This is a genomic window from Microcoleus sp. PH2017_24_DOB_U_A (assembly GCF_020738205.1).
Taxonomy (GTDB): Bacteria; Cyanobacteriota; Cyanobacteriia; order Cyanobacteriales; family Microcoleaceae; genus Microcoleus.
Genome location: NZ_JAEQCT010000019.1, coordinates 1 through 57,671, shown reverse-complemented (window position 1 = coordinate 57,671; position 57,671 = coordinate 1). Strand labels below are relative to the sequence as shown.

At 44.5% G+C, this 57,671-nt stretch carries 42 protein-coding genes (1 of these 42 running past the window's edge); 24 read left to right on the top strand and 18 right to left on the bottom strand.

Annotated elements, in window-relative coordinates; genetic code table 11:
• The 3 genes from JGK07_RS02900 to JGK07_RS02890 form a co-directional block, all read left to right on the top strand.
• Positions 1-619: the 3' portion of an aliphatic sulfonate ABC transporter substrate-binding protein gene (locus JGK07_RS02900; protein ID WP_363319660.1), read on the top strand. The gene continues 302 nt to the left of window position 1, outside the view; 619 of the gene's 921 nt are visible here — the last part of the coding sequence; its start codon lies beyond the left edge, outside the window; the stop codon is at positions 617-619.
• Between the two features lie 120 nt (positions 620-739).
• Positions 740-4,015 carry a response regulator gene (locus JGK07_RS02895; RefSeq protein WP_293196343.1) on the top strand — a complete coding sequence of 1,092 codons (3,276 nt, stop codon included), beginning with the start codon at positions 740-742 and terminating at the stop codon, positions 4,013-4,015.
• Between the two features lie 358 nt (positions 4,016-4,373).
• Positions 4,374-7,772: an ATP-binding protein gene (locus JGK07_RS02890; RefSeq protein ID WP_293190614.1), complete on the top strand. Its 3,399-nt coding sequence runs from the start codon at positions 4,374-4,376 to the stop codon at positions 7,770-7,772.
• Between the two features lie 446 nt (positions 7,773-8,218).
• On the opposite strand, the gene JGK07_RS02885 is transcribed toward JGK07_RS02890, so the two are convergent.
• From JGK07_RS02885 to JGK07_RS02875, 3 genes are all read right to left on the bottom strand, one after another.
• Entirely contained in the window at positions 8,219-8,491 is a 273-nt protein-coding gene (locus JGK07_RS02885; protein WP_293183023.1) for a peptidoglycan-binding domain-containing protein, read from the bottom strand.
• A 70-nt stretch (positions 8,492-8,561) separates the two neighbouring features.
• Positions 8,562-8,843, bottom strand: coding sequence for a peptidoglycan-binding domain-containing protein (locus JGK07_RS02880; protein WP_293183021.1), 282 nt, complete (start codon positions 8,841-8,843; stop codon positions 8,562-8,564).
• A 935-nt stretch (positions 8,844-9,778) separates the two neighbouring features.
• Positions 9,779-9,925, bottom strand: coding sequence for a hypothetical protein (locus tag JGK07_RS02875; RefSeq protein ID WP_293183019.1), 147 nt, complete (start codon positions 9,923-9,925; stop codon positions 9,779-9,781).
• Positions 9,926-10,606: 681 nt separating this feature from the next.
• Between JGK07_RS02875 and JGK07_RS02870 the strand changes: the two genes are divergently transcribed.
• Both JGK07_RS02870 and JGK07_RS02865 read left to right on the top strand, forming a co-directional pair.
• Complete coding sequence (locus JGK07_RS02870) at positions 10,607-10,735, top strand: hypothetical protein (protein WP_293183017.1); 129 nt, start codon at positions 10,607-10,609, stop codon at positions 10,733-10,735.
• A gap of 63 nt (positions 10,736-10,798) precedes the next feature.
• Entirely contained in the window at positions 10,799-14,260 is a 3,462-nt protein-coding gene (locus JGK07_RS02865) for a response regulator (RefSeq protein ID WP_293196341.1), read from the top strand.
• Here JGK07_RS02865 and JGK07_RS02860 read toward each other — a convergent pair.
• From JGK07_RS02860 to JGK07_RS02850, 3 genes are all read right to left on the bottom strand, one after another.
• On the bottom strand, positions 14,193-15,647 hold the full coding sequence (locus JGK07_RS02860) for a hypothetical protein (protein WP_293183013.1): 1,455 nt from the start codon (positions 15,645-15,647) through the stop codon (positions 14,193-14,195). The two genes, JGK07_RS02865 and JGK07_RS02860, sit on opposite strands and share 68 nt — an antisense overlap.
• A gap of 125 nt (positions 15,648-15,772) precedes the next feature.
• The gene (locus tag JGK07_RS02855; RefSeq protein ID WP_293183011.1) at positions 15,773-16,393 is read right to left on the bottom strand and encodes a DUF3177 family protein; all 621 of its coding nucleotides are present in this window, start codon (positions 16,391-16,393) and stop codon (positions 15,773-15,775) included.
• Between the two features lie 311 nt (positions 16,394-16,704).
• Positions 16,705-16,941: a Calvin cycle protein CP12 gene (locus JGK07_RS02850; RefSeq protein WP_293151347.1), complete on the bottom strand. Its 237-nt coding sequence runs from the start codon at positions 16,939-16,941 to the stop codon at positions 16,705-16,707.
• A 500-nt stretch (positions 16,942-17,441) separates the two neighbouring features.
• Here JGK07_RS02850 and JGK07_RS02845 point away from each other — a divergent pair, with 500 nt between their 5' ends.
• The 3 genes from JGK07_RS02845 to JGK07_RS02835 are packed head-to-tail and all read left to right on the top strand — an operon-like array spanning position 17,442 to position 20,613.
• Positions 17,442-18,041 carry an IS607 family transposase gene (locus tag JGK07_RS02845; RefSeq protein ID WP_293183009.1) on the top strand — a complete coding sequence of 200 codons (600 nt, stop codon included), beginning with the start codon at positions 17,442-17,444 and terminating at the stop codon, positions 18,039-18,041.
• Complete coding sequence (locus JGK07_RS02840) at positions 18,032-19,306, top strand: transposase (RefSeq protein WP_293223927.1); 1,275 nt, start codon at positions 18,032-18,034, stop codon at positions 19,304-19,306. Before JGK07_RS02845 ends, JGK07_RS02840 begins: the two co-directional genes overlap by 10 nt.
• Before the next feature lie 56 nt (positions 19,307-19,362).
• Positions 19,363-20,613, top strand: a complete 1,251-nt coding sequence (locus JGK07_RS02835) for an FIST N-terminal domain-containing protein (RefSeq protein WP_293196339.1) — start codon at positions 19,363-19,365, stop codon at positions 20,611-20,613.
• Between the two features lie 340 nt (positions 20,614-20,953).
• Here the strand turns inward: JGK07_RS02835 and JGK07_RS02830 are convergent, their stop codons facing one another.
• Positions 20,954-22,966, bottom strand: coding sequence for an iron uptake porin (locus JGK07_RS02830; protein ID WP_293223923.1), 2,013 nt, complete (start codon positions 22,964-22,966; stop codon positions 20,954-20,956).
• 513 nt (positions 22,967-23,479) lie between these two features.
• Positions 23,480-23,629: a hypothetical protein gene (locus JGK07_RS02825; RefSeq protein WP_293223921.1), complete on the bottom strand. Its 150-nt coding sequence runs from the start codon at positions 23,627-23,629 to the stop codon at positions 23,480-23,482.
• Between the two features lie 432 nt (positions 23,630-24,061).
• On the opposite strand from JGK07_RS02825, the gene JGK07_RS02820 reads away from it, so the two are divergent.
• Entirely contained in the window at positions 24,062-25,684 is a 1,623-nt protein-coding gene (locus JGK07_RS02820) for a glycosyltransferase family 39 protein (RefSeq protein ID WP_293223919.1), read from the top strand.
• Positions 25,685-25,689: 5 nt separating this feature from the next.
• The gene (locus JGK07_RS02815; protein WP_293241359.1) at positions 25,690-26,637 is read left to right on the top strand and encodes a hypothetical protein; all 948 of its coding nucleotides are present in this window, start codon (positions 25,690-25,692) and stop codon (positions 26,635-26,637) included.
• A gap of 277 nt (positions 26,638-26,914) precedes the next feature.
• Here the strand turns inward: JGK07_RS02815 and JGK07_RS02810 are convergent, their stop codons facing one another.
• Entirely contained in the window at positions 26,915-28,984 is a 2,070-nt protein-coding gene (locus JGK07_RS02810; protein WP_293185810.1) for a hypothetical protein, read from the bottom strand.
• Between the two features lie 660 nt (positions 28,985-29,644).
• On the opposite strand from JGK07_RS02810, the gene JGK07_RS02805 reads away from it, so the two are divergent.
• The gene (locus tag JGK07_RS02805; RefSeq protein ID WP_293185809.1) at positions 29,645-29,902 is read left to right on the top strand and encodes a hypothetical protein; all 258 of its coding nucleotides are present in this window, start codon (positions 29,645-29,647) and stop codon (positions 29,900-29,902) included.
• Positions 29,903-30,411: 509 nt separating this feature from the next.
• On the opposite strand, the gene JGK07_RS02800 is transcribed toward JGK07_RS02805, so the two are convergent.
• Both JGK07_RS02800 and JGK07_RS02795 read right to left on the bottom strand, forming a co-directional pair.
• Positions 30,412-31,833 carry a CHAT domain-containing protein gene (locus JGK07_RS02800; protein ID WP_293216196.1) on the bottom strand — a complete coding sequence of 474 codons (1,422 nt, stop codon included), beginning with the start codon at positions 31,831-31,833 and terminating at the stop codon, positions 30,412-30,414.
• A 56-nt stretch (positions 31,834-31,889) separates the two neighbouring features.
• Entirely contained in the window at positions 31,890-32,054 is a 165-nt protein-coding gene (locus JGK07_RS02795) for a hypothetical protein (RefSeq protein WP_293210509.1), read from the bottom strand.
• 287 nt (positions 32,055-32,341) lie between these two features.
• On the opposite strand from JGK07_RS02795, the gene JGK07_RS02790 reads away from it, so the two are divergent.
• From JGK07_RS02790 to JGK07_RS02765, 6 genes are all read left to right on the top strand, one after another.
• Entirely contained in the window at positions 32,342-32,986 is a 645-nt protein-coding gene (locus JGK07_RS02790; protein WP_293210507.1) for a hypothetical protein, read from the top strand.
• Positions 32,987-33,017: 31 nt separating this feature from the next.
• Entirely contained in the window at positions 33,018-33,947 is a 930-nt protein-coding gene (locus JGK07_RS02785) for a DUF1822 family protein (protein WP_293216198.1), read from the top strand.
• A 29-nt stretch (positions 33,948-33,976) separates the two neighbouring features.
• Positions 33,977-36,439, top strand: a complete 2,463-nt coding sequence (locus JGK07_RS02780) for a CHASE2 domain-containing protein (protein ID WP_293216200.1) — start codon at positions 33,977-33,979, stop codon at positions 36,437-36,439.
• 102 nt (positions 36,440-36,541) lie between these two features.
• A complete protein-coding gene (locus tag JGK07_RS02775; RefSeq protein WP_293185799.1) occupies positions 36,542-36,871 on the top strand; it encodes a hypothetical protein in 330 nt (109 codons plus the stop codon).
• A 31-nt stretch (positions 36,872-36,902) separates the two neighbouring features.
• Complete coding sequence (locus JGK07_RS02770) at positions 36,903-37,160, top strand: hypothetical protein (protein ID WP_293185797.1); 258 nt, start codon at positions 36,903-36,905, stop codon at positions 37,158-37,160.
• Between the two features lie 1,258 nt (positions 37,161-38,418).
• The gene (locus tag JGK07_RS02765) at positions 38,419-38,889 is read left to right on the top strand and encodes a MarR family transcriptional regulator (RefSeq protein WP_293196327.1); all 471 of its coding nucleotides are present in this window, start codon (positions 38,419-38,421) and stop codon (positions 38,887-38,889) included.
• A gap of 393 nt (positions 38,890-39,282) precedes the next feature.
• On the opposite strand, the gene JGK07_RS02760 is transcribed toward JGK07_RS02765, so the two are convergent.
• The gene (locus tag JGK07_RS02760) at positions 39,283-40,965 is read right to left on the bottom strand and encodes a N,N-dimethylformamidase beta subunit family domain-containing protein (protein ID WP_293176324.1); all 1,683 of its coding nucleotides are present in this window, start codon (positions 40,963-40,965) and stop codon (positions 39,283-39,285) included.
• Between the two features lie 374 nt (positions 40,966-41,339).
• Between JGK07_RS02760 and JGK07_RS02755 the strand changes: the two genes are divergently transcribed.
• From JGK07_RS02755 to JGK07_RS02735, 5 genes are all read left to right on the top strand, one after another.
• Positions 41,340-43,292, top strand: coding sequence for an FAD-dependent oxidoreductase (locus JGK07_RS02755; protein WP_293176322.1), 1,953 nt, complete (start codon positions 41,340-41,342; stop codon positions 43,290-43,292).
• 225 nt (positions 43,293-43,517) lie between these two features.
• Positions 43,518-44,678, top strand: coding sequence for a low temperature requirement protein A (locus JGK07_RS02750; RefSeq protein ID WP_293176320.1), 1,161 nt, complete (start codon positions 43,518-43,520; stop codon positions 44,676-44,678).
• 93 nt (positions 44,679-44,771) lie between these two features.
• Positions 44,772-45,458 (top strand): bifunctional 2-polyprenyl-6-hydroxyphenol methylase/3-demethylubiquinol 3-O-methyltransferase UbiG, encoded by a 687-nt coding sequence (locus JGK07_RS02745; protein WP_293176318.1) that lies wholly within the window; start codon positions 44,772-44,774, stop codon positions 45,456-45,458.
• Positions 45,458-46,528: an aromatic ring-hydroxylating dioxygenase subunit alpha gene (locus JGK07_RS02740; RefSeq protein WP_293223909.1), complete on the top strand. Its 1,071-nt coding sequence runs from the start codon at positions 45,458-45,460 to the stop codon at positions 46,526-46,528. Before JGK07_RS02745 ends, JGK07_RS02740 begins: the two co-directional genes overlap by 1 nt.
• A 159-nt stretch (positions 46,529-46,687) precedes the next feature.
• Positions 46,688-48,376: a DUF262 domain-containing HNH endonuclease family protein gene (locus tag JGK07_RS02735; RefSeq protein WP_293196323.1), complete on the top strand. Its 1,689-nt coding sequence runs from the start codon at positions 46,688-46,690 to the stop codon at positions 48,374-48,376.
• Positions 48,377-48,935: 559 nt separating this feature from the next.
• On the opposite strand, the gene JGK07_RS02730 is transcribed toward JGK07_RS02735, so the two are convergent.
• Complete coding sequence (locus JGK07_RS02730; protein ID WP_293176312.1) at positions 48,936-49,406, bottom strand: hypothetical protein; 471 nt, start codon at positions 49,404-49,406, stop codon at positions 48,936-48,938.
• Between the two features lie 170 nt (positions 49,407-49,576).
• Between JGK07_RS02730 and JGK07_RS02725 the strand changes: the two genes are divergently transcribed.
• Entirely contained in the window at positions 49,577-49,924 is a 348-nt protein-coding gene (locus JGK07_RS02725; RefSeq protein ID WP_293204751.1) for a type II toxin-antitoxin system RelE/ParE family toxin, read from the top strand.
• Positions 49,893-50,279, top strand: coding sequence for a transcriptional regulator (locus JGK07_RS02720; protein WP_293223907.1), 387 nt, complete (start codon positions 49,893-49,895; stop codon positions 50,277-50,279). The genes JGK07_RS02725 and JGK07_RS02720 overlap by 32 nt, the downstream gene beginning before the upstream one ends.
• 126 nt (positions 50,280-50,405) lie before the next feature.
• Here the strand turns inward: JGK07_RS02720 and coaBC are convergent, their stop codons facing one another.
• From coaBC to JGK07_RS02695, 5 genes are all read right to left on the bottom strand, one after another.
• Complete coding sequence (gene coaBC / locus JGK07_RS02715) at positions 50,406-51,608, bottom strand: bifunctional phosphopantothenoylcysteine decarboxylase/phosphopantothenate--cysteine ligase CoaBC (RefSeq protein ID WP_366516850.1); 1,203 nt, start codon at positions 51,606-51,608, stop codon at positions 50,406-50,408.
• 392 nt (positions 51,609-52,000) lie between these two features.
• Positions 52,001-52,213 carry a DUF2555 domain-containing protein gene (locus tag JGK07_RS02710; RefSeq protein ID WP_096830400.1) on the bottom strand — a complete coding sequence of 71 codons (213 nt, stop codon included), beginning with the start codon at positions 52,211-52,213 and terminating at the stop codon, positions 52,001-52,003.
• Between the two features lie 45 nt (positions 52,214-52,258).
• Positions 52,259-52,885 carry an alpha/beta hydrolase gene (locus JGK07_RS02705; RefSeq protein WP_293176306.1) on the bottom strand — a complete coding sequence of 209 codons (627 nt, stop codon included), beginning with the start codon at positions 52,883-52,885 and terminating at the stop codon, positions 52,259-52,261.
• A gap of 354 nt (positions 52,886-53,239) precedes the next feature.
• On the bottom strand, positions 53,240-55,420 hold the full coding sequence (locus JGK07_RS02700; RefSeq protein ID WP_366934276.1) for a CHASE domain-containing protein: 2,181 nt from the start codon (positions 55,418-55,420) through the stop codon (positions 53,240-53,242).
• A 306-nt stretch (positions 55,421-55,726) separates the two neighbouring features.
• Positions 55,727-57,502 carry an acetate--CoA ligase family protein gene (locus tag JGK07_RS02695; protein WP_366516898.1) on the bottom strand — a complete coding sequence of 592 codons (1,776 nt, stop codon included), beginning with the start codon at positions 57,500-57,502 and terminating at the stop codon, positions 55,727-55,729.
• Between the last annotated feature and the right edge of the window lie 169 nt (positions 57,503-57,671).

Sequence of the window (57,671 nt, the reverse complement as noted above, 5' to 3'; positions counted from 1 at the left end):
CAGCATTGGCATCATAGTTCCTGAAAATTCTCCTATTCGGACTCTCGCAGATCTTAAAGGCAAGAAAATAGCAGCCACTCGGAAAACATCAGCTCACTATTTGTTAATTCGGGCGTTAACTCAAGGCGGATTGAAGTTAAAAAATGCCGAATTAGTCGATTTGTCTCCGCCAAAAGCTCAGGAAGCATTTCTGAGAGGCGAAGTTGATGCTTGGGCGGTTTGGCAGCCGTTTTTAGCTAAGTTACAGGAAACCATGCCTGCTCATTTCCTGACTGATAGCGAGCAACTGATCAATGACAGAAACTTCTATTTGGCAAGTCGCTCTTTTGCTAGCGACTTTCCCGATATTGTTAAAACAGTCATGGGAGAAACGCGACAGATGGCTAATTGGATAACTAAAAATCCCGAGCGAGCAGTAGACTTTATTACCGCTCGAACCGGAATGAAAAAAACCACAGCTAGAAGTTTAACTAAAAGCCGTACCTACGATTTGTTACCAATTCAAGATAGGGCAGTTGAAGAACAACAACGCATTGCTGAAATTTTCTTTAGGTTGGGACTCCTGCCGGATCGAATTTGGATTGAAGATCGGATCTGGAAACAAAAATTAGATTTATAAAACCACAAGTTAGCCAAAGGTAACGATAAATTAAAGGTGGCGATTGTAGCAGCGCTACGAAAAATGAAATTAGGTGTATCCTAGAGAAAGAGAGTTAAAACTGTTAAGTAGCAGAATCAAATGTCCTCAATTGCCAATCAACTGCGTTATGGTTTTGTCTCGATTGTTGTGGCAAGCGTATTGATGGCAGGGAGTACGTTAGCTTACCTCAGCTTTCGGGGACAAATAGAACAGACAAAACAGCTTCAGTACGAGCGATCGCAAGCTGCGGCCGCCCAAATTAGCGCTTATCTGGATAACTTGCAGCGCCAACTTAATTATTTGTCAGAATTGCGTGGCCTAACAGAATTTAATACTGAAACTCAGCGCAGCATTCTTGAAGGATTAATCAATAGCAACAGCGCCTACGAAGTGGTGGGAATTTTAAACAGTAAAGGTCAAGTCGTACAAGTAATGTCGCCTTACGAATCATACTCTACATCTAGCTTAAGTTTAGCAGGTATTTCGGGAGATGCGCCTCTATTTTGGGAGACGTTTCGACAGGCTCAAAATTATGTTAGCTCGGTAGATGTCGATATGAAGACAACGGTTAATGTTGTTAATTTAGCCGTACCTATTCGTGACAGTAAAAATAAAATTGCTGGAGTATTATTTGCCAGAGTAAGTCTAAACTTTTTAATTCAAATTGCAGCCCGATCGCAAGTTGGAAAAACTGGATACAGCTATGTTATCGACAACCGCTCGGTGCTGATTTCGGAAACAGGAAACAAGGTTAATCCGTATTTACTCCCAGATTTGAAAGGGCGATCGTTTGTGGGAGAGTTATCGAAATTAGCTTTAGCTTCGGGAATGCAATCTCCGCTGGTTTATCGAGGCTGGCACGGGGAAGAAGTCATGGGAACGGGTGCGATCGTCCGTCGGGTACAGTGGATGGTGGTTGTAGAGCTACCTACAGCCGAAGCTTACGCTCCCGTGCGATCGCTCATCTACGTCATGGGTGCAGTTACCGCCGTCAGCGCCCTCGCCGCCGTGGGCTTGGGAGTCGCTTTTGCGCGATCGCTCACAAATCCTTTAAAATCTCTAACATCCGCAGCTACTCAAATGACTAGCGGCATATTGGAAACTCGGGTAAATATTGCCTCATCTAACGAACTAGGAAAATTAGCTAATGCCTTCAACAGCATGGCCGGTCAATTGGAAGTATCTTTCACAAAATTAGAGCATCAAAATGCTCAATTGCAGCGACTTGACAAACTCAAAGACGAATTTTTAGCCAATACTTCTCACGAACTCCGCACCCCACTAAACGGCATTATCGGTTTAACAGAATCTTTGATCGATGGTGCTACAGGACAATTACCAGCACTGACTATTTCCAATCTAGAAATTATTGCATCTAGTGGCAGAAGACTGTCAAATCTCATCAACGACATTCTCGATTTCTCCAAGCTGAGACACAAAAATATTGAACTGCAAATCAAGCCCGTCGGCATTCGAGAAATTGTCGATATCGTAGTAACTCTTTCTCAACCTCTAATTGGCACAAAAAACTTGCAGTTGATTAATTCAGTCACTCCCGACATTCCCCTGGTGGATGCCGACGAAAATCGGGTGCAACAAATTCTTTACAACTTGATCGGCAATGCGATTAAATTTACCGACAATGGTACTGTAGAAATTTCGGCGAATGCGATCGGCTTGGAATCGTCGCAGTTGGCAAAAAAAGAAAGTTCAGTAACGAGCCAGCTTCTATCTTTAATTGTCAGGTCAAAACTGCAAATTACCGTATCCGATACGGGAATTGGCATTGCTGAAGATAAGTTAGAACGAATTTTTGAATCCTTTGAACAAGCAGACGGCTCCACTGCTAGAGAACACGGAGGAACTGGTTTAGGTTTGGCAGTTACAAAGCAGTTAGTCGAGCTGCACGGTGGCGAAATTCAAGTATCTTCAGAACTCGGTGTTGGTTCCCAGTTTACCTTTAGTTTGCCAATTTCTAAAAATCAATATCTCGATGACAAGCAGTTGCCAGCAACTGCTCGACATTCTTTAGTTTCGAGAACAGAAGAGCGCAAGTTGATAATTAATGAAGCTGCTCCACCAAGTTTTAACAATAACAGTTCGAGTGCTATTAAATGTTCTTTGAAAAACAACAAAGTAAAAATTTTGATTGTAGATGACGAACCTGTAAATATTCAGGTATTAACTAACAATCTACTTCTTGAAAATTATACAATTGCCGAAGCTAGCAGCGGTAGAGAAGCTTTAGCTCTTATCGAGAGAGGCTACAAACCCGATCTAATATTGCTAGATATCATGATGCCACGGATGACTGGTTACGAAGTTTGCGATAAAGTCAGGGAGAAATTCACGGCTAGCGAATTGCCAATCGTCATGCTAACCGCGAAAAATCAAGTATCTGACTTAGTGCAAGGTTTCAATGCAGGAGCCAATGATTTTTTAACTAAACCTTTTCTCAAAAATGAATTGCTAGCTCGAATCAAAACTCACATCCGTCTCACAAAAATCAATGCAGCTTATGGTAGATTTGTGCCCCACGACTTTCTGCGATTTTTGGGACACGAAAGTATTGTTGATGTTCAACTAGGCGATCAAATCCAGAAAGAAATGACAGTTTTATTTTCTGATATTCGCTCCTTTACAACTATCTCCGAAGCTATGACTCCCCAAGAAAATTTTAATTTTCTCAACAGCTACCTCAGTCGAGTCAGTCCGGTAATTCGCGATCACAAAGGTTTCATTGATAAATATATTGGCGATGCGATTATGGCACTATTTCCTGAGTCGGCAGATGATGCTGTTCGCGCGGCAGTGGAAATGCAAAAACAAGTTATTCTTTTCAACGATCGCCGACAAACAAGGGATTACGCACCAATTACGATCGGTATTGGTTTGCACGCGGGCACTTTAATGCTGGGTACGATTGGCGAAGAAGAACGGATGGAGAGTACCGTGATTGCTGATGCGGTGAATCTCGCGTCTCGTTTGGAAGGATTGACTAAGGTTTACGGCTCTGGAATTCTCGTTACTGAATCAATTTTAGAGCGTTTGGGCGATCGATCGCAATATCTGTGCCGATTTGTCGATCGAGTCACCGTAAAAGGGAAAACATCTGCCGTGTCGGTGTTTGAAATTTATGATGCAGAAACAGAACAAAGCATTCAGCTAAAACAGGAAACTGCTGCTGTATTTCAACAAGGTATACAGCTTTATGTCGAGCAAAATTTTCCTAAAGCGCAAAAAATCTTTAAGAATATTTGCGAAACAAATCCTCAAGATAAGTTGGCAGCAATCTACTGCCAGCGCTCTCTGAAACATCAAATGTATGGAGTTCCAGAAGGATGGTCGGGGATAGAATGTTTGGATGAAAAGTAGTAAAAGTAGCATCAATCTGAAGTCAGAAATTTTCAGGTCTTCATCGATTTTTCTGGAGCTAGTCTCAGTCATAATATATTCATACCGAAGCCTGAAGACCCAAAATGGGGAATTTCCCCGAAAATCCGCTGTAGAGTTCGCTAGGTTTGACTTCATAATCGAATATAATGCGTAAAGCTATGCGAAAAAAAACCTGGTTTCTATAAAAAATCTCAGGTTTGACAGCGATTCAGGAAACAACCTAGAATCAGGCTGTTATTGTGTAACTTTTGTTCAACTACAACAAGGTTTACAATACTTAACAGTGGTGTAGCTTCCCTCCGAGTATAAACCGTGTCTTTTAATCTAAATTAATGTTATGTCAACTTTTTCTCTCAATCGCTTAGCTGCCAAACTTTCAGGAAAAACGACGCTGCAAACTGTACTCATAGTTCCGTTTGTCTTGCAAGTATTTGCGGCAGTGGGAATTGTGGGATATTTATCATTTAAGAACTCTCAAAAAGCCGTGAACGATCTTGCAGATCAGTTAATGGGGGAAGTGAGCAATCGCATTGAGCAAAATTTGATAACTTATTTGCAAACTCCGCACCAGATCAATCAAAGCAAGCTGGATGCACTGAAGTTGGGTTTTGTGAACATCAAAGACTTGCCAGCTTGGGAAAAGTATCTGTGGCGGCAAGTGCAATTATATCCTTATATCAATTTTACCTCATTCGCCAATCGCAATGGAGAATACCGCACTGGCGAAAAGATGTCGAATGGGACTTTATTGATTAACGCCTCCGGCCCGTCTACCAAATTTAATTTTTATTCCTACAATACTAATGATACGGGCGATCGCACAAAAATAGCAGCCACCATCAAAAACTTCGACATCCGACAGAACCCTTTATACAAAGATGCCTCTGTAGCAGGCAAAACCACTTGGAGTTCAGTGGATGTCTCCTCGCTAGAACCCACACTGCTCCTCAGCGCGCTGCAACCAGTTTACAACAACCAGAAACAGCTAGACGGAGTATTAATTACTGCTTTACGTCTGGACAGTATCAGTGAATTTTTAAACAGCCTCAAAATAGGCAAATCCGGTCAAACTTTTATTATCGAAAGAAAGGGAACGCTGCTGGCAACTTCCACCCCAGAAAAACCTTTCCGCAACAAAAACGGTAAAAAACAACAGTTTCAAGTCAAAGAAAGCAGCGATATCGTAACCCAGAGTACAGCTAAATACTTAGAAAGTCACTTTCAAGACTTGCAGCAAATTACCGAATCGAAACTAATCCATTTTGAAATCAACGGGAAGCAGCAATTTTTAAAAGTTATGCCATTCCAAGATGGCAAAGGTTTAGATTGGCTCATTGTCGTCGTCGTTCCAGAAGCCGATTTTATGGAACAAATAAATGCCGGCAATAGAACTACAATCTTGCTATGTCTGGCAGCTTTGGCTGTAGCTACTGCGATCGGAATTTGCACTTCTCGCTGGATTACCAAACCAATTTTAAAATTAAAAGATGCAGCAATAGATTTGTCTCAAGGACAATTTGACAGAACTGTCAAGCTCGATCGTTCCGACGAGTTGGGCGTGCTTGCTACTGCTTTTAACAGCATGGCAGCACAACTGCAAACATCTTTTAGTGCCTTAGAAACTAAAAATACCCAATTGCAGCAACTGGACAAACTGAAAGACGAATTCTTAGCCAATACTTCCCACGAACTCCGCACTCCCCTCAACGGCATTATTGGGATTGCAGAATCTTTGATAGACGGTGCTACCGGAAAACTGCCAGAAACGACCAATTTCAACTTAGCTTTGATTGCATCGTCAGGAAAAAGATTGGCTTCTTTAATAAACGATATCCTCGACTTTTCTCAGCTCAAACACAAAAGTCTTGAACTGCAAACTAAGTCAGTCAACCTCCGAGAAATCGTCTTTGTGATTCTCAAATTATGTCAGCCATTGGTAGGCACAAAAAAATTGCAATTGATTAACTCAGTTGCTCCGGAATTGCCACCAATAGCAGCCGACGAGAATCGTTTGGAGCAAATACTTTATAACTTAATCGGCAACGCGATTAAATTCACTGAAAGCGGCACAGTTGAGATTTCAGCAGCATTGATAACGAGCCCTGAAGAATCATCACCTAATCCCCAATTGGCGATTACTGTATCCGACACAGGCATTGGCATCCCCGAAAATAAATTAGAGCAAATTTTTGAATCATTTGAACAAGCTGACGGTTCCACTGCTAGAGAATATGGTGGGACGGGTTTAGGGTTAACTGTTGCCAAGAAATTAGTGGAATTACACGGCGGTAAAATCTCGGTATCTTCAAGTGTAGGCGTAGGTTCCCAATTTATTTTTACTTTACCAGTCTCAGAGAGTCAGCCGGAAATTAACAGCAAACAGCCTGGTTTAACCGAGGGCGAGGAGATTTTGCTTGCTCCTGAATTAGACTCCGAATCATCTCTAGTAAATTCTACTATCTTAACCAAAAGGGACTTGATAGAAGAAGGTGAAAAAGTAAAAGTTTTAGTGGTCGATGATGAACCAATTAACATTCAGGTCATTATCAATAATCTCGCTCTGGAAAACTATGCGATCGCTCAAGCGATCAACGGCAGAGAAGCTTTAAATCTGATTGAATCAGGATTTAAGCCAGACTTGATTTTACTCGACGTAATGATGCCGCAGATGACTGGTTATGAAGTCTGTCGAGCAGTTCGCCAACAATACTCACCTTTAGAAATACCAATTCTGATGGTGACGGCCAAAAATCAAACGAGTGACTTGGTAGAAGCTTTTAACTCAGAAGCGAATGATTATATAACTAAACCTTTTATCAAAAAGGAATTGTTAGCCAGAATCAAGACGCAAATTAGTATGGCAAAACTGAATGCAGCTTACGGCAAGTTTGTGCCGCATGATTTTTTAGATTTGCTTGAAAGACCGAGTATTATTGAAGTCAAATTAGGCGACAATCAGGAAAAGAATATGACTGTACTTTTTGCTGATATTCGCTCTTTTACGGTACTTTCAGAACAGATGACACCAGCCGAAAACTTTGCATTTATTAATAGTTACTTGGGAAGGGTGAGTCCTGCAATCAGGGAAAACAACGGGTTTATCAACAAATATATTGGCGATGCAGTCATGGCTTTGTTTCCGACATCTCCATCAGATGGTGTGCGAGCAGCAATTGATATGCAAAAAGAATTGAGTATCTACAACGAGCAGCGAGAACAAAACGGCTTGTTGCCGATCGCGATCGGCATTGGTTTGCACGCGGGCAATTTGATGTTGGGTACAATTGGCGAGCGAGAACGGATGGAAAGTACCGTGATTTCTGATGCGGTGAATCTCGCGTCTCGTTTGGAAGGATTGACTAAGGTTTACGGCTCTGGAATTCTCGTTAGCGGTGAAATTATCGATCGCCTGGACGATTCAGAAACATACAACTACAGATTTGTCGATCGAGTAACGGTGAAAGGAAAGACAACTGCTGTGTCGGTATTTGAAATTTATGATGCAGAAACAGAACAAAGCATTCTCCTCAAACAGCAAACTGCGGAGATTTTTCAAGAAGCTCTCAATTTTTACTACCAGAAAAAATTTGTTGCTGCTCAAAAAGTATTTGAGAATATTTTAGAAATCAATCCTGAGGATCTGGTAGCAACGCTATATTTCAAGCGCTCTCGCAAGTATCGAATGTATGGAGTACCCGAGGGGTGGTCTGGGGTGGAAGACGGGGCGGAAAAGTAGGCAGCTTTTCTAAGGAAGGAGAATTAAATAACTTACAATTTTTATTGTTCTTGTGGGATGGGCGTCCCGCCCGTCTTTTCTGGACGGGCGGGACGCCCATCCCACAAATATGTGTAAATTATTTAATTCGCGCTCCTAAGGAAGAGGGTTCGCTTCGGCTTTGCTCTTCTGGTAAAAACAGGGATTCGGGAAGAAGACTTTAGTTGGGAGCATCTCAGTTTTGCAAGAAGCATTTTTTAAAGAGCGGACTGAAGTCCGTACTACGATCCTTTTTTGAGCGGGGACAGCACTATAATAAAAAATGCTTTTTTCAAAAATGAGATGCTCCCGAATCGATCGCATTGGTGTCAGCAATTAAAAACGTCCTCAGCATCGGGCGCGGTTGCTATAAAAGATAGGGCGCGCACGGCACGCCCTACTCTGTTTAAAATATGGTAGTACAAACTTTAAAATATAGTTGTACAAACGCCCAATTTATTCCAAGTTTTTGGGCCGACAATGCCATCAGCAGCGATTTTTTGTTGCTGTTGAAAACTGATGACTGCTTGTTGGGTTTTCGCGCCGAACGATCCATCAGTATCTAGGGAAGCTCCACTGACATTTAAAACTCGTTGGAGGTAGCGGACATCCTCATTTTGGGTGACAGCATCGTTGCGTTGGAGTAGGGGAAAATAACGGCAGGAAGGTAATTCAAGGCGAGTTGCGTTTGTGGTTTGCATGGTTGGATTCTCCATTTATTGTTTGCAAGTTGCGATCGACAAAGAAGTGCGGGCAAATGTTGGCAGTGATTTAACAAGGAGGTTCGCTAACGCAAGCGCCTAATTTCGTCCAAGTTTGCTGGCCAACAATGCCATCAACAGTAATCTTATTTTTCTTTTGAAAATTGATGACTGCTTGTTCGGTTTTGGCGCCGAAGAATCCATCAGTTGCTACGGGATATCCTTTTTTAACTAAGGATTGTTGGAGATAGCGCACGTCTTTATTGGCGGCAGGGCTGCTATCATTTCGTCGCAGTGTGGGCAAGGAAGAGCACATCGGTAATTGAGCGTGAATTTCGTTTGTGGTTTGCATGGTTTTATTGGGGATTAGTGGTTTGCAAGTTGTTTGAACCTGCTATTCCCTAGTTGTAGCTGTGGTGGAAAGTGCTTTAACAGTCGCTTTTTTCAGTGACGCTTGTTTGAGGTAGCTCAGATGAGTGACAGAAGAAACGAGGTTCGTTCAGTTGACAGTTGACAGTTGACAGTTGACAGTTGACAGTTGACCTGGGATAGCGACCTCTACCTAGAAGTCCGAGGATTGGAGTAATGAATCGTCTGATTTTAATTTCTACGCCAAAGAGAGAGGCTTTCAACCAATTCTTTAGCGTATTGAGATAGTGCTTGGTTATTTCATATAAAAAAATATTTTATATTGACGAAGATAATATCGGGATTTTTTGGTTCAAATTAGCTTAAGTATCGCTACTCGCAACTATTTTTTAATGACATATTCAAATACGAAAATCCCCAACTATTAAGATCTGGGGATTTTCTCGATATGGCGCACTTGAGCCAAGGTATGTAGTTGCGCTTCATCGCGCTCTTTCCTAATCTTATAAAGCAATACGGTTTACTTAACGCTTTTGATGAATTTCATCTGACGATTTTTGGATTATAAAGAGGTGAAGTAGATATTAAGAATATTTTACCACAGAGAACACAGAGAACACAGAGAGGGGAGGGATAAAAGGTTTTTTTACGACATCCAAAACCCTCGCAATACTCTGCGCCCTCTGCGCCCTCTGCGCCCTCTGTGGTTCAAAACTCTTCTCTTGATGGAGTGGATTGTATTTCAATACGGTTTACTTAATGCTTTTGATGAATTTAATCTGACGATTTTCTGGCAATATAGCCATTTTGGGCAAGTCAGATTTTTCTTAAGTCAACTGTATTGTCTTATAAAGAGCGCGCTGAAGCGCAACTACTTACCTAGTCAGTAAGGTTGAATAGACTTGCTGCACAAACAACCTATTTTTTTTCTGCTTCTTTTTCTGAAGGTGAAGGAGCTAGCAGACCGGAGATGGCGCCGATCGCATTACTGCCAATCACAACAAAAAGCGGAGGGATTTCCTTGCCCATGACAGAGAGTGTCATGCCAAAAGTAAGTGAAATCATAATCGATCCTGCTAAACTGCCAACAATTAGGCGGTAACAAAAGTTATCAGATTTATACATGATTAATTCAATTGCGAACGATAGTTGACTGCCAAAATTAATATTTATGTTGCAAAACAAATATAATTTGGCGATTTGATGCGATAAAGTTTAGATGCGCTGCTATCAATAGTCGAGTGTTCCCTCGCTCATCTGCCGTTGTCACAAACTTCTAGTATTGGTGCGGGAAATAAGCCCGCTGAATGCTCTATCAGTAATTGCCCAACAAGCTCCGCTGGCATTCAACCATCGCTGAAGTTAGCGGATATTTTCATTTTGGATAACGGCATAGTTTCAGGTAGTAAGTAACAATAACAGCCCCAACGTCATTTAATGTGAATTGCGTTTGTGCTTTGGATGGTTTTTTGATTTGACCTTGGTTGTTTGCGAGTTGCTAGACTTGCTATTCCCCAGTTGTAGCTGTGGGGAAAAGCGGTTTAACAGTCGCTTTTTCTAGTGACGCTTGTTTGAGGTAGCTTAGATGAGTGACACAAGAAAGGAAGTTGGCTAATATATTTTAATGGATGTAACAGATGGATGTTGAGAGTTGAGGGTTGAGGGTTGACTTAATTAGACATTCTATGAGGCCGCACTTAATTATGTAAAGTAGCAGGGAATAATTGTGTAGCGGAGATTTATATCATGAGGTACAATGCGTTAAATTGGGGAATTTGCGTATGTTTGACTCGGTGCTTTTTATTACATCACGCAGCCAGTATTGCTAATTTGCGCGGAATTCGCGATCGCCAATTAGCTGAAACTAATTACTAATTATGCTCAAATGCAACAATCTGCGGATTTGGGCTGGATCTCTGAGAAGTTAGACTATTTATTATGTTAGTGAAAATAATTAGTAGATCGATCGCAAAAATATCTGGTACTATGCCCCTCGGTTTAGCGTTGACATTGCCATTCGTCGTGCAAACTTTCGCCGTAGTCAGTATAGTTGGATATTTGTCGTTCAAAAATGGACAACAAGCAATTCAAAAACTTGCAGACAACTTGCAGGGCGAAATCAGTGGGCGCATTCAAGAACACCTCGCGCATTACTTAGAAAAACCTTATAATATTGTCCAACTCAACGCAGGTGCAGCTCAACTTGGGAAACTGAGACCTGAAGATTTTCTAGAAACTGAACGCTCCTTTTGGCAGCAGGTAAAAATATTTTCATCGGTGCGTCAAATCTATTTAGGGACGAAAGAAGGTCAGTTTATTGGAGTTAGTCGAGAGGAATCTGGTCAATTAGTTACCAGAATTACAGAAAACTTTCCCCGACGTTCTTTTTATGAGCTAGATGCTTTCGGCGATCGAACGAAGCTGTTGCGTTTTGAACCAACTTATGACTTGCGAACTCGCCCTTGGTACATTGGTGCAACCGCAGCCGAATCACCGATATGGACTGCGATTTATACATTTTTTCAAGGCGATTTGGGAATCACTGTGGCTCAGCCATTTTATGATAAGAAGGGCGACTTTCGTGGCATCATGGCAGTCGATATTCTTTTGGGTCAAATTAGCGATTTTCTTAGAAAAATCAAAATTAGTCGATCGGGTCAGGTATTTATTATGGAGCGATCGGGCGCAATAGTTGGCAGTTCGACGGAGGAAAAACCGTACATTACTGACGCCAGTGGCAAATTGCAACGCTTGCCAGCAATTGATAGCACAAATCCCTTAACTGCATCGGCAGCAAAACACATAATTAGTAGTTTCAACTTGAGCTTAGTTGAACCACCACAAAAGCTACAATTTAAACTTAACAATCAATCTAATTTTGTACATATTCTGTCCTATAAAGACCAGGTAGGACTGGATTGGTTGGTGGTGGTAGTAATTCCAGCAAACGATTTCATGGATGAAATCAATAGCAACACCCGCAGCACTATTTTACTTTGTATCGCTGCCCTATTTCTATCAATAATTATTGGAACTTTGACAGCGCGATCGCTCACAAAGCCAATTCTCCGATTAAACGCAGCAGCCAAAAACCTTGCGGGAGGAGAATGGGAGCACAAAGTTGAGCTGGATCTCGATCGCACCGACGAAGTAGGGCAGCTAGCCAAATCCTTTACCAGCATGGCATCTCAACTGCAAATATCCTTCAATACCCTAGAAACTCAGAATCAAGAATTGCAGCAACTCGACAAACTCAAAGACGAATTCTTAGCCAACACTTCCCACGAATTCCGAACTCCCCTTAACGGAATGATCGGCATTGCCGAATCAATGATTGACGGCGCCACCGGAACGTTATCAGAAATTCAACAACAAAACCTCTCAATGATTGCCAGCAGTGGCAGGCGACTCAACGAACTTGTTGACAACATTCTTGACTTTGCCCAACTCAAAAATCAGAAACTAGAATTGCAGCTTCAGAGTGTAGGATTGAGGTCAATTGTCGAAGTGATTCTCACCGTTTGTCAACATTTAACGGCTGGCAAAGATTTAGAATTAATTAATGCCATCGATTCAGATTTGCCATTAGTTTTAGCCGACGAAAACCGCCTGCAACAAATCTTCTACAATTTAATTGGAAATGCGATTAAATTTACGGAATCCGGCACGGTAAAAATATCAGCAGCAATTGTAGATACCGACGGCAAAACATCTCTGGGAGTGTCCCCGTCAAATCTCCCAGCATCAAACCCAGATTTTCAAATAGCTGTCACGGTTTCCGACACAGGAATCGGAATTTCTGTCGCTAATCTCGATCGCATTTTTGAACCATTTGAACAAGGCGACGGTTCCACAGTCAGGCAATACGGAGGCACAGGCTTAGGTTTGACACTCTCCAAACAATTTGTCGAACTCCACGGCGGCAAAATATACGCAGAATCCCAAATCGGCATCGGTTCGCGTTTCACATTTACCCTACCTCTTTCTCCCGAAACCATTCATCCTAGCGAAGCAGGAATAAATCGGCAGCTAGCATCGCCAATTCAGGATTCAGAATCAGAAAACAACAGAAATAAAACTTATCTATCCTCCAATTGGAATGTGCCTAAACCCGCTCCGAATCCAGTAAAGCAAGCCACTGCGCTATTAGAAGTCGAAAAATTTAAACTTTTGATAGTTGATGACGATCCGATTAACCTGCAAGTTTTAAACAATCACCTTTCTCTACAAAATTACAGTGTCATTCAGGCACTAAACGGCGAACAAGCCTTATCACTCTTGGAAAGCGGGGTGCATTTTGACTTAATCATTCTCGACATCATGATGCCCAGAATGTCTGGTTATGAAGTCTGCGCTAAACTCAGAGAGAAATACCCATCTCACGAGTTGCCCGTAGTGATGCTAACTGCCAAAAATCAAGTATCAGACTTAATAGCAGGATTTCAATTCGGAGCAAATGACTATCTAACTAAACCCTTCTCGAAAGACGAACTGTTAACCAGAATTAAGTCTCACATCAATTTATCGCAAACTAATAGCGCCTACGGGCGATTTTTCCCCGATGCTTTCTTAGACTTTTTGAAAAAAGAAAGCATTGTGGATATCCAATTAGGGAATCATGTCAGCAAACAAATGGCAGTCATGTTTAGCGATATTCGCTCGTTTACTGCCCTTTCCGAAACGATGACTCCGCAGCAAAACTTTGACTTTGTTAATGATTACCTGCGAGAAGTAAGTCCAAAAATTAGAGAACATCACGGCTTTATTGTCAAGTATTTAGGAGATGGGATGATGGCTGTTTTTCCCAACGGTGCTGACGATGCTGTCAAAGGTGGAATCGCTAAACTGCAACAAGTGTACGAATATAATGCCGATCGCATACACAGCGGATATCCACCGATTCAAGTCGGCGTAGGAGTGCATTTTGGTCACATGATGGTGGGTATAGTTGGGGAAGCGGAGAGAATGCAGGGAGATGCTTTTTCGGATAATGTCAATTTAGCCTCTCGTCTGGAAAGTCTCACTAAGTTATATGGAGTATCTTTGATAATTTCCGAGAAAGTTTTGGATAATTTGACGGATCGCGAACAGTATCAAATCCGTTTTTTAGATAGAGTAATTGTCAAGGGAAAACAGCAGCCAATTTCTATCTATGAAGTCCTCGATGGGGAAACAGAGTTGCTCAGGGAAATGAAGTTACAAACTCAGACTGATTTTGAACGGGGTTTAGAACATTATCGCTCTCACGAATTTAAGGCTGCTAAAATCTGTTTTTATCAAGTTTTAGCCGTTAATCCTGACGATAAAACGGCTGCACTGTATTTGGAGCGAGTCAATCATTTGATTGAGAGAGGCGTACCGGAAAATTGGTCTGGGGTTTGGACTTTAACTCAGAAGTGATATCGTAGTATCGGTAGATAGTAGATTTGCGGGTTTCAAACAACTTAAGAATTGAGTCAACGACAATTTCTGTAACGATGGGGTTAAAGTCGGTAATAAAGTCATCGGCTTCCAGATTGGCCCTAAAAAATTGCTTAGCCCGATCGCACTGATAGCGCATTTCGTCAAATCCCACAATTTTGACCATAAACGTTGCTAGGGGGGAGTTTTCCAAATCGGTATTAGAACTGCTTTTCGCCCGCCCATTTTCTAATAAATTGAATACTTCTGTTTCTAAAGGAGTTTGAGGTTGGTGAGGTTTCTCTATTTCAGGAAAAAAGCTTTCCAGACGGATGCCTTTATCGGCTCTATCTGGCAGTTCTCCCATCATCATGGCCAGAGAAACATCGAGTCCCAAACCGGAAGAAAGAGCTTCCAGTAGGGCGATAGCAGCCAGTTTGCACCCCAGATAAAGCTGGGAAATTTCGAGATTGTACCTAGCAGTAGTTTCCCAGCGCTGATATGTGCGATCGTCTGGGGTTCCCTCAAACTGCCGAAAAATCACCTCGGGCTTGAGATAAGTCAGAAAACCCTCCATCTTCAGCAAAGCAACTCGGTAGTCGCGAACCGTATAAAAACCGTAGCTGGTAATATTGTGATTAGTTTCCGGTAGTAAATTCCAGGTATTTGCCAAAAAATGGGCTGAACTTTCGTGAGCAAAACTAATTACATCCCGGTTGGCAATTCGCACAGCTTTTTTCACGGTTTCCCGTATTTGCTCATCAGTTAAACTGAGGTGAAACAGGCTAGTTATTGCTTGCAAGCGGTCATAAAGGCGCCGAGTTGGGGTTACTCCCCACTCGGCGGAGCGAAACGGAATTGTTTCTTCTATGCAGGCGACAATTTGAAGCAATTGCTCGCGCTTGAGAAATGGTTCGAGAGATTTTGCTGCAACTAAAGCGCTGAGAAATTCGTTTTGTCCGACGAAGGGATTGAGCACTTCTCCGGGTACAAAACCGAATATGAGCATTACCATTTCTAAGGTAGCATCAGCAGGGAGTTCAGATTGCTCCCGAATCCGTAGCTGTTTGTTAACCTCTTTGGTAACAGGAGTGATGTAGTAGCTGACGTTAAAGTTAATGCTGTGATCGACTTGTACGTAGACGATATCGTGAAATAAAGCTGCCAAAACCTCGATCGCATCTTGATTTCCCCCGACCTCAAAAATATGTTCGGGAGTATGGAAAAACCGCCAGGGCCCGGTCATCGGCTGAACTATAAGTTCGGCAATCCGAGCTAGTTCGGTTGGTTCGACTTCTGCGTTGAGGCGAGCGATCGCCCAAATCAGCTTTTCTAAGCATTGTAAGTATGCTTCTTTGCTATCAATCACAGTCTTTTCCACTAACATTACACCCACTTCTACCATCCTCTTATTGTTTTTATTTTTCCGTAAATTTGCCCCGTTTTTTATTTCTGAGTTTTTTTGAAGAGATTAACAGGAATTTAGGAAGCAAATACTTCCTTGAAATCAACTTAATTCCCTGTAGCAGATCTGCCTTGTTTTCCCAATCTAATTAGGACAAAGTATGATAAGTAAACCACATAAATTGCTAAACCTGTCAAACCCAAAAATCCCAAAAATTGAGGGCTTGCTTTAGCATGAAACATCTGTTTGTACAGCCAAGGCGGGTCAAACCAAACGCTGCAAAAAGGTTCGTCAATTACTTGTATTTGAGATTTAAAGGCACAGGTTAAGAAGGGAATTTGAGCTAGAGCGCCCAAACCGCTGTAAACAGTAATCGCCCACCGCCAAGCTGTAAAAGCCAGCTTTAAAGACGACTGCGGTCGATCGGCAATTTCGTCGTTTAAATCTTCCCAAAACCACAGACAAGCAGGAATCAATGCCCTCCCCATCACCGACGACACAAAGCTTACAGGCAGTGCAGCCATCATCAGGTAAAGTGTAATTGCCAACAAACTCGCCACCCGCCAATAAATCATCAACAAACGGGCGATCGCGTCAGATGAAGCAAAAACAGCCCAAATCAGCACTACCAGCGGGATCGAAATGGTTAATAACACCGACAACCGGTAATCCATCCACACAAGTGGTTGAAACCAAGGCCCGGTGGCTGCCAATAAAAGACTAAACATCTTTGGGAAAATATACTTACTTATTTCTGACAGATTTTACTACAAAAGCGCTCAAAAAGCAGGGATGAGATAAGACGGCGGTCTTTTTAGGTCTTCTTAGGATCGTGAATTAAATAATTTACACATATTTGTGGGATGGGCGTCCCGCCCGTCCAGAAAGGACGGGCGGGACGCCCATCCCACAAGAACAATAAAAAAAATTGTAAGTTATTTAATTCTCATTCCTTAGTTGCTTCATAAACCGATCAAAAAATCCCGCGCCAAAAGTTAATTTCGGCGCGGGATCGAAGGGAGAAAACTAAGTTGCTCGTTTATTCGTCGTAGATGCGGCACTCAGCAGCGTCAGGATTGTCATCGCAATACTTTTCAAAAGAATTCTTAGGTTTGACTTGCTTTTGGTGGGAAGCTTCAGCTTGCAGTTCTTCAACTGCGTCCCACGCTGCTGCACATTCCCCGGAAGTGGCGCCCTTCAAGTCACAGACGGTACGAGCGCTTTCTAGTTCTTCTTCAATTTTTTCTTCGATGTTGCCTGCGGGTGTTGTTGTCATAAACTTGTTGGTATGAAAGGTTTTCTTTTTGGATGTTAGCTTGTGTTTGACTTGCCGTTTCTGTCTGGCGATCTCAACTAATACTAGCTTGAGATGTGCTGCTGTGGCAGCCCAGATAGAAACCATCCCTAACTGCGATCGCGGCCGCCGTCTTTACTTCCTGCTTTGCCCAGATCCCGTCGGCGGGTTCTAGTCCACAGGCATGAATGCAGGTTGAGCTGACCTGACTTTTTATGAAAACATTACACGAAGTTGGTGTGTCAAACTGTATTGAGCTTTATCTTTTAAGATTTTGCTGAACACGGCTTTTAACACTAAACAGATTGAGTCGAGACTCATGTTAACTTATGTTAACACGATCGCGGACTGCGAGGGGAATCGATCGCCCCATAAAACCGTCCCGTCAGTGGCCTGTTCCGGTTAGCCTAAGTATTGTAAAACTTTATTAAAACTATAAGCAACAGTAAGCAATAGTAGTACCATATAGTCAGGAGGGCAAAATGAAACTACCCGATTACGCAAAAGCAATAGGCATCAGTTATACAACAGCTTGGCGGTGGTGGAAGACTGGCAAGCTACCACATCCGGCACGGCAAACAGAAAGCGGTTTAATTATAGTTGACTATTCGCCACAAAAACCACGTTCGGAGTTGAAACAAAATCGAGTTGCAATTTACAGCCGAGTCTCGTCTTCTGAAAACAAGGAAAATCTCAACCGCCAATCACTTCGATTAACCGAATATGCGATAGCCAACGGTTATCAAATCGTCAGAAATGTCAAAGAAATTGGCAGCGGATTAAATGACAACAGAAAACAACTAGAAGCTTTACTCCAACAAGATGACTACAATATTCTTTTAATTGAACATAAAGACCGTCTAGCTAGATTTGGCACACATTATCTAGACATACTTCTACTAAGATCAGGAGTTAAGCTAGAAATTGTCAATTTAGCCGACAATGGGCGAGATGAATTAATGCAAGACTTAGTGGCTGTTGTCACAAGTTTTGCTGCTCGACTTTACGGACAACGCCTGGGAGCACGAAAAACGGAGAGAATCATTGCCGAGTTAAAAAATGGAGAGTCTGAATGCAATTAGCAGAGAGACATATCATTAAATCCACAGAACATCGTTTCGCCACTATCGATCGGTTAGCCTTTAAATCAAAAAATCTCTACAATGCTGCCAACTACGTTATCCGCCAAAACTTTGTATACGGATGGGGGTATCTCAACTACAACAAAATGGCTCAGTTGATGAAATCTGATCCAGCATACAAAGCATTGCCAGCGAAAGTAAGCCAACAAATCTTGATGATATTGGACAAGAATTGGCAAGGTTTTTTTGCAACCGTTAAAGCTTATAAAATGCAGCCCACAAAATTCACGGGATGCCCAAAACTACCTAAGTATAAAGATAAAGTCAAAGGGCGAAACCTTGTTGTATACACAATTCAGGCGATTAGTAGTAAGCAATTACCGAAAGGAATTATCAAAATTTCAGGGACTGATATCTCAATTAAAACTCAGGTAAAACCAGAGAAAATATGTCAAGTTAGGTTAGTTTCCAAGTGTGATTCTTATGCGATTGAGGTAATTCACGATGAGCCGGAGTCCACCAGTGATGCAAATCAGAAAGAATCAGTAGCTAGTATAGATTTAGGATTGAATAATTTAGGAGCGCTAACTTCAAATCAGCCGGGGTTTGTCCCTTTACTGATTAACGGGCGACCACTGAAATCAATTAATCAATTCTACAACAAACGTAAGGCACATATACAGTCTCGATTGAAAGGTCTGCGCCAAACATCGCGTAGAATTCAGCGCTTGACTCGTTGTCGAAACCAGAAAATCGATAATTACTTGCACCATGCCAGTCGTGACATTATCAATCTTTTAAGAGAACTCAAGATTGGGACTCTGGTAATTGGCAAAAATGTACAATGGAAAAACGAGATAAATTTGGGGAAAAAAACTAATCAGAACTTCGTCACAATTCCTCATGATCGATTGATTGAGATGTTGGAATATAAGGCTGCATTAGTTGGGATAAGAGTGATGTTACAGGAAGAATCATATACTTCTGTCTCCAGTTTTATTTCTTTAGACCCGATTTCTGTTTACGGTCAGAATAGCGCCCAGGATGTCAAGTTTAGTGGCAAACGAATTAAGAGAGGATTGTACAAAACATCGAGCGGTCAATTAATTAATGCCGATGTTAATGGGTCTTACAATATCATGAGAAAAGCAATCCCAAATGCTTTTAGCAATGGGATAGGGATCTGCGTAGCTCAGCCGAGGCGGGTCAATCCGCTCGAAGTAAGAAAGAAGGGGGAGGGACTTCATGCCTCCTGTGTCATGTAATAAATGACTATACTTTTACAAGCTATAGAAATAGTTTTTATAGAGAAGTTTGCCTTATGTACGAAAACCAAATGCAATGGGTCAGTGCTTTATCAACCCGTCCGTCTTTAGAATCAGCCCTGAAAGAAGTTGTAGAACAAGCCGATCGCGAATTACAAGGCCCGGCAGATTTAGCCCTGATCTTTATCTCATCTGCCTTTGCTAGCGAGTATTCTCGGCTGATGCCTTTACTGCGAGAATTGCTGCCCGTGCCCGCGATTTTGGGCTGCGGCGGGGGAGGAGTCATCGGCACGAACCGGGGCGGGCTCACCGAAGAAGTAGAGGGTTCTCCCGCAGTCAGCCTGAGTTTAGCCCGCTTACCTGGAGTAAACGTCAGAACTTTTCACGTCGGTGCAGAAGAACTGCCGGACTTGGACAGCCCCCCGGATACTTGGGTGAATGTCTTGGGTGTGCCTGCCCAGGAAGAACCGCAGTTTATCATCTTGGCAGACCCATTTTCCTCACAAATTAACGATTTGCTCCAAGGACTCGATTATGCCTATCCGGGCGCGCCGAAGGTAGGAGGACTGGCCGGCGGGGACGGTGCGGGCAGAGGTGCGGCGCTGTTTTGCGACTATCAGTTGTACCGAGAAGGGACGGTGGGAGTGGCTTTGAGCGGGAATATAGTTCTGGAAACGATCGTCGCGCAAGGCTGTAGACCGATCGGGCATCCTTATCGGGTGACGGAAGGAGAGCGCAATATTTTGCTGAAACTCGAAGAACAAACCGACGATATGGGCAGCAGGGGCATCGAGCGATCGCCCTTAGACGCCCTGCGAGAGTTAGTTCAAACTTTGAGCGAAGCAGACAGAGAATTAGCGCAGCACTCGTTATTTGTCGGCTTAGTCAGCGATGAATTCAAGATGACATTAGAGCCTGGGGATTTTTTAATCCGCAATTTGTTGGGTGTAGATCCGAAAGTGGGGGCAATTGCGATCGGCGATCGAGTCCGTCCCGGACAGCGCATCCAATTTCACCTGCGGGACGCCCGCACCTCCGCAGAAGATCTAGAAATGCTGCTCGATCGGCATCAGCGATCGGCCGAGGACAGGGGTACATCCAGTGCCGGCGCCTTGATGTTCTCCTGTCTGGGGCGCGGGGAAGGGCTTTACGGTCAATCGAACTTTGACTCGCGACTGTTCGGCAGATACCTCAAAAACATCCCCTTGAGCGGCTTTTTCTGCAACGGCGAAATCGGCCCTGTCGGGGGCAGCACATTTCTGCACGGTTACACCTCCGTATTCGGGATTTGCCGCCAAAATTCCTAATTTTGTTGACTGTTGATGGTTGATATCATCTCAAATCCGGTGGCATCGGAATTATTAGCCAAAATTAGGAGACGGCAGTGCCGTTTCCCTACAATATTATTTTCGGTAGGGACACGGCACTGCCGTCTCCTCGCTTGTCATTCCGATGGCATCGAAATTGATATCAAATCCGGTGGCATCGGAATTATTAGTAGCCAAAATTAGGAGACGGCAGTGCCGTTTCCCTACAATATTATTTTCGGTAGGGACACGGCACTGCCGTCTCCTCCGTTGCTTTTGACCAAAAAATAAAAGCGGCAGTCACCTGCCGCTTTTAGCTTTAACTAGATATCCGGAAACCTTAGAAACTAAAGGTTGTCCGCAGGACTCCTACCCAGATATCTTCGTTGTTTTTGTTGTGTTCCGGATTCAGAATCACGTAAACGCCGGGTGTCACCGAAATAAAGTCATTAACTTGGAAGCGATAGAAACCCTCTAAGTGATAAGAGGTGTCGCGATCTCTTCTGACATCGCTCTCAGTAACTTTTGGCGGTACACCGGCAATAAAACCGAGGAGGTTTCCAGGCTTGCCAAAATCTGGCAGGGCCAAGAAAAGAGCACCATTCTGAATAGTAGCGTCATTGTTGCCGCCCCGCAGTTGTTCAGCCTTGGTGTAACCGTACCAACCGCCAAACTGGAAGCGCGAGCTGGGTTTTAGGTTAAGTTGTACCCCAAAGTTATCTGATGCAGTCGATATTTGACCGAAGGGACGGTTAGCCAAGGCACTGCCTGTGCCGCCCATGATCGCAACATCGCCACCCCGATTGTATTTCCGGTTGTAAGTTGCACCAATGTCAATAAATTTGCTTAGGGAGAAGTTGAGCTGACCCAAAGCGCTGAAAGAACCGTCGAAAACGCCCCGGCCATTAGCTGGGTTGGGAGCATCGCCGTCGGAGGCAAGATAGGCGACTGTGGCTCTCACGGCGCCAAAGTTGTATTTGATAGCAGCACCTGCTCCTTCGGGGCCGCGGAACACTGCTGGGTTGTAACGTCCAAACGCGGAGATAGCGCCGCTACTAGGACTTTCTAAGGGAGTAGTCAGTTCGGCAACGTCATCGAGCCTCAGTCCTTTCGGCCCGAACCAGACTGTAGCGTTGCCTGCTGGGAAGCGATACCACAATTGATCGAGGGAGAATTGGCTGCCGTCTTCGCCGGTGAGGGCGACGCGAGCCATGTTTGTACCAGTGGCAGTGGCTGCACCGTAGTTGGCGACGTTTCTAGCTTGCAAGCGGGTTCTGAGCAAGTCTTTGCCGGTGAAGCTGGTGTTGAAGTTCAACCGCACCCGGTAGCCGAGGGTGGTGGAAGTTTTGTCGTCGCGCAGGCCGATACCATCTCCGAAGCTGTCGCTGGCGAGAAAAATGGCTTCTCCTGCCAGTTTGGTTGTGGTGGAGAACTGGTTGGCTTCGAGTTCTGCGGTGCGAGCTTCCAGACCGTCTACTCGTCCGCGCAGGGTAGCGAGTTCGGCTGCAAATTCTTCTTGCAGGCGTTGCAGGATGGCTAAGTCGTCTTTGGTGACGAAGGTCGATGTTGCCGAGCTAATTTGCTTGGTTACTTGGTCTAAGCAAGCGTTGACGCCGGCTGCAAATTCGTAGCGAGTCAGGGCGCGGTTGCCGCGGTAGGTGCCGTCGGGATAGCCTACGATACAACCGTAGCGTTCGACTAGCGATTGCAGGGCTTGGAATGCCCAATCTGTCGGCCGCACGTCGGAGAGCTGAGAGACCGATGTCACTTGGGACATGGCTCCAGATGGTTCGGCGGGGAGGGCTTGGGGTGCTGCTGGGACGATCGGGCCACCCATGCCTGCGGGTGCTGTTTGAGCAATTTCTACCTTGGCGGCTGGGGTGCTAGCAATTGCTGGCACTTCAGTTTTGGCGGTTGCTGTCGGGGTGCTTTCCACTGCCAAGTCTGAGGCTTGGGGCAATGGTTGGGCTGTGGTGACAGCAGGTAGGGGAGCGATCGCTGCCGCTGTGGTGGCGGGGGCGATGGGCGCTGCTGCATTGATGTCGATCGCTGCTGTTTGCAGTTCTGTGGCGCTGGTTTCTGGTGCGATTGCTGCCAGTTTTTCGGCGTCTGCGGAGTTGGCGATCGGGGTTTCGGCCGCCGGAGCGATGCTGTTTAAAGCCAGCTTTTCTGGGGCAGCAGGGGTTGCTGCAACTGGTTCTACAATTTTTGACTCAGATGGCTGTGCTGTTGCTACCTGGTTGGCTTCAGCGGTTGCGGTCGCTTCAGTAGCGATCGCAGCGGTACTGACGACTGATGATAGCCCCAGAATTGCCGGGGATACTAGAAGTAAATTCCAAAAAGTTCTGTTCATTTTCCTCACACCTTCACACTCTATTCAACTCGATCGGCAATTCCCAACTGATACTTTTTGTGGTTCCTTGCCTGTTGACAATAACTGCCAAAAAAATAGAACCTATCCATAACTGTTGATGCACAGTAGGCGTGTCTAGTTCCTGCTTGAACGTAGAAGGCTGGCCCTTTTTACAGCCCAGACCCCAATTTAGGTCAAGCCCACATTACACTACGCTTGATTATACCATCAGTTGCTAATTTCATCTGTCGATCGCCAGACTTGCTGGAGTTGCTTTCTCCGACAGGGCGATCGACAACCAGTGGTATGGGTTAGACCACAATCGCCTCAAACTGACAAATACTGATAGTCCTTGCTTATGTCTGAGTTAACACACACTTATAGGTAGGATTAGGGCTGCTTGTCGCATTCCTTATACAGCTTTCGATCCTATTATGTCAAGCTTTTTAACCTAACTTTAAACCTCGCGGCCCGGACGGGGTTATTTTTCCGCCAGCAGTGGGGAACGGAAGGTTAAACGCTGCTAGATGCACCCGTGGGGGCAAAATTCCAGTCTTGACCAATTTGGGTGTTCTGATGCGCCCACCAGTCGAGACTTGCCAGCGCGATCGGCATTTTTGAGATGCCCCGTTCGGCGACTTGAATTTGCCAATATTTTAACACAATTTTTTTGTAGTTTGACAGTGGCAGCAGACTGAATGTCTGTGACCTAAAATTAAAGTTTTGTTCCCTCGCTGCGAAGGAGTTTTACAGCCAGTTATTTTTTTGGCACAGCCGATGTCTTTCAAATCACCTTTTGTATGTGATTTATGCTACCGAACAAGGAGCTATTGAGCCTTCACCATTCCTGGACGGATCAACCCGGTCAAATGGACGAAAATACTTGCTTTGATGCGATCGATCGCAGTTAAAAAAACGGTGTATGAGAGCAAGGAGTGCCTCCAGGACATTCCTCATTCGCTACTAACACAATAAATAAATGCCACAAATTATTAGAGGGCGATCGAAGAACCTGTAGATGTGGCAATGCACTTAACCTCGCTCTGGTATGTTACATTGAGGCGCAGCATCTATCTTTTTTGCCACCTTCCATCTATGACTTTGATTAAAAGCAAACTGGGCTTCTTAGTAGTTATCTTATTGATATTAGGATTGTTTTTTCGATTCACCAACATCGACACAAAGTTTTATTGGTATGATGAAGTATTTACTTCCCTGCGGATTTCGGGATACACGCAAACAGAAGTGCTGCATGAAATAAGCAGCGTTCAGTTAGTCGGCGCACAAGATTTGATGAAATATCAGCGCTCCAATCCCGCAAAAAATTTTGGCGATACAGTTAAAGGTATTGCCATTGAAGAACCTCAACTGCCGCCTCTATATTTTCTGGCAGTCAAGTATTGGGGAAAACTATTCGGTGATTCTCCTTTATCGACGAGAAGTTTCTCAGTTTGGGTGAGTTTGTTAGCATTTCCCGCTCTGTACTGGCTGTGCCGAGAATTGTTTCCAGCACCAGAAGTGGCGTGGATAGCCGTGGGATTGCTAGCAGTTTCTCCCTTGCACGTGCTTTACGCTCAAGAAGCTCGTCCCTACAGCTTGTGGCCGGTGCTGATTTTAGTTTCTTGTGCGTCTCTGCTGAGAGCAATGCGGCTTCAAACTAAGCTAAGTTGGAGTATTTATGCAGTAGCAACTATTCTGGGATTTTACACACACTTGTTTAGCCTGTTAGTCGCTTTGGGACACGGAATTTATGTATGGGGAATGCAAGGTTATAGGTTGAATCGCAAGGTAGTTAATTACGTGATGGCAATTGGCTTGTCTTTGGTAGCTTTTCTGCCTTGGATGGTGATTCTAGTAATAAACAAAAAGGCAGCAAAAGAGGCGACTCTTTGGGCGAATGGAGACAGTAATTTGCTATCTTTGATTAATAATTGGAGCGGGAATATCGGTCGTGTTTTTTGGGATTTTGGGCTAAATTCTCAGGCTACATCAATAAATTTGATTGGGTTGATGGCAGCGACTTTGATTTTATTGGCAATCGTAAGTTATGCGGTTTATTTTCTGTGTTGTGAGACAAAGAAACAGGTTTGGTTGTTTGTGCTGGTGTTGATGGCGGTGACAGCAGTGGCAGTGATGCTACCAGATGTTATATTGGGAGGAATCCGATCGACTAAACCTCGCTATCTATTTCCGACTTATTTGGCGATGCAAATATCTGTTGCTTACCTGTTAGCGACTAAAATTAGCGCGCTGGGCGTGCCAAGCTGGAAACGGCAGATGTGGAAAGTTCTGACAGTTGTACTGCTAACGGGCTCTGTGCTGTCGAATATTGTTAGTTCTCAAGCCGAGACTTGGTGGACTAAGGAATTGGGCCGGGAAAATCCCGTAATTGCTCGGAGGATCGATCGCGCTCCTAAGCCGCTGGTTGTCAGTGATATCTCGGAAGTCACTCTGGGAAATATACTGTCAATGAGTCATTTGTTAGAGCCGAAAGTGATGTGGCAATTGGTGTTGCTTGACCAGGAAGGGCGCCGTCAAGCTCAGTTGCTAGACCCACCCGCGATACCCAAAATTCCCAGCGGTTTTAGCGATGTTTTTGTTTACGGGCGAACGCAGAATTTTAGTGCTAAGCTGGCAAAAATGCACAACTCGAAAATAGATGTGCCGAAAAAACAAACAATCCAAATGTTGTGGGTTGGCAAGTTAGAAAAAGAGTGAGAGTTATGGAAGATTTTGGTATTATTATTGCCTGCTGCGACCAGGATTATCTGTTTGCTAAGGGTTGCTGTGCTAGCATTCGATATTTCCTGGGAGATGTACCGATTTGTTTGTTGATTGATGGTACGTTTTCTGTGAGTGCTTTGGAAAAGTCTTACGGGGTGCGAGTTATCGATCGCACAAACGTTTCCCAAGAGGTTCTCAGGAAAAGAAGTTTTGGGTGGGGTAAAACTAAAATGATTGCTTTCTGGGAAAGCCCTTGGTCGAATTTTATGGTTTTGGATGCCGATACGATCGTCTGGGGCGATGTTCTGAAATTGGCTAATTTTAAAGAATTTGATTTTACGATAGATAAGCCTTGTTACGATTACTCGGATGCAGATGTTTCGGAATTTTTCTTTGATATTCCGGGCGTTGAAAAGCATTTCCCGAAGTTTCGGTGGTCGGAATCGCGATCGAACTATTTCTGCACGGGTACTTTTTTTGCTAAACGCGGTATTTTTAGCTTGGAAGAATACATAGAAATTTTAGATTTTACGGAGGCTAATCCGGGGATATTTAAGTACGGAGAAATGGGGTTTTTGAACTTTATGATTTTCCGGGCGGCCGGGGAAAATCGACTGCGGGTGCAGAATGTGGATATGCAGTTGTTGGTGCCGGATTTTGACCAGGATTTGCTGAGAAAGCGGTTTCCGGTGGCAGAAAACGGGCCTGCGGGCGATCGCGAGTCGGCGACTGTGATTCACTGGTGCGGGCCGAAGCCGACTTTATCGACATCTAAGGTTTACTCGGAACCGATGAATTTTTGCCGCCGCAAGTGTCAGGAGGATGCTTGGAACCGCACGGGTTTTGCTGCGGAGATGTCGCTGCAAGTTGAGGATTTGCAGCGATCGATCTATGTGTATAAGAATAAGTTTAAGAAGAAGTTTCGGCAGTTAGTGCGATCGACTTGAAAAGATACCAATTAAGTTTGTAGTAAGGACTTTAGTCCTTATAATTATCGTCGGCAATTAAGTTTGTAGTAAGGACTTTAGTCCTTATAATTATCGTCGGTAGATTACCGATAGTCCAATTAGTTCGTAGTGAGGATTTCAGTCATAAGAAAAGAAGGACTAAAGTCCTCACTACGAACCAATTTTATTGGAAAGAAGGACTAAAGTCCTCACTACGAACCAATTTGATTGTGGTTATTAAATGTGAATATTATTCATTGATCGAGCGATCGACAATTTAACCTTCCAGAGGCAAAGTGGGCGCGGCTGGCGGTAAAACTTGGCGGTGAACGCTGACTTTGTGACTTTCCCGCTGAGTTTGCATTTCGACGGCGATCGCCTCAAATTCAATTTCCATGCAGCCGTAGGGAATCTCTAACTCGATACTAGCTCGCATATTTCCCAACCCGGTAGCTGTAAATTCGGTAATCCAGCGCGGCCCGTCGAGAATTAGGTAGGTTTGCCGATCGAATACCCAAACTTTTACATAAATCCGCGGCATTAATTCCGGTAGTTGCACTTTCACTATTACAGCCTGGCCTGCAAGGATTTGGGCGCGCGGCAATTCCAGGATGGGCATCGGTACTGACTCGTCTTCTGACAAAACGTAGGGAGTTGGTGGAGTTGCTTCTGCTTCTACTTTGGTGGTTTTTTGAGCAACTTGTTTCGGCTGCGGGGGCTCGTCAAACACCACAAATTCTCTCGCTTCCGGGCCAGTAGGTTGCGGTTGGGAAATGGTTTCCCTGATTGCTGGTTGCACTTTAGTTGGGCTGCTTTCTTCGACGACTGTTATGGCTTCGCTGGTATTGGGGGTGGCTTTTGGAGTTGGCGACAGGCTGGTTGCTTTCAGCCATTCGGGGGATTCGCCGGTGCTGGCTAGGGAACTCAGTCGCGACCAAAATCTATTTTGGACGTTTAAGGTTTGAAATGCCTTTTGTGAGGGGGGTGGCGTAGGTTCTGGGGCTGGTGTTTCTGGTTCGGGAGTGTTTTGGGGTTTTTGGTCGATCGCCCGAACTTCGGCCTTTTCTGGGGTAGTTGCGATGTCTGAGGGTTTGGTTGGTTGGTCGATCGCCCCGGCGGATGTTCTAGACGAATTGGTGATTTCTGAGAGCAATTGCGATCGGCTGCTGTCGGGCAGTTTGTTACCGAATGCCGGCAATTCTAGGCCGCCCGCACTTGGAGTCTGGCGGGAATTTAGTTGAGGGGGTAGGGATTCATTGCTTAAAGATTCATTGATAGCGACTTCTGCGGGAGATGGCAGATCTAAGCTTTTTTGTGCTACCCGGAGGAAGGATGGATGTACTTCTTTCCGAGGTGGTCTGACTGCTGTTGGAGAGGGTTCGGCTTGATGTTTTTCTTCGATGAAATCGTCTTTAATTGCTTCTAGCAGGTGTTCTAAACCGGCTGTAATTGTAAATAGTTTGGTGGCTAAAGTTACATCGCCGCTGCTAAGAATTGCTTCTCCTAAAATTAGGCGACTTTTGCAGTCGGGTGGGATGTAGGTAACGCAGGCAAAGATGCAGGGAGGAGCTTGTTCTGGCATCGGCTGCTCGATTTGGGCGAGTATTTGTGAGGTTTGGGGGTCTCGCAGGTAAATTTGCAGTTGTGCTGAACCGATGAGTTTTTGGAGTTCTTGAAGTTGCGATTCGGGGATGGGAGGTGGTGTTCTTCTGGTTTTTTGAGGTGGTTGGGGAATGTCGATTTTGCCGGAAATGATTAAGGGGCGGCCGAGTTGGGTGATGAAGGTTTCTCGATCGAGTACGAGTTCAAGTTCGAGTTTGACTGGGGGTTTCGGCGGCTGAGGCGTTTGGGGAAGGGGGAATTGGTAGATTTTGGTCGGCTGCGGTGGAGGTGGAGGTGGGGCTGGGATTTGGGTTGGTGTCCGATCGACTGCTGCTGCGTTTTCTGAGGCTGCGGCTTCGGAGGAGTCGATCGCGGGTAGGGGTTCGGAAGTTTCCGATTCTGCGGGCAATACTTCTAATTGCACGCCATACTGCCAAGATTTTGCTGGTTCTGATTTGGAATCTGGTAAGCAGGAGAGTTCCCACATTCCGGGTTTGAGACGGGTGTAGGGAATAATCACGACTAATCCTTCGGGGTTGGTGCGGGCCGATCTGCTTTGGACTTTCCGCTGGGGGGCCGTTTCGTCGAAGGATGTATGGATGATGCGAATTTCGATGTCGGTGTTGGGGTGCTGAATGCGCGCCACGACGCGATATTTGCCTTCTAGAATTTCCACGTCGGGGGTTTCTAGGGGCAACCAGGCGCGATCGCCTTCTTTCTGTAGTAAAAATTCTAATTTTTTCATTTTTGTTTCCCCTTGAAGGCTCCCGCTTGATTTGTCACAGGTTGGTGGTGGTTGGTTGAGCGACAGCTACAGATATTGAATTACTTTATGTTTTATAGCCTATCACCTCGATCGGTCAAGAGGCTCGATGGACAGTTGACAGTTGACAGTTGACAGTTGACAGTTGACCGCTGACAGTTGACCGCTGACAGTTACATAGTACGAGCATCAAACTGTTTATGCTAAAGAGTCCTAGCATATATCGATTCTATTCTATATATTTATCTCAATATCGGTAGTGGCGGTTGCTATATCGTTCCGTACAATTATCGCCATCCAAGAGCGATCGACTTACCAAACAGAGCCATTCTTCAATCTAAAATCTAAAATCTAAAATCTAAAATCTAAAATTCATTGACGGCGGCCCCACAAGCCGCTACGCTGTGAAATTAAGGTTGCTTTGCTCGAAGAGGAAGCAGCCAGCGTCGCCCGAAAATCTAGTTGCACTGTCCAAAGCTGCTGTAACAGCTAAGGACAGCTAACCGCCAAACTGGGATGAGCAGTATGGAGGCTAATCGAGGATAACATTCTCTGTCGCCGCCCTGCCTTTTGTTAGTATGCGGGGCGGCTGGGTTTTTGGGTTTTCCTCACCAGAAAAACCAAAAACTAGGAGACCATATTATGTCACAGGAATTTTTGCCTGACGATAACTCGTCCGTTAGCGAAGCCCTCGAAGAGGATCGTCCAAATGACGACTTTGAATCGGAACAGGAAGTCTTGCAGATAACCGTTTTCGGTTCCCACAAAGCCGTTTTAGAAACCATCCACACGTTGTACCGGCTGGGATTTGCAGCCGTCGGCGATTGGAGTCCTCCGCAGCGAGGGTCAAAACCAGGACAAGTGATTAGTGTACTGATTAAGCGATCGGGCAAAGTCTAGAAATTGGGCGGTCTTCATCTTTTTGTGCGGGCTAGAAGCCCACCCCACAATATTTTAAATAAACCCAATTGTGAAACAGGCATCTTGCCTGTTTATCCCCCAATTGTGGCACAGGCATCTTGCCTGTTTCTCCCTCAATTGCGGCCCAAAAGATTTAACTTTTTGTGCGGGCTAGAAGCCCACCCCACAATATTTTAAATAAACCCAATTGTGTAACAGACATCTTGCCTGTTTCTCCCTCAATTGTGGAACAGGCATCTTGCCTGTTTCTTCCCAATAGTGGAACAGGCATCTTGCCTGTTTCTCCCCACAATTACGCAATGACTATCTTAAGTAAACCGTATTGATTTATAGCCTTTCTCAAAAAGATGAGGTATGACTGACAGCTTACATAACCCTTCAACTAAGAGGGCTCAAGCCCAACAACGTACCTCATATGAGAGCTAGATCCGCTATAACTGTTTCTCCCCCATAGTGGAACAGGCATCTTACCTGTTTCTCCCCGACAATTACCAAGGACTGCCGATCGTACTAAAAGCGGCCCAATAATAAGGATGCGATAAATTTTTGCTCTCAAGTTTGGGGATAGACGGCGGCAACGGAGTTTCTCCCCTAGAACTTCGCAGTTGCCCATTTTCGATGGTGACTTTACCTTTAATCGCAGCAATTTGTGCTTGCCTGAGAGCTTCAGCTTTAATGATTGGAGGATCTTGAGGTTTGCTGATTTTTAACTGCTGGTAAAACTCTGTCATCAGCGCCAGAGTCCCCGCATCTGACACATACCACAAACTGGCGAGGGCAGATTTTGCTCCCGATTGCAACGCTAAGCCGCCAAATCCGAGTTCTGCTTCTTTGTCTCCCGAGGCAGTTCTACAGGCGCTCAATACTAACAGTTCCAGTGGCGGATTGTTCCATTTCAAATCTCTCATTTGAGATAATCTGAGTTGGTTATCCCAAAATTGAATGTAGGAGTTATCTGGGCTTCCGGGGCGGAATTCCGCGTGAGTCGCCAGGTGGATGATGCCGTATCTTTGTTGCAGTCGCTGCGATTGCAAGTTAACGATGGTAAAATCTTCGTTGATAAAGGATTGACCTGGCCACTGTCGGGCGATCGCACTTAATTCTAACGGAACAGCCGGTAGCGGTTGTTTGTTCGCGGTTTCTGAGAAATTTTCTGCTCCCATTGCTAAGACGTGGGAGTTTCTGAGATCGGCGTAATTGATGTCTATCAGCTTGAATGCCGGAATCCGCGACATACTGTATTTTTCGATCAAAAATTGCTTTCCGTCGTGCATTGCTGCTAGGGGTACCGTTCGCAAACCTTCGCCGACGCAGAACAGCAAGGTGTCAATTTTTGCTATTTTCAAGTCTGCTTCTAGCGGTGCAATTATCCATTGATAAAGTTGTTGAGCTGATTCTAGATAGCTGGTAGTATTAATTTGTGCTACTTTGGTGATTTCGCTGGTAAATGCTTGGACGACTGGCACCAGTTTGTCTTTTTGGGCTGAGGGGACGCTGCGGTTAATTGGCGGGCGATCGGGCAATATTAAGATTAGTTCTAGTTGGTCTGTGCGCGGGATGGCGTAAATTAAAGCTGGTTTTTTCTTAGTTTGAACTGCTAGGCGGGAAAGAGTTTTTGATATTGATTGGGCGGTTTTTTCGCGGGCGGCAAAGTCTTGTTCAAAGTATGTTTGATAGTCTTCTTCCCAGTCTTTTTCGATTCTGGTGACGGCTTCGGTGAGGTTTCCGCGATCGAGAACTTGTCTCATTTCTTGCCCGTTAAGTCCGCCTGGTTCTGGCTTTTGGGCAATGGTAGCGAGGTTCGCGGTGCTCCAGCAGAAAAGTATGGCTGTCAAACAGTAAAAAATAGCTCTTTTGATTTTTTTCTGAGTTGCGTGTTTTTGACGGTGCTGCTGGGATTGGTAGTGCATGGTTTTGGGGCGGTTAGACCATTTTCGATTTGCGATTAAAGAATTGGGAATGATGGTTAAAATCGAATTTTTTGAAACAATAATAACGGCTTATTTGACTGCTGCACCACTCTGGATCGTAAAAACCGTTGGTTCGGAGTGCGATCGTCCTGCTCGGTTGCCGATCGCGCTTCCTGTAAATAATTAACTCTGCTGGCGATCGCGATTATAGCATTCCACACAAACCCCAAACATCTCCTATCGGGTGAACAGCCCGCAACGCCTGATTCCTGGCGCACCAACGACCGCCCCTGGGCCCAGAAATTCGCGAATTATGTAAAGTTTTGTAAATTATGCAGAAGTTTTGCATAAAAATCGCAGATCCCGACAGATAGGCAAATAGAAGGCATTGCAGGGGATATGGCGGCTCCGACAGCCGGCGCACCAGTCGCTCTGGGAGCATTCGCTCAACCCGGCGGCCTGCATAGCTGGTTGGAGACTATTTTTCTGAGTAACCTTGGAACAAGAGATGCCTACTAAGGACGAAATTGACGATCGGCTCAAACAGCTAGCCATAGCTGCCAAAAATCACCAGCCTAAAACTTTAGGGCGACAGAAAGCTGTGACCAGATTAGTGATGGAAATTGAAAAATATAAAATCATTAACTGTCCGCAGAATAAGAATTTTTCCTACGCAATTTATCAGGAAATTTTGCTGGAAGCCAAACAGGAACTGATGTTTCGCATTTCCCGGGAAATTCACAACTACCGACCTGAAAAAGAGGTCAGCCAGTGGGTAAACTTCTTGATAGTTAAATGTTTTCAAGAAACCACCCCTAAAGTTATAGGTAGGAAAGATTTACCAACTGTATACTACGGAGATATGGAACCCGTTTTCAATCAAATGGAAAAGCAGCAGGTCGAACATGAATCTTGTCCAATCGCAGCAGGTCTAATTGAGATGATTGAAGAAGATCCGGGCGATATTTTTCAAAACGAAGTGATGAGAAAGCACGCCCACGTCAACTTTAAATTGTTGCTGGTCAAGAGAGTGATAGAAGATGCAAGCTTGCAGCAAATCTCCGAAGAGTTAGGAGTAAGTATTTCAAGTTTGAGCAGTTTTTACCAGAGGTCTTTGGAGAAATTCACGCCCAGATTCCGAGAATACTTGTAGGACATTCAAAACCCAAAAGCAGAGATGGATCATGAATAACACAGAAGTTGATTTAGTTTTGACAATACCGATCGCCCCAGCAGCCTACCGCAGCGCTCAAACCCTTGCACAGCAACAAAGTGACCGGGGGAAAGCCAAACAGGTTTATCTCAATGCTTTGGCTGTGCACGCAGTCGATTTCTACTTTCAGTGTATGGAAATAGACACTGATTTGGATGCCAGCAATATTTGGAATCCTGCGATCCAGAAATTCATGGATATTGCGGATTTGGATGTCAAAGGTATTGGCAAGCTGGAATGCCGTTGGGTAAGCCCTGGTGAAGAAGGTGTCTCGATTCCGGCAGAAGTGCGATCGGACAGAATCGGTTATGTTGCTGTAGAGATCGGCCAATCTCTCGAAGAGGTGAAGTTGCTGGGATTTGTCAAAAATGGCGATCGAGAAAAAGTTCCACTTAGCGAGTTGGAGTCGATCGACAACCTGCTAGAATACTTAGACGAGCTCAAGCCTGTAAATCTCAGTCAGTGGTTGCACAATATTGTCGGTAGCGGTTGGCATACAGCCCAAACACTGTTCGAGTCAAAACCAGAATTGCAGTTTGCTTTCCGAAGTCCCCAAGTAGTCGAAAAAAGTGCTTCAGCAGATGTACGCGTACCAGTCAAGCGAGGCAAATTACTCAACTTAGAGTGGGGAAAAGAGCAAGTAGCTTTATTTGTGGAATTGATGACAACCGATGAACCAGATATCGATATTTCGGTAGAGGTTTATCCCACAAACGGTCAAACTAACTTGCCCAACGATTTGCAGTTGATGGTGCTGGATGATGAAGGTGAACCTCTGATGCAAGCTAGGGCAAATAAAACAGAAAATTTGCTCTTTGAGTTAAGCGGAGAACCGGGAGAGCATTTTAGTGTCAAGTTGGCTTTGGGCGATTTCAGCGTGACTGAAAATTTTTTGATCTAATTGTCACTTATCAAGAGGGGGTGTGAATTGTGGATAAGTTAATTGTTTTGAAATTAGACGGAGATTGCGAAGAAGGTTTTCGCTGCACCATAAAAATTGGGAAAAATAATCAATTTCCCTCTACGGACTTTACGGAAAGTAAAACATTGCCAGCCAACCCGCAAATAGCAGCTTTTGAAGAAGAACATTGGCGGGAAAAATATCGAGCTATGGGAACAAATTCCCGGCATCACCAGGAAAATTTAGTGCATTTAATTTACCCTTTTTTGCACAAAGATGCCAAAAAAAATACTGCTGTGAAATCGACGGTGGCTAAAGGATTGTCTTTTCGTCGGATAAAACCGAAAAAGATTAATGCAAGAAGTCCTGTGAATGATTGCAAAGAGTCTGGGAAAAAACTTGTGTTGATGCTGAATGATTGGCTCAAGTCTCCTGAATTTGCCAGGGTAGATAGAATAATTGGGGACAATTTAAATCCAGATGAAGAGGCAAGGGTGCTGATTTGCACAAATGACAAACACTTGCACAAACTGCCTTGGAATCAGTGGGATTTGTTTGAAAGATTTCCGAAAGCCGAACCTTCGCTGAGTAAATTAAACTATGTAACACTGGAAAATCCTGGACAACCTATCCGCAAGTCTAAGGTAAGGATTTTAGCAATTCTGGGAAACAGCGCTGGGATTGATATCACGCAAGATAGGAAAATTTTGGAGAATTTGTCTCCCAATGCTGAGGTGAGGTTTCTAGTGGAACCGAAACAGGACGAAATTAACGACGAACTTTGGGAGCAATCTTGGGATATTATATTTTTTGCAGGACACGGGGAAACTGAGGACGATATTGGAAAAATATATATCAATCAAACTGATTTTTTGACAATTAATGAGTTGTGGTGCGGCTTGAGGAAAGCGGTAAAAAATGGTTTGCAACTTGCAATTTTTAACTGTTGCGATGGGTTGGGTTTGGCTAGAAATTTAGATGATTTTCAGATGATTCCGCAAATGATTTTAATGCGGGAGTTTGTGCCGGATTTTGTGGCTCAAGAATTTTTAAAGTGTTTTCTTAAAGAGTTTGTGGATGGCAAGTCTTTGTATGCAGCAGCGGGGGAAGCACGGCGGCGGTTGGAGACTTGGGAAAAGGATTTTCCTTGTGCTAGTTGGTTGCCTGTAATTTGGCAGCATCCGGCAGCGAAGCCTGCGGTTTGGAACGATTTTTTGCTGGCGCCGGATTCGCCTGCTGTGGCCCAGGATTTGACTTTGCTTCCCACGTCTGGGAAAAGACCGCCGGTTAATGTTTTTTCGCGTTTGAAGTCGGTGATTTTGGCGAGTGCGGGCTGTACCCTGGCTGTGATGGGAACGCGCTCTCTGGGGGTTATGGAGGCGCTGGAACTGTCAATGCTCGATCGACTAATGAGCCAGCGCGAACCGGAATTAATCGACAATCGGTTGCTGGTTGTGGAAGTGACAAACAAGGATGCCGAGAAGTACGGCTATCCCCAAACGGATGCTACTTTAGCAAAGGCGATGGACAAATTGCAGCAGTTTAAACCTATAGCAATTGGTTTGAATATGCACCGAAATGTGGCAAGGGAGCCAGGAAGAAAAAATTTAATTTCCCTATTTGATAGCAATCCTAATATTATTACTGTATGCAGTTATGGTTCCAATGATATAAATTACGATCCGCCGCCAGAATTGTCTAAGGCTAAATTAACCAATCAACTTGGTTTTAGCGATTTGACTCCGGATGAATTGCGCCATGAAAAAGGTAGCAGTATTCGCCGTCAATCTCTTTCCTATAAACCAAATCTTTCTAGTTTTACTAACAAGTGTAAAATTCCCACTAGCTTCAGCTTTCTGTTAGCTTTGCGTTTTTTGGAAAATCAAGGAATAAAATCACAGATAAGTAACAATCAAGAGTGGCGAATCGCTGATGTTACATTCAAAAGATTGGCTACTCGTACAGGAGGTTATCAAGATTTAAAGGCGCTAGTAAGTCAAATATTGCTCAACTACCGCGCCAACCCCAAGCCAGCTTTTAAAGTGACGCTTCAAGAAGTATTGGAAGGGAAAATAAACTCTGATTTAGTCAAGGGTAAAATTGTCCTAATTGGTCACACTTCGGAGGTTTCGAGGGAGGATTCTGATACTCCTTACGGTAAAATGTCGGGAGTTTGGATTCACGCTCACATGGTGAGTCAAATCCTCAGCGCTGTAATTGATAAAAGGCCGCTTTTGTGGGTTTTGCCGCAATTGCAAGGGATACAGTGGGGAGATGCTGTTTTTGTGTGGTTGGTGGCTGTGACGGGCGGGCTGTTGGTTTGGCGGGGTCGATCGCTCTTGGTGTTGGCGATCGCTAGCGGTGCTATGATCTGTGTGCTGTACCAAGGTTCTTTGGTAATTTTGACTTTCGGTGGCTGGATGCCTTTGGTTCCGGCGGTTGTGGCTTTAGTTGCGACGGGTGGTATCTTGTTTGTGTACGATCGATCTTAATTAGCCTCGGCGGCTGAAATTTCGGAGAAATGTCGGCGGTTGAAACCGCATCTATACAAGCAAATTCCGAACTCAGAGGGACTGGGAGAGAAGAGAGCTTTTATGTGTAAAATGCAATTGCAGTTAGTTTTGGGTTTAATTTTGGCGATCGATTCTGCGTCAGCGCTGGCAAATCCGGCACATCCAGCTACTGTAGTAGAAAATAATTTGGTCAAAAATCATCGAATTGCGATCGCACAAAACGCCAAACCCCAGAGAAAGCCGGATATAAAAACACCAATCACACCACCAGACAAAAACACGAAACCCGGGGCCGGATCGAAAGTATCAAAAACACCTAACACACCTCCCGATTCTAATACCAAACCTGGTGGACTCGACCCTTCTAAATCATGCAAAAGAACCAATAAGGTAATTGCTCAACCCCTTTAACAAGAAGACAATATAGACATTAGATAAAGGAATGGAAAAACTCCCCGACTTAAAACAACTATCGAGCGAGGCAAAAGAAGCCTTGATAGTAGAGCTATGGGAGAAAATCCAAAAACTCAGCGCAATATTAGACACCTACGAACCAAAACCCGAGCCAGAGCCATCTCCCAAAAAAACTCTTCAAAATTCCAGCACTCCACCTTCCAAAGGATTCAAGCCCAACATTTGTACCGACGCTCTAGTTGAGCAATTACAACGGCAGCTTATTTTGAGAAATAGCGGCAATTGATTCCCCTGCGATCGCAAATCCCGCCTTGATTTCAACACCCTCGATCAAATCCTGTGGCATATTTTTAAAGACTCCAACCCAAAAATAAATCTAACAATCAATACAGTTGAACCTGAAGCAGCGGAAATTCGGGATTGAGATCGAACTCTCACCGTAAATTTTTCAATAATTGCTTTTTATGTCCTATGTCTTTAGGTTGTAAATTAAGTTGCAACAATCAAATTTAACTAGCGCTATCACTGGGAGCAAAGTATGGCAAGCCTCGTGGTAGAGTTCGGCTAAGTCGATATTTTGGGTGGCGACAAGTTGGCGGCGGTATATTTCAGTTTTGGATCGCAAAGTAAATAATTTACACTCTTGAAAGTGGGACGGGCGGGACGCCCATCCCACAAGAACCATCAATAAGTTATTTAATTCTCATTCCTTTGCTGTTGACTTGATTTGCGATCGCACCAACAATTTTCGATCTGATAGGTACTTGTACGGATTACGAAAATAGTGTTAAGGCTACTAATCAAACCAACTTTCTCACTTTTTATACTCATCTTTGTTAATTGTGGCACGGGCGTGTCGCCCGCGAGCCATCGGCAGTTAAAAACTCCAAAATTTATGGTACTTTTTCCGATCGAGCAACTAACTGTGATATATATAACTCACTTTTCCTAATTTATATGTAATAATACTTAATTAGATAAATAATTTTACACTATGCGGTCGATCGCCAATGTTAGCTATCGACAACCCAAACAGAATCGATGCCAAATTAAAAACAACATTTCCAGCTCCCTCAATGAAAATAGCCGCGTGTGGCAGTTAATTGCAGTAAATTCAAGTCAGGGATTGATAAACAGATTGAATTTCCAAATTTACACACGATTTTCATATAAATTGACAAATTTAGCCAAACAAATTAATTCTAAACTGTTAGAATAGCTAACAGTTAGTATTACTGCAATTGCGGTGCAGAGCGAATACCTGTACTGTCTATAAAGCAAATTAGCGATCCGTCCATAATTAAATGCCCGAGTCGCCTATACTTACTTACACCCCCCTGGGAAAAGTAAACTAAAAACCTAAATAAGTCACTGAAGCACCCTCCGAGCAAGTGCAGGAGCTTCACAGAAAGCCTCTGTTGACGCCAAGGTTTTTTTACTCAAACATGAAATTTGATTTGTATGCTGCACCAACCGAGCATCCCTTTTGCTCACGCCACCTTGCTGAGTACAGCAATGGTGGAGATTTTTCAGGGGGAAGAAAGATGAATTTGGAACAATCCTCTACAGGAATAACCCCCGATAGCTGCGCTGCGGCAGTAGTGGAAATCATTCCGCTGATTGTGGGGTCGATTCGAGCCCAAATGCGAAATCAAGGAGAACCCTTTTTATCGATATCTCAGTTTCGCAGTCTCATGTTTCTTTACCGCTATCCAGGTTCTTCTTTATCCAAGTTAGCAGATTATTTGGGGGTAACTCGACCGACTGCTTCTGCAATTTGCGAGCGCTTGGTTCAGGAAAAATTTGTAGACCGCAAAGAACATCCTCAGGAACGGCGAGCGGTGGTGCTGAAACTGACAGAAACTGGTCGTGCGAGGCTCGAAGAAATTCAAGCGCTCACCTGTAGCAATATTTCGCCAATGTTCGAGGATTTGTCTGAGGAGCAGATGGAGAGCGTTTTAGCAGGATTGACGTTACTCAGAGAGGTGTTTGACGGCAAATCTAACGATCGGTAAAACCTCATATACATCTATTTACTGTTTAATCTGTGACATATAGGTTGTAGGGTACGTAGTCCGCACCCTACAGCTTTTTTTGACCTATAGCCCAATACGGTTCATTTAACACTCCTTATACTTGGATATCCCCCTCGCATCCTCGTTAAGAAGCAGCGTGGTTTTATAGTCATCACAAAAATTAGGTACGTAGTTGGGCTTGGGCCCTCTTTATCCATAGGCCTAAAGAGGGCTTAAGCCCAACTACGTACCTTGATTAGGAATAACAATTTAATAACTTAAGCAATGTTTGCTCGTTGCTCGTTACCAGGAAGAGCCTAGTAATGCAGATTCGGAGGCTCTGCTTCCCTTTACCTTGCCGCTTATGGAGATAGAGGATAGTTATTACATAATTTACTTTTTGGCTGAATTTAACAGCTTTGCTAAAACGTTTCGCGTTATCTGCTGAGCTCCGGCATTTAAAACAGGCGATCGCAACTGCGGCGCATTGTAATCGTCTAATCCCCACGCCCACTGCATCGAACCAGTCGCGAATACTTTCGCCCCCGAATCTGCTGTATAAACCGTCATGTCAGCATAGCGAGTCCCGCCGCCGTGAGGGTATGGAGAATGCCCGACCCGAACTATATTTTTCGGAGCATTGCCAAACATTCGATCGACTTCATAACCCAACAGTCCCGGTAACTTGTCGCCCTGTTTTAACTGAGTTTTTTCCAGCAGCCAATCCGGGGCATTTTTATCAATCACAATATCAGAATTAACTTGAAATGTCTCGTACATAACACCTATCAAAGCATCTTCTGGACTTCCGATAGAGTGGTCTCGCCAGCGAGTTGTTACTAAAGAATTAAGTGCTGGCGATTTATTGTAACTTGTTGCTATTTGAGTGCTTTCTAGTTGCTCTGTTCCATAGCTTAATTCCCCAGTATTAGCTATTTTTACTATCGAATTAACGGCGCCTAATTCTTTTTGTAATGCGCCCATAGGGTCTAAATCTGCCATTTCTTTATAAGCAACCACAGTTCGGTTTACTTCCCTAGTAATTCGGCTGGGTTCTAGGCGGATCTGCCAATAGCAAATATTGGAACCAAAAAATCCGATGCTGACGCCTTCATCTCTAGCAGCTTCTATATTTTCTCGCATATCTCGCGACCAGTATTCGTCGTGACCGACGGACAAAAATGCTTTGTGAGACAACAGCAACCGGGAGTTAAAATGCGTGTCAATGTTGGTGGCATAGGTAACATCGTAGCCTTCTTTTTCCAGCCACCTGACCATATTGTATTCCCAACCAGCGCTCGAAGTTCTCCTTTTTGGCTGAAAATTTGTCAGAAATTCCCCCGCACCTACGCCGTAAGCTGCTTTGCGGTTGGGACTCATGGCGTAGGGCCGATTAAACGAAACCTTGTAAGCTTGTTTTGCCATGCTGTTCCAGCGGTAAAGGGATTTGTGACCCCAATTGTTGTACGCTTGGAAAGTGGTAACGCTGGATTGAAATAAAATGTCGGATTTGCGATCGTCATCCCGCACTATAAAGATGATATAACTTTGTTTCCCGCTGATACTGGCAGTGAGTTTAGCTAAATAAATGCCGCTTGTCCAGTCGGAAGGGCGATCGGGAATTCGCAAAATATACGGGTCTTTCCAATCGCATTCTATCAGTCCCGATGCTTCATCTTCTCTCGGCGGAGGCTGTCTGATTCCCTTCCGCACAATTGGGTCATTCATCCGGCGGCCACCGAGTCCATTATACCATCCGGTGCGGAATATTTCTATGCTATAATTCGGTTCTTTAGTGTTGACAAATAACTTAATTTCGCCGCCGAGATTGACGCTGGTCAGAGAGGCATAACCTTCGATTTCTCGCTTCGTAGCAGGATTTTCTAACTCCCAGTCTGGGGTTCCGGGTTTTTGGTTTTCTCGGGCTGTGAGATTGGTGCCGATAGCACTTTTTGCGATATTTGAATAGTCTTGAGAATGTGCTGCGCTGTTAGACAAAAAAGGGGCGGCTAAGCCAAGTGAGAAAGCTTTCAGAAACTCTCGGCGGCGCAATTTCGACAATAGTTTAACTGTCACTGGTTTAAGTCTATGAATTTTAGGTGATAGATTGTACGGTTGGGTTTGGGTGTATCGGGCGTAACAATACTTTACAATAGCCCTGGAAACATCATACCTGAGATAGATTAATTTGCGATCCTCTTCGAGGGCTTCGCCAACGCGCGATCGTCCTACTCCGACTGAGTGATTTGTCTGAATTTTTCTTCACATATAATGTATTAGGTCTTATGATGTATGCCTTATGGCGTATGTCCCATCACCGAACAGTTTTAGATAGAAAAGCCGATTTGAGATGTTTTTAGGTACAAGTCCCCGGAAGCATCCGCGAATCGCCTCTAAAATCTAAAATCTGAAATCTAAAATCGGATGATTTATTTGTGTGAACCAGCTTTATGAGTGAATCAACCAATCCACCGCTATCTCCACCAGTTTCTCGACGAACCGCCCTCAAATTCCTCGGAGTCGGTGCCGCAGGCGGGCTGCTGGGCTACTCTCGATTGTCCAAGCCCGAACCCGCCGTTTTTGTGCAAGATACTCTTGACTTGCCGCGAATGCTGAATAAACCCAAAACCGTTGCAGTTGTCGGCGCAGGATTAGCAGGGCTCGCCTGTGCTTACGAACTGAGTCAGCGGGGTTTCGCCGTGACGCTGTTGGACAAATCGCCCCAACTCGGCGGTAAAATTGCTAGTTGGCCGATACAAGTCGGCAACGAAACCTTTATGATGGAACACGGTTTTCACGGTTTTTTTCCGCAATACTACAACCTCAAAAGTGTGGTCAAAGAACTAGAAATTACCGATAACTTTGTATCTTTAGAATCCTACGCCGTTGTATTTCGAGACGGCAAATACCAACCAGAAGTTTTCCGTCCCAACCATTCAGCTTTCCCCTGGAATATCGTTGATTTGGGGATATCTTCTCCGAATAGGCTCAAGTGGGGAATCAATCTGACAAAACCCGCTCACTGGCAAGTCTTTCGGGAAATCGGCGGTTTTCAAACTCAAAAAAGTTTCGCTCGCCTTGACAATATATCAGTTGCTGACTGGGTAAAAGGTGAATTCCCGCGCGGACTTTACGACTTGTATTTTCTGCCTTTTGCCAAGTCCAGTCTCAACGCTCCCGACGAATTGAGCGTGGGAGAATTAATGCAATTCTTCCACTTTTACTTTTTCGGAAATCCCGAAGGTTTGGCATTCAACGGCACGCGGCAAGATATGGGCACGAGTTTGGTGCAGCCGATTGCCAGATCCATTGAAAGTAAAGGTGGCAAAGTATTGACAGATGTCGCAGTTAGCGGAATTCACTGGGAAAACGGTCAGATTGATTCTTTGACTTATCAGTCTGGAGACGTGCAGAGTAAAGTACCTTTTTGGGTAAAGCGAAACGCGCTGTTAACTGACAGCAACTCTACGGAATATTTCGGCGCTGGCGACAGCGTGTTTGCCGCCGCACCCGGAGGAAAAGAGGCAATTTCTCTGAGCTGTACTCACCAAGGCTGCACGGTTCAGAAACAAAATGACGGTCAATTTCACTGTCCTTGTCATGGGGCAGTTTTTGATGCTGATGGGCGAGTTGTGAGCGGGCCTGCTCAACGGGATTTGCCTCGATTTAAAGTAGTTGATAAAAAATCCGATGAGATACAGTTAGCCACCGCTCCTAATAAGTCGCAACCGCAGAATGCAGGGGAAACATTGAAGGCTGATTATTATGTATTTGCGGCGGATGTTCCGGGGATGCAGCATTTGTTTAGTTTGGCCAGCGGTGAGGTGAATCCGCAGGTGCAGAGCCGAATTGAGGAATTGAAAATAGCCGATCCGTTTGCGGTTGGGCGTTTTTGGTTCGATCGCGATTTTGCCTGGGAACACAGCAATTTTAGTTCGCTTTCCGGCTACAAACTGACTGACAGCATCACACTTTACCACAAAATCCAGGATCAGTTCATCGAGTGGCATCAGAAAACTGGCGGTAGCGTAGTGGAACTGCACGCTTATTGTTACAAGGAGAAGGAATTCCCCAACCAGGAAGTTTTGCTGGCTACTTTTGAGCAAGAATTGTATGAAATTGTACCGGAATTAAAAGCAGCAACTCTGCTGCACCGGGAGTTGGTAAATCAAAAGAATTTCTCGGGCTATCCGCCCGGTAGTTATGCGGAAAGGCCGGAGACTTGCTGCGCTGTTCCCAATCTGTTGTTTGCCGGAGATTGGGTAAAAATGCCTTTTCCTTGCGGTTTAATGGAAAGGGCGGTGAGCAGCGGTTTGTTGGCAGCTAATGCTATTTTATACCAGGAGGGTTTGCAGAGGCGATCGCTCTTGACGGTGAATCCCGAAGGCGTGCTGAAAATCTAAGGTTTGCAGCGGGGCGGATTTTCAATCGTGTCCGCACGAATAAAAACTGGTTCGTAGTGAGGACTTTAGTCCTCAGGAGAAGAAGGACTAAAGTCCTAACTACGAACCTTAAAAAAAACTGGTTCGTAGTGAGGACTTTAGTCCGCATCCATAGAAGGACTAAAGTCCTAACTACGAACCTTTTTATTTTATTTCGAGTTAAATTAGCACACAAAACATTGGTTTATGGCTAAAAGAATCTGGTGGCAAAAACCGCAAATCCGCACCGACGAAGAACAGCAATTGCACCGAAAAGTTAGCTGGCTGGAACTCTTTTTTGACCTGGTATTCGTAGTTATTATTGCCGAATTATCGCACAATTTGGCGATCGATGTTTCTTGGGTAGGCGCGGGTAAATACATCTTGCTATTCTTGCCCGCGTGGTGGGTTTGGATCGGTGCAACTTACTATAATGAGCGGTTTGAGACAGAAGGAATTGAAAATCGATTGTTTACGTTTCTCCTAATTTTGGCTGTAGCGGGATTGGCGGTATTTTCCCACCACGGTTTAGGAGAAACCTCTGTGGGTTTTGCCTTATCTTACGTATTTGCGCGATCGATCGTAACTGTTCTCTGGTGGCGTGCTGGTTACCACGAACCGAGTTTCCGCCCAACTGCGAAACGGTTTGTCATTGGTTCTAGTATTTCGATCGCCTTTTTTATCTTATCCGTTTTCGCACCTCCCCCAACACGTTTTATCTTGTGGGTAATTGGCTTATTTGTAGATATCAATACCCCGATATTTACCCTCAGACACCAATCAAAACTCCCCCAATTTAGCAGTTCCAGACTTCCCGAAAGATACGGACTATTTATGATTATAGTTTTGGGGGAAGCCGTAGTCAGCGTAGTTCAAGGATTAGCCGCCAAAGAACACTTTGAATTCGCCCATGCCATCACTGGAATTCTGGGAATGACGCTGATTTTCGGTATATGGTGGATATACTTTGATTTTGTCGCTCGCAGGCCTCCAAAACCTGCAACTGGTTGGGTATTTGCTTGGGGATATTTGCATATGCCGCTGGTAATGTCGGTGACGGCAACGGCGGCAGGAATCAACAATGTAATTGCCTCGAAAGCAACAGTGCTGCCTTTGAACGTGCGGTGCTTAATTTGTGGTTCTTTAGCGATTTCTTTAGCTGTGATTGCTCTACTAGAAACCACTTTGCGCCGAGATGAGGACGAACCCGCTCACCCGATATGGAGTCCTGCCTTAAAGTTAGCTGCGGCGGTTGTGACACTAATTGTAGGTCTTTTCGGAGGATTAGGAGCGATCGCTCTCCTGAGTTTGTTGGTAATATTACTAGCAATTCAGATGAGTTACGGTTTGTGGGTGTGGTTTCGCTGAGGAGAAAAGTCAGAGCTTGGGAACAAAAAAACATCCGCGTGGCTTTGGGTGCATCTGCGGGTAAAATGTTGAATGAGTATAAAGCAAGAATAGATGCTGAAGAGTAACTGGAAAATTCCCAATAAATCTGTAACGTTTGATGATTTTGCAACAGAATACGATTTCGCTGCCACCTTGGAAAGCCAGAACGATTTTTTTACTAAAAATCTGTCTTCCAACAAAGGTACAGCATTAGATATTGGCTGCGGTTCTGGCATTCTGGCTTGGGAATTAGCTAAGTATTACGAGCGTGTAGTGGCGGTAGATTTATCAGCAAAAATGCTGGCTATTGCTAGTCAAAAACGCTCAGCCCCCAATATCGAATACATCCAAATGGATGCCAGTCAATTAGCGCTCGATCGCCAATTTGATTTAATAGTTAGTGCCACCACTTTTCACCACCTACCCAACCTACCCGTCGCCCTCTCAGGCATTAAGAACTTGTTAAATCGGCAGGGTAAAATTGTCTTTTTAGATAATGTCTCAGAAGTCGAAACACCAGCCACCCTCGGCTACATTATAGGTGCAATTAGAGATTTTATTCCCGATTGTTCTAAATACGGATTTCGCGATGCTTCAAGATTGTTGAAATTTAGATTGTCGCCAAGCTGGTTGAAGCATTTAGCGAGCGACAGGTATTTGTCAGAAGGGAGATTTAAAAGAATTTACGGCCGTTGCTTTCCCGGCTGTTATTTTGTAAGATTGGGTTGTTCTATGGGCGTAATTTGGGAAAATTTGTAATGCAAAATAATGCGATCGAATCGATATCTGCAAGGGGAGAAAAAACTCACATCCGCGAGTTGGGCATTAATTTGGAGCAATGGTATGCAGTCGCCCGCAGCACAGAGGTACAGAGTCAGCCCCTAGCTGTGATATTGTGGCATCGGGCGATCGCACTTTTCCGCGACAGTACAGGCAAAATCAACGCCTTAGAAGACAGGTGCCCGCACCGACAAGTTAAACTCAGCCACGGCAAAGTTAAAGGCGATTTAATCGAATGCGCTTACCACGGATGGCGATTAAATGCAAGCGGAGAATGCGCCGAAGTCGATTATTTAGCAGAAAACCAAAAGCTACCTAACTGCAAAATTCGCTCCTATCCAGTCAAGGAGCAAAACGGTTTTATCTGGCTGTTTCCCGGCGACAAAACCCAAGCCGAAAAAATAGATTTATTGGATTTGCCCGAGTGGGAACATCTCAATTATATTGCCACAGTCTCAGTCATCGACTGTCAGGCACACTATTCATTTTTAATTGAAAATTTGATGGATATGTACCACGGACACTTGCACGATGATTGGCAAGCTTGGGCAAATCCGGTATTAGATAGTTTAGCAGAAGACGAGCATCAAGTAACAGCTCGCTATCAAGCACAAAGTTATTACAAAATAGATAAAATTTGGTCAATTTCCCAGTTATTTTTTAAGTCTCTGCGCCGACTGCACCCGGAACCGCTTGACGTGAGTTATGTTTACCCGCACTGGGTTTCAACATTGGGAAGCGACTTTAAGATTTACTGCTTGGTTTGCCCGGTAAGCGAGACAGCAACTCGCGCTTATTTAGTTCATTTTACCTCATTAAATGCGTTTTGGCGGCTGCACAAATTGCCTGTGTGGTTTCGCAAGTTTATCAAAGATAGCTGTTTCGGTGCCGCTCAAAAGTTATTAGATGGTTTGGTGCGGCAGGATGTGTTAATGATTGAGGAAGAACAGCAGGCTTTTTTGCAGAATTCGGAAAGAAAGAGTTACGAATTAAATCGGGCGTTGGGTAGCGTGCAAAAGTTGATGAGAAGTCAGGCGGAAAAAGAGTGATTCAGCCGCAGATTGACATCTGCGGCGCGACGAATGGAACCAGCCTGCACAGGCTAAGTTGAGAGTTCGCCTTTCCAAGCTTGAGCATGGTATTCTAGCAACAGGGAAAATTGACTTTCGGGAAGCAATTACCAACCATACCTAACACAGGAACCAAGCATGAACCGTGTCAGCATCAAGGGTGAACAACATCCGATTAAAAAAATCTTTAGCGATGACTTTATGTTCACCATTCCCCTCTACCAGCGTCCCTATGCTTGGACAAAGGAGGAAGCTGGGGAACTGCTGGAAGACCTGCTAACATTCTTGGGAGATGGTAACGAGACGATTGATGAACTCAACCCCTACTTTCTAGGCAGCATAGTTTTGATTAAATCGGAGCAGCCAGCCGCTGAAATTGTAGATGGTCAGCAACGTCTAACGACTCTCACCATACTACTAGCTGCTCTCAGGGCATCATTGCCAACAGAACACGCCAATGACTTGACCACTTTTCTATACCAAAGAGGCAGCTTGATTGCGGGTACTCCTAATCGTTACCGTTTGACTTTGCGCGAGCGAGATGCAGACTTTTTCAAGGAATATATTCAAAATGAAGGTGGTATTAACAAGCTCAAAGAGTTGAACAGTGTTGAGCTGATGGATAGTCAGAAGCTGATTAAAGAAAATGCACATTTATTCTTGCAACGTTTCCATGCAATAGGCGAACATTGCTGTATACGCCTTGCCCAGTTCATCATTACTCAGTGCTTCTTAGTAGTGGTTTCTACGCCTGACTTTGACTCTGCATATCGGATATTCTCTGTGTTGAACAATAGGGGATTAGATCTTTCTGTAACTGATATCTTGAAAGCTGACATTATCGGAAAAATACCCGAAAGTCAACAAGAAAAATATACTAAAAAGTGGGAAGATACCGAGGAGAATCTGGGACGCGAGTTATTCAAAGATTTGTTTTCTCATATTCGCATGATTAAGGAAAAGAAAAAACTTAGCAAGAGTATCCTTAAAGAGTTTCAAGAAAACATCAATCCTGCGGCTGGGCCTCAGCAATTCATTGATGAAATTTTAGCTCCTTATGCTAAGGCTTTTTCGGACATTTACAACTTAACCTATGAAAGCGAGGCGCGTGCACAGGAAATTAATCAACTATTTAAATGGTTAAACAAAATTGATAATTTTGACTGGGTACCACCTGCCATTCTCTACCTATCTCGCAACCGTAACCGTAATAACCCCGATAATTTGCTGCGTTTCTTTAGAGATTTAGACCGCCTTGCCGCAGGTTTAATGATTGTCCGCGCCAATATCAATGAGCGCATAGAACGTTACAGCAGATTGCTTACTGCTATTGAGCAAGAGGAAGATTTATTCAATTCCTATTCACCGCTCCAGTTTACTCCTGAAGAGTCAAACAATATCCTTAGAGTCCTCGATAGTGACCTTTACCTAATGCAAAAAATTCGTCGTTATGTTTTGGTGCGCTTAGATGCTGCTCTGTCAGAAGGTGAAGCATCTTACAACTTCTCCAACATTACTGTCGAGCACGTACTTCCCCAAAATCTAGGTGCTAATAGTGAGTGGATGAAGTGGTTTGCTAATCAGCAAGAGCACGCTCAATATGTACATCGTCTTGGCAACTTAGTTTTACTATCTTGTGCGAAAAACACTCTGGCACAAAATTATGATTTTGATGTAAAAAAACAGAAGTATTTCACCACTAAAACAGGTGTTTCACCCTTTGCACTTACTACCCAAGTGCTGCGGGAACAGGAATGGACGCCAGAAGTAATCGCTCGACGACAGAAAGAGCAGATTAATGTTCTCAAGAATCTTTGGCGCTTATAGGATAATTGAATTGGATATCAAATTGCTATTATCTGTCCATCAGCACAAAAGCCAGAGCTAAAATTAACAATCAAACCAGAAATTGCTTCGGGTGCATCTGGCGCAAGGAAGAGGGCGAAGCATGACCGCATATAAGTTATTAGTTATCATCTCCTATTTTCTGCGGTCATGCTTCGCCCCTACGCATATATTCGCTTGCATTGAGATGCACCCATTGCTTCAAGATTGAAAGCTAAAATCAAAGGAAAAGTTACTCATCCATAAATTAAAATAGAACCCTGTTGTTGGGTTCTCTTCTTGTTCTTGCGAACGAAACATGAAAAAAATTGGCGCGGCCTACACTGCTCTATCGAACAGTTCGGTCGTACATTACTGATTATAGCTTGCTTCTTAGCAGAAGGCAACCCATATTTCTAACTTGCCCGAAGGCTACACAGCCCAAAACCTACATCTGATGGCTCGATAGGATTGGTTACACCTCTGCTAAAAAATCGCAATTCATCTGCGTTAATCTGCCGTTATCTGCGGTCAAAAAAATCGATATCCCGCAGCACAAACCTTACTTTTTAGGCCGCTGCTGCTGGTAAACGCTGACAACTTTGTCCGCATAAGTAGCAGTGGCGCCACTTTTGCAAGCTGCGGAGTCCCCTGTCATCCACCAGCAAGCGGCGCGGCGGATAGCGGTTAATTCATTGTTGCTGCTAGCTTTGTATTCGTCGCGCAGCAAATCGCCGACGATACAGGTAACAATTGTTTTGGCTTTTGTGGCGTCGGCTTCAAATTGTTGCGGTGTTAAATCTTGTTTGGTACAGAATTTTGCCCAGCGGGAAATATTACCCGGCAAAACTTGCCACTGACTGTACATTCCGTCATTTGCGGTTTGCGGCGGGGCGGCTTGTCGCAGCGCTTCTACGAGGGCGGAAACTTGCGCGTCGGTGACTGCGGCTGCGGCTGGAAGTGTTTGGAATCCGAGACTCACGATTAGGCTGCTGAGTAGTAGATTGGTTTTTGCGATCGATTTAAAGTTCATTTACAACTCCCTGTTTTAATCAAAGTTTCCTGCACAAGGTTTACCTGAAAGGCGATCTCATGCCTCTGTCTTAAGTATGATTTGCTTGGGGAAGGCGGTGGCGATTCCCTACGGGATAGCTACGCTTCACAGCCTTATTATAGAAATTGGCAAAGAATTAGGATAAAATTGTGGAAGTACAACCCAGGGAAATTACAAGTTACGGTACATCAGATGGCAAATTTCCTTTCGACGAGTGGCTTGATTCCGTTCGCGATCGGAATGTCAGATTTAGAATCAAGTCTAGGCTTGACCGAGTTCAACAAGGCAATCTCGGAGATATCAAGTCAGTAGGAGAAGGAGTTTTTGAACTCAGAATTAATTATGGCCCGGGCTACCGCGTCTACTTCGGACAAGTTGGGTTGACAGTGGTGGTCATCCTGGTAGCCGGAGATAAAAGCACTCAAGAACAAGATATTCGACAAGCCATAGCATACTGGAAAGATTATGAAAGACGTGAAAGCACCGACAAGTCATAGCTACCGCGAGTACCTCATTGAATCTCTCAAAGAGGCTGAAGAAGCTGCTGGTTACATCGGGGCTATTTTGGAAGAAAAAGATCCTGAACCCGCACTTTTGAGAAATGCCATCAGAAATGTGATTGAGGCTCGAATCAGGATGAATGCTCTTTCTGAGTCAGCAAAAGAAGTTCACGAAAAACTCGACAAGATGCTGACTGAAAGCGGCGGTTCTGAAATTTACAGTTTGGTAGAATTGCTTGAAGCTTTAGGGTTTAAACTAGAAATTACGATCGCAAATATTGAGTTGCCGGCCGAGTCGGAATCAACAACTTTTGTGGAATCAGAATTATGCCCGGAACCAGCAAATTTATAACCAGTTGGAAGTCGATCGCATTCTGTGCATCGGTCAAGGCGGGTTTATAGATATTGTGAATGTGAATCAAAGATTTTTTGTGAATCCGCCCCTACAAATATGGTCGTTAATTCACCGAGAATCATATCACCGCTCTATCGCAAAATCTAATAGTCGGTGAGCCATTTCTAGCTTGCTGCAAGGTGCAATTTCTACTTGCTTCCCGGCGGTATTAATTAATATTGCTTGATTGGTATTGCTGCCGAAACCAGCACCTATTTTATCGATCGGGTTTGCGGCAATTACATCCAGCTTCTTAGCCCGCAATTTCTCCACCGCAGGCTTGACAATATCCCCAGTTTGTGCTGCAAAGCCGATGAGTTTTTGGTGTGGCTGCTTCAAGTTCCCCAACTCTGCCACAATATCGGCTACAGGCGCTAACGGTAAAGAATTGGGGAGCGATCGCTTTGGCAATTTCTGATTACTGCGATCGACTGGTTTGACATCCGCCACCGCCGCCGCCATCACCGTCAAATCGGCATCGTGAAAGCATTCTAGCATCGCCTGTCGCATTTCTTGGGCGCTGGTAACTGCGATCGCCCGTACACCAGACAGCGACAATTCCCCAGTTATGCTGTGTACCAGCGTCACAGCCGCGCCGCGATGCAGTGCAGCTTGCGCCAAAGCTATGCCCATTTTGCCCGTGGAAGGATTGCCGATAAACCGCACCGGATCGAGGTGTTCTCGGGTTCCTCCCGCACTGATTAACACCCGCTTGCCCGCTAAATCTCGATCGCCCTTGGTATACAACAGCGACTCAATATGAGGCAAAATCTCATTAGGTTCAGCCATCCGGCCAACACCCGCGCGATCGCACGCCAGCATTCCCGCCCCCGGATTCGCCGCATGATAGCGCCGATAAGTCAACACTTCCCGCCAATTCCGCTGCACCGCCGGCTGTTCCCACATATCAGTATTCATCGCCGGCGCCAGCAAAATTGGGCAAGTAGAAGCTAAGACAGTATTAGTCAACAAATTATCAGCAAAACCCCCCGCCAACTTAGCCAAAGTATTAGCAGTCAGGGGAGCAATTACAAAAACTTCCGCCCATTCTCCCAGTTGAATATGCAGCGGGCGGCCGTGATTTGCTTGCCAAAAATCCCGATCTGTAAAAGCAGGATGGCGGGAAAGAGTAGCAAAAGTTAAAGGCGTAACAAACTCCCCGGCCGCATCAGTAAGAATCACTTTAACTTCAGCTCCAGCCTTCGCTAAAGTTGAAACTACTTCACAAACTTTGTAAGCGGCAATCCCGCCACTAACGCCGATTAAAATTCGTCTACCTTTCACCATAGGATTTTATATTTTAGATAGGGAGCATCTCAGTTTTGCATATAGTGCGAGCGTCCCCGCTCGCGAGTATTATACTGCTCGCGAGCGGGGACGCTCGCACTATAATGAAAAATGCTTTTTTCAAAAATGAGATGATCCCTTTAGATAAAAAACGACTTACTTATAATATTATTTGGATATAAGATTGGTTGGTAGTGAGGACTTTAGTCCGCATCCATGAAGGACTAAAGTCCTCACTACCAACCTTGTTTCATATTTCAATAAAAAAGAATCAAGAAAGAAGTTGAGATGAAAACAGACAAAAATCCATAACTCATCTGTTCAATCCGCAACAAAATATGCTGCTAACTTCTTCCTCAATCCCGTCGAAATTTTGAGCTAGATTTTTAAGCCTATGCTTCGTCGTAGGCTTCCATATCCAGAAGGTGGAGATAGGGTTCAACCATCTCCGGCCGCTGAAAGGCAAGCGATCGCAACAAATGCCAATCATTCAATCCCTCAAAAGGATCTGTATAATCGTCAACTTCCAAACGGACAGCCAATTCTGCCACGTCCTCAGAAGTAAGTACAGCAATATCGCGCGATGCTTTGGTTAAAGTTTTCATTTTTTGACCCTGCCCGAGACTTCCGCCATACTATATCCTAAGCCTTTAATCAGATTTAGACACAGTTTCTACAACAAAACTTCGCATTACATCTACAACTTCCGGCAGAATCTCGTGTCCCATGTTAAATTCTCGATACTGCACGGGTGCTCCCCAAGCAGTCAAACTCTCGCGCGATCGCACCGCAGCACTAACGGGCACAATATTATCTTGAGTACCGTGCACGATCGAAACAGGCGGCAAAGCACTCCCAGCAACGGGCGAAATCGACGAGTGCAAATAACCGCTCAGACAAATTAAACCAGCTACGGGCAAAGTCAAACCCACATCCAGAGTCATCGCTCCGCCTTGAGAAAAGCCTCCTAAAATCGTGCGAGACAAAGGCACGCCCGTGCTGCTTTCCAAAGACAGCAATAATTCCTTCAGCAATTCCCTGCTTTCTACCAATCCCTCAGCATCTTTGTTTGCCAAGTCATACCACATTTTGCCACCCATTACCTGGGGATGGGGAAACGGAGCATCGGGAAACACAAACTGATAATCCGGCAAATTGAAAGCCGGTGCTAACGCAGTCAAATCCCGAGCATTAGCACCCCATCCGTGCAAAGCGACAATTAAAGCGACTGGTTTGCGATCGGTGGTTGGCGGAATGCTAATAAATTGTAAAGACATCGTAATTAGTAATTGGTAATCAGACCTTACTACAATGATAAATTGTCGCGGCGCGTAAAATCCCAGATATTTGTTTTCGGTAATATTTAAATGTAAATTAGGATGTGCTTGCTAATATCGTTTCCGGTTGCATCGGTATTGTTTAAACTGTCAACTGTCAATTAAGGATCGCAAATTAAATAATTTATACATATTTGTGGGATGGGCGTCCCGCCCGTCTAGAAAGAACGGGTTCTCCCGCCCATCCCACAATAACAATAAAAATTGTAAGTTATTTAATTCTCATTCCTAAGAGGGCCCGCACTCTTGGCACCGCCATATAACTGTCAACTGTCAACTGTCAACTGTCAACTGTCAACTGACGCGTACCGCTGATGAAATATTAGCAACTGATTGCTCGGGCTGTTGCCGCACGGGTACCTCAATCCAGAATTCAGTTCCCTCTCCCGGAGCCGATACGCACCTGAGCGAACCTTGATGTTTTTCCACTATTTGATAGCTAATCGACAATCCCAATCCGGTACCTTTGCCTACAGGTTTGGTAGTAAAAAATGGCTCAAACAAACGTTGTTTTACCTTCTCCGTCATGCCCGCTCCATTGTCCGCGATCCGCACGCACGCACAATTATAACTTAAAAGTTCAGTGCGAATCACAATGGTAGGTAAACAAGGCGACTCTGAGGAAGATTTTGCGATTAAATGTTTATTTTTTGCGCCGTCATACAAAACATCAATCGCATTGCTTAAAATATTCATGAATACCTGATTTAATTGTCCTGCCCAGCACTCCACCAAGGGCAATTTGCCGTATTCTTTGATAATTTTAATGCCGGGAAAATCACCGTTAGCTTTTAGCCTACCGTCCAAAATCATCAAGGTACTGTCAAGGCCTTCGTGAAGATCGACCGACTTCATTTCAGCTTCATCCAAACGCGAAAAATTTCGCAGAGAAAGCACAATCTGGCGGATGCGTTCGGCTCCTACATTCATCGATTTTAGGAGTTTAGGCAAGTCTTCACTAATGAATTCCAAATCGATCTCTTGTAGTTTTCCTTGTACTTCTGGCGTTGGGTTGGGATATTGCTGCTGGTATATTTTCACAAGTTCCAGCAAGTTTTGAGTATATTCGCCTGTATGGCTCAGGTTGCCAGAAATAAAGCAGACAGGATTGTTAATTTCGTGAGCGACTCCAGCCACCAACTGCCCCAAGCTGGACATTTTTTCAGTTTGGATTAGTTTTAATTGCGCTGACTGTAAATTTGTCAGTGCCGTTTCTAGTTCAGCGGTGCGCTCTTTTAGTTGAATTGTACGATCGCGCACTTGGTGTTCTACTTTGGCTGTACGTCCTAGAGACATCAACAGGTAAGCCGTCAAGCTGCCACTCATCAAAAGCCCGATCGCGCCAATTGCCAGCGAACCCTCATGGGCGCTCAGACTATCGTACCCCTTTCCCGGCAAAACTAGCAGCATCCACTGGCGGTCTGCTACGTTGAATGTGCGAGTGCAAGCACTCTTATTTTCACAGATAGGTTGCCGGAGATTAGTTAACTCTGGATGTTCTAGTTGTGGATTATCTATAAACTGCTTGGTTTGCGAGTCGTAGCGCATCAAAAACCGTTCTTTTTCTGTGGCGGAGTTGTCATAGAGATAAAAATTTATGTGGTCTAAATTCAGTGATTCTAAATAAAAATTGACCATATTGGTAATCTGAAACACACCTGAAATCACTCCCCTGAGGTTTTCGCGGCTGTTTGCCGAGTTATCTGGAGAACTTGCGCGGCCAGGTACTGGCAGAAATAGTTGCACTCCAGGTCTATCGTTCTTAATTAATTTAATCTTCCCCGAAGCAGCTATTTTCCCGGTATTCACCGACTTCTCTAAAGCTGCTTTGCGTTCGGGATTGGAAGCCAGATCGAAACCCAGTGATTTTGTATCTGCTTCCAGGGCTTCTCTGTACGTGACAGGAAAATATTCCGATCGCGCTTTTACTGGTACAGGCTTTTTGTCAGCATCTCGCTCGTAGATTTGAAATGCCCGAAAACCTTCGGCTCGAATTGTCTGTTCGTAAGCTGCTTTGTCCGCAGCCGGGACGCGCAAAACCCAGTTTACAGAAAAGACAGCAGCATTTCGGGACAGTGCCGGTTGAACGAATTCCCTCAAATCTTGTCTGCTAACTTCAGCAGATGCGCTGTAGAATGCTTGAATTGAGTACAGAAAATCTAAGTTTTTGTTGATGCTTTGCTGTAAAGTCGCATTCAGGCGATCGGCTTGCTGATGAAATTCTGCTGCCATCCGCTGATTTTCCCAATTCCAGACAACGGCAGCCGCTATCAATGACAAGCCGGCACCCGTGCAAAGAGTCAACGCTGCTGGAATGTAGCGGCGATACGACTGTAAATTTTTCGTCAGTGAATTAAACCAATTGCTCGCAACATTCATATTTCCAGAGTTTTTGGCACCGGAGTGCGATTCGTTTAAATAGTTCTGAATTTCCTTGATAACACGATCGACAGCGCAGAAACAAGATTGTGTCAAAACTTAAGATCGCACAAATATGAATTTATCTTCATAAAGTTCGGTTTCTACGAAAATATTAGTTTGGTAACGACAATATAACAATTACTTTACCTCAGTATAGTGCGCCGAATGCACCTTACACAAGTAGCAATTCGCACTTGATTGTTAAATTTGAGTGGGCGCTACACACCTTGCCTAAATAGCAATTTGCACTTAACCGTCAACACGAAGGTGCGCTTATTACTTTGTGCGAGTAACAATTCGCACCTTTGTGTTGATTTAATTGTATGCAACCCACACCTTACTCAAGTAGCAATTTGCACCTTACAAAATAGTCCCAATTTCCTTCAAATACACCCGAGTAAACGGTTCCCCATCCTCCAGACTGTACTGTTCGATCAAACCTTGGCGGCGGATAGAAATACTATTGCCTTCCCGCACCACCACAGTATCATCATCAGTGCTTTCCCTGAGCAAAATCATCTCTGTTTCCCCCGGATTATCCAGCACCACCATATTACTGCCCTGATAAAACATTCCCTCAGCTTCCAAAACATTTTCGGGATATTCAGCAATCAACAAATCGAGTTTAGGATTTCGCAGCAAAGTTTGCACATTAAGATTGTAATTTTTATGCAAAACCTTTTCAGAACGGTTGACAAAAAGTCCAGTGCGACAAACAGCACCGATTGTCCAATCAGGATGTTGCAACAGAATGTGGTCAATTGTTTCTTGCAGTTCGTGTACCGAAATTCGGTTGAACGTAATAATCGGAATTCTGGCTGACTTTCCAGAATCAAAGAAAGTATCAATAATATGTGAAGGCACATCAACCCCTTCTCCGACAGCCGGGTTGAGGTGCATAAAAATTCCCGGCGCGGCATTGATTTCGATAATCCCAAAATTCCCGGTTTTCCAAGATTTGGCGAGAGTTTCTGTGACAACATCAATCCCCAAACAAGTTAACCGAAAATGCAGGGCGATATCTTGAGCTAAAACAATGTTATCCGGGTGAATGGTGCGGGTAGCATCGATGCTGACGCCGCCTGCGGAAAGATTGGCTACTTTGCGAAGAGATACAGTGCGATCGCGCTCTACGACACTATCCAATGACAGCCCTTGTTCTTCCAGGTACATTTCCATCGCTTCGTCGGACTGAATTTTGCTCATCGCCGAAGTTGGCGTGTCCAAGCGTTCTGTTTTGCGGTTTTCGCGGCGGATCAATTCCCGAATAGTTGAGTCGCCGTCCCCTGTTACCCAAGCGGGCCGACGTTCAGTTGCAGAAACAAACTTGCCGTCAACGCACAGCAGCCTAAAATCCGCTCCTTTGATGCTATTTTCCACAATAACTCGCACGGGCCATGTTTCGGGAATTGCGTTGACTGCTCTTTTAAAAGCCGCCTGCAATTCTTCTGCATCTCGGATATCTGCGGTGACGCCAATTCCTTTATGACCGACTACTGGTTTGATAGCAACTGGGTAGCCAATTTCTCTCGCAACTCCCAGAGCTCCGTTTTCTGTGGAGACGATATCGCCTTTGGGAACTGGAAATCCTAAGGTAGCAAGAAAAGCTTTACAATCGTCTTTGCGCGTGGTAAAATCCGAGTCTAAATGGCTGTCGGAATCAAAAGTTGTGGCAGAGCCACGCACCAGTTTTTTACCGTAACCGTATTGCATCAATCCTTCATCCCACAAATAAAATGTGGGAATGCCTTTTTGGGATGCCGATCGCATTAATGAATAAACTGTCGGGCCTCCGTAAACAGACTGGCGGAACATATTTTGCAGCGCGCCAATTTGTGCTTCTAGGGGGAAATCTTGATTTTGATTGATGGCTTCAAACCAATCCCAAACAGCGTAAACTACGGCTCTGGCGCTGCGGGCGTGAATTGCTTCTATGCTGATTCTGCTAAAGTGAGAAAATGGTTTGACGTTCCAGTGTTGGAAGTGCAAACCCATGTCGAGTTTTGCTACTTCTGAGGCGGTGCGGCCGAACAGTTGGGCGTGGTTCGTGAAGGTTTCGCCTAGTAGTTGCGGGTAGCGATCGCCAATAATTTCATGATAATGTGCGATCGGCTGTGGTGCGATCGCCTCCGTCACCGCAAAATCGAAAACTAAAGCCGCTGTTTCTAAATAAGGGTTTGGCCCGATGTAATGTTTGAAGTTGAAAATATCTAGGACTTACGCATTGACAAAATCACAAAATAGTGCATTGATAAATATGAGTGGTCTACTTTCCAGGTATTTGACAATGAGAAAAACTACCAAA

Coding starts and splice junctions, on each gene's coding strand:
- JGK07_RS02895 (WP_293196343.1), top strand. CDS start 740: ATGTCCTCAATTGCCAATCAACTGCGTTATGGTTTTGTCTCGATTGTT.
- JGK07_RS02890 (WP_293190614.1), top strand. CDS start 4,374: ATGTCAACTTTTTCTCTCAATCGCTTAGCTGCCAAACTTTCAGGAAAA.
- JGK07_RS02885 (WP_293183023.1), bottom strand. CDS start 8,491: ATGCAAACCACAAACGCAACTCGCCTTGAATTACCTTCCTGCCGTTAT.
- JGK07_RS02880 (WP_293183021.1), bottom strand. CDS start 8,843: ATGCAAACCACAAACGAAATTCACGCTCAATTACCGATGTGCTCTTCC.
- JGK07_RS02875 (WP_293183019.1), bottom strand. CDS start 9,925: ATGATTTCACTTACTTTTGGCATGACACTCTCTGTCATGGGCAAGGAA.
- JGK07_RS02870 (WP_293183017.1), top strand. CDS start 10,607: ATGAGGTACAATGCGTTAAATTGGGGAATTTGCGTATGTTTGACTCGG.
- JGK07_RS02865 (WP_293196341.1), top strand. CDS start 10,799: ATGTTAGTGAAAATAATTAGTAGATCGATCGCAAAAATATCTGGTACT.
- JGK07_RS02860 (WP_293183013.1), bottom strand. CDS start 15,647: ATGTTAGTGGAAAAGACTGTGATTGATAGCAAAGAAGCATACTTACAA.
- JGK07_RS02855 (WP_293183011.1), bottom strand. CDS start 16,393: ATGTTTAGTCTTTTATTGGCAGCCACCGGGCCTTGGTTTCAACCACTT.
- JGK07_RS02850 (WP_293151347.1), bottom strand. CDS start 16,941: ATGACAACAACACCCGCAGGCAACATCGAAGAAAAAATTGAAGAAGAA.
- JGK07_RS02845 (WP_293183009.1), top strand. CDS start 17,442: ATGAAACTACCCGATTACGCAAAAGCAATAGGCATCAGTTATACAACA.
- JGK07_RS02840 (WP_293223927.1), top strand. CDS start 18,032: ATGCAATTAGCAGAGAGACATATCATTAAATCCACAGAACATCGTTTC.
- JGK07_RS02835 (WP_293196339.1), top strand. CDS start 19,363: ATGTACGAAAACCAAATGCAATGGGTCAGTGCTTTATCAACCCGTCCG.
- JGK07_RS02830 (WP_293223923.1), bottom strand. CDS start 22,966: ATGAACAGAACTTTTTGGAATTTACTTCTAGTATCCCCGGCAATTCTG.
- JGK07_RS02820 (WP_293223919.1), top strand. CDS start 24,062: ATGACTTTGATTAAAAGCAAACTGGGCTTCTTAGTAGTTATCTTATTG.
- JGK07_RS02815 (WP_293241359.1), top strand. CDS start 25,690: ATGGAAGATTTTGGTATTATTATTGCCTGCTGCGACCAGGATTATCTG.
- JGK07_RS02810 (WP_293185810.1), bottom strand. CDS start 28,984: ATGAAAAAATTAGAATTTTTACTACAGAAAGAAGGCGATCGCGCCTGG.
- JGK07_RS02805 (WP_293185809.1), top strand. CDS start 29,645: ATGTCACAGGAATTTTTGCCTGACGATAACTCGTCCGTTAGCGAAGCC.
- JGK07_RS02800 (WP_293216196.1), bottom strand. CDS start 31,833: ATGCACTACCAATCCCAGCAGCACCGTCAAAAACACGCAACTCAGAAA.
- JGK07_RS02790 (WP_293210507.1), top strand. CDS start 32,342: ATGCCTACTAAGGACGAAATTGACGATCGGCTCAAACAGCTAGCCATA.
- JGK07_RS02785 (WP_293216198.1), top strand. CDS start 33,018: ATGAATAACACAGAAGTTGATTTAGTTTTGACAATACCGATCGCCCCA.
- JGK07_RS02775 (WP_293185799.1), top strand. CDS start 36,542: ATGTGTAAAATGCAATTGCAGTTAGTTTTGGGTTTAATTTTGGCGATC.
- JGK07_RS02770 (WP_293185797.1), top strand. CDS start 36,903: ATGGAAAAACTCCCCGACTTAAAACAACTATCGAGCGAGGCAAAAGAA.
- JGK07_RS02765 (WP_293196327.1), top strand. CDS start 38,419: ATGAATTTGGAACAATCCTCTACAGGAATAACCCCCGATAGCTGCGCT.
- JGK07_RS02755 (WP_293176322.1), top strand. CDS start 41,340: ATGAGTGAATCAACCAATCCACCGCTATCTCCACCAGTTTCTCGACGA.
- JGK07_RS02750 (WP_293176320.1), top strand. CDS start 43,518: ATGGCTAAAAGAATCTGGTGGCAAAAACCGCAAATCCGCACCGACGAA.
- JGK07_RS02745 (WP_293176318.1), top strand. CDS start 44,772: ATGCTGAAGAGTAACTGGAAAATTCCCAATAAATCTGTAACGTTTGAT.
- JGK07_RS02740 (WP_293223909.1), top strand. CDS start 45,458: ATGCAAAATAATGCGATCGAATCGATATCTGCAAGGGGAGAAAAAACT.
- JGK07_RS02735 (WP_293196323.1), top strand. CDS start 46,688: ATGAACCGTGTCAGCATCAAGGGTGAACAACATCCGATTAAAAAAATC.
- JGK07_RS02730 (WP_293176312.1), bottom strand. CDS start 49,406: ATGAACTTTAAATCGATCGCAAAAACCAATCTACTACTCAGCAGCCTA.
- JGK07_RS02720 (WP_293223907.1), top strand. CDS start 49,893: ATGAAAGACGTGAAAGCACCGACAAGTCATAGCTACCGCGAGTACCTC.
- coaBC (WP_366516850.1), bottom strand. CDS start 51,608: ATGGTGAAAGGTAGACGAATTTTAATCGGCGTTAGTGGCGGGATTGCC.
- JGK07_RS02710 (WP_096830400.1), bottom strand. CDS start 52,213: ATGAAAACTTTAACCAAAGCATCGCGCGATATTGCTGTACTTACTTCT.
- JGK07_RS02705 (WP_293176306.1), bottom strand. CDS start 52,885: ATGTCTTTACAATTTATTAGCATTCCGCCAACCACCGATCGCAAACCA.